A 57,671-nucleotide genomic window follows, 5' to 3' on the forward strand; every position below is an offset into this window, starting at 1 on the left:
GCTTACCTGGTTAATAGTGGCAATGATCGTGGCGGGCGTAACATAAGCGCCCGGACTGATGGCTTTCAGGCCCAGCCTGCCATTAAAGGGTGCACGTACTACGGTGCGCGAGATCTCGGTTTTTATAAGAGCGATATCTGCCTCTATATTTTTTACGGTCAGCAGGCTGTTATCATAATCCTGCTTGCTGATGCCCTGGATGTCTACCAGCTGTTTTGCGCGGTTTTCATTCACTTCAGCTATTTTCAGCTGGGCTTCCAGCTTCTTCAGTTGCGCCTGGAGGTCGCCGTCATAGATCCTGGCCAGTACTGTGCCTTTGGATACGTACTGCCCTTCCCGGATATTGAGGTATACTACACGGCCTGAAACTTCCGGGTGAATTTCGGTAACTTCGTTGGCTATCACGGAACCGGGCACTTCAATCACTTCCGTATAAGCTTCCGGCTTTATAATATAGGCATCTACTTTTGCCGCTCCTCTTTTAGGGCTGATTGGCGTCGTTTTCTTCTTTTCCTTACAGGCAGGCATACCTATTCCAAGCAACAGGAAGAATAAAGGCGTCAGTTCTCTTCTCAAGTCAAATTTTTTTGTTTTGTATAAAGATTGCAGATAGCTCCTTGAGACAAGGATCAAAGTAAATATCCGTTTTTTTGATGGCGTAGCAAAACTGTTGCCGATAAATTTTATATAAGGTTACAGGAGCCTACTGGCGGTCGGCAATTGTGTTTTCCCGGTAAAAGAGAAGATCAGCAATAAAGAGCTGATAAACGGATCAGTATGTATATCCGGCTGAAGGGATGGGGGGGATTTTTCGGCGTATTACGGTGCTTCTTTTGATGAATTATTGCATTCCTGCCCTGTGAAAGAAAAATTGTTTCTTATCCGGCCCCTCACCACCCGCAAATAAGAGGTTGCCACTTACAAAATCATATTCGCAAATAACCAGGTCTTTGTTTTTGGTCTGGTAGATCCTTAACCTGTTTATATTATGCGTGCTGAAAAGAAAATGCACAACAGGAGGTATCTCAATTTTCTTTTTATTAAAATAGATCTCATAATATCCCTGCCTTGAAAATCTTCCGTTTAGCAAGAGGGGTTGAAAAACCGAAGTGTCTTTATAAGATAAGTTTAACCAGCCTTTTGTGTTAAAATTAATCCGGATATGATCTAAGTCTGCCCTTCTTGTTTTTGATGTGTCAAAAAGCTTGACAGCAGTTATGGAAGAATCTGAGTTGGTAACGCCATATTTAGCCCTTATGAAATAAGGTTTATTATCATAGGTGCCAGCAAATTCGTTAGTAATAGGATTTATGTCCTGTTTTTTTATTCTTGAGATGGTTTCGCAGGAAGTGAATAAAATAACCAATATGAAAAATGAGTATTTCATTGTTGGAAGCTATTACCCGGAACGGCCGTCCGCTTTTGTAATGACTGAGAGGCCGTGTTTTATTTTGTTGGCTTTGTACAGCAGGTCTGCCCGCTCCTGGCTGATGACGGTTACATGCCCCATTTTGCGTCCGGGCTTAGTCTGTTTTTTACCATACAGGTGAAAAAACGCATTTTCTATTTTCAGCATTTCGTTCAGACCTTCATAACAGGCCGGTCCGGAATGGCCTTCGCTGCCCAGGATATTGAGCATAACGGAGGGCATGATGGCTTCCGTGGAGCCCAGGGGGTAATTCAGCAGAATGCGCCATACCATGTCGAACTGGGAACTGTAATGCGCTTCAATGGTATGGTGCCCGCTGTTGTGCACCCGGGGAGCGGTTTCATTAACCAGCACATCCCCGTCAGGCGTTACAAACAGTTCCACGGCAAAGATCCCCGGGGAGTTGAAGTTTTTTACGGTGGCAAGCGCAATGGCCTCTGCCTTCCAGTAGGTCCTTTCCGGCAGCTCTGCAGGGCACAATTGAAAGTCGAGCAGGTTCAGGGCTTTGTCAAAAACCATCTGAACGGGAGGATAGATGGCAATTTCACCTGTCTGGCTGATGGCGATCATCAGTGCGATCTCTTTTTCCACGTTTACCATTTTTTCCAGGACAGATAATGTGTCAAAACCTTTTGACAGGTCTTTTTCGGTTTCGATGATCTGTACACCCCGGCCGTCATAACCTCCTTCTGCAATTTTGTGCACGGCAGGAAAGAAATGGGTTTGCTCAGAAAGCTCCTGTATATTATGGGTAAGGATGTATTCGGAAGTAGGGATCTGGTGCGTTGTATAATAATTTTTCTGCAGGGCTTTATTGCGGATGGTTCTCAGTACAGCCGGCCTGGGAATTACAGTGATACCTTCTTTTTCCAGGGCTTCCAATGCATCTACATTTACGTTTTCAATCTCAATGGTAAGGGCATCAAGGCGCCTGCCAAAGTTATACACCGCATCGTAATCTTTAATGTCGCCTTTTGTAAAATGATGGCAAAGGTGCGCTGCAGGGGCCTGTTCGTCATTTTCTAAAACATATGTTTCTACCGGGTAATTCGCTGCTGCCTGCAGCAACATCCTGCCCAATTGCCCGCCGCCCAGAATTCCTATTTTTTGCATGGCGCAAAGATAGGTGGAGATTTCAGATTTCCGGATACCGGATCAGGAAAGAAGATAAATACCCGGCTCAGGAAATGGGCGGCCTGCTCTTCCGGAAGCGCATTTAATAAGAACAGTTAGTCGTGCTTTTTCTCAGGAAATGAATAAATTCGCATCCGGTGATCATTAAAAGGTAATTTATGCGTCTTGAGTATAGTAAAGTGGCTCCGGAGGGGTACAAAGCCTTACTGGGTATGTATGGTTATTTAAAGAACAGCAACCTGCCTGCAGGCTTACTGCATATGGTCTATTTAAAGGTTTCCCAGATTAACGGGTGCCCCTATTGCGTGGATCTGCATTGGAAAGATGCAGTGCAGGCGGGAATCGATGGCCGTAAGCTGAACGCTGTATCCAACTGGAAGCACATGCCTTTTTTTACGGAAGCGGAGCGGGCTGCGCTGGCCCTGGCAGAGGAAATGACGGTACTGCCCGGGCAGGAAGTAAGCGATGCCGTATATGAGGAGGCAAAGCGTTGCTTTGATGATAAAAACCTGGTGGACCTGAGCCTTGCAATTGCGCATATGAACATGCTGAACCGGGTGGCGATCACCTTTCATAAGGTGCCGGAAAAATAAAGGCCCTTATTTGAACCCGCCTGCTATGAAGCTGGAGGTTTCATATATGTATGCTATATTCTTTTAGCAAAAGTGTGGTCGAATACGGAAGTGACATTTTAATCAGGGCAAAAGTTACCCGTAAAAACACAATCTTCATGTTACGTCCCGCTGACAGCGCAGACAAATGCAGAGAACTACTATGACCAGCGCATCTGCGGGAATATTCAATGACGTGGGTCTTTTCTTTTGGTACTTTCCGCAAACACAGGGGGCTTAAAACAAACAACTCACAACTAACTTCTCACTTATTCCATACAATGGACTTAATGTCCTTATCCGTTTTAAACTGGTCAATCATATCCAGTACCAGGTTTTTCTTGTGGTTGTTAAAACGAAAGGAAATGATGATATCATTTTCTTTTTCGATAACAGAAAAATTGCTGATTTCCAGGTCCGGCTGACAAAAGATCCGGTTCAGAATGTCGATCGATTTTTCACGGTTCGCTATCGTGATCTTTAATCCCAGCTGGGCAAAGCGTTCTGTAAGTTTTATTTCAACGGGTTTCAGCATCCATAGTATAATCAACGCTAAAAAAGTGGCGGTGCCTGCGGCATAATACATGCCTCCTCCAATGGCCAGGCCAATGGCGGCAACTGTCCACAGACCGGCAGCAGTAGTCAGCCCTTTTATGACGCCCTCCTTTAAAAATAAAATAGTGCCCGCACCTATAAACCCAATGCCGCTGATGACCTGTGCTGCCACCCGCGACGGATCCAGCGTTACCCCATTGGTGCCAACGATATCTGCGAAGCCGAATGCCGAAACGATCATCGTAAGGGACGCGCCCAAACAAACCATCATATGCGTTCTGAGGCCGGCGGCCCAGTTCTTGCGCTCGCGTTCCAGGCCGATCACCCCGCCACATAAGGCTGCCAGTAATAAACGGATCATTATTTCATTTGTAGTGATCATCCTTTAAATATACGATGTTTTGCCCGATTTACGGGTGGGGTATAGCATGCAACAGGGTATATAATAGAGGATCCGTGATCCGGCTCAATTTACAGTAACAGGGATCCGCAAATTCCAAGGCTCAACGCCCGGTTCCCGATTCTCTTTTAAACCGTTTTAATAAGGATTGCAGTACCGGCTGCAGATCCGGTGTCAGGTTCAGGAAGTGAACACCCCCTATAAAAAGCACTAAGACAAAAATACTTCTTGCAAACAGCCCCGGAAAGCCATGGATGCTCTTAAATAAAAACCATCCCAAAAAATAAACCGTGCCGCTTAGCAGCACCGTGTAAAATGATTTTTTGGTGAAAGGGAACAGCCGGAATTTCCTCCACAGGAAAATAATGCGGATAACATTATAAACGGTAATGGATATGAGGTTGGCTATTGATGGCCCGAGGATGCCGTATTGCTTTGTTAACAGGTAGTTTAAAGGGAGTATAATAGCCAGGAGAATGGCTCCGCTGACCAGCTCAAATTTCCAGTAGGTAGAAGTGCCGATGATCTGTGAGTTAACACCTGTGCCCATATCTACAATCCTTGTAAGCCCCAGTAAAATAAAGGGATAGAATCCTGCCAGAAAATCTTCTTTTAAATGAAAGGTAAGCACGCCTTCTGTATAATTCAATGCAATTAAGATAAACAGCAGGCAGGCAAAGATCAGCTGGTTGATGGAAGACCGTTCATAAATACGCTGGATCTGTTGCAGCTTCTTGTCTTTCCATGCTTTTGAAATGAACGGAATAGAAGCGGCTATAATACTTCTTTGCGGGGCCTGGATGATGCTTGTAAGGAATTGCGCCAGCGTGAAGATGCCCACACTTTTCAGTCCATCCTTTGCTAAGGATGCAATGACCAGCGTATCGAAAACCTGTGCAATATTGAAGATCAGTAACCCGGAATAGACAAAAAGTACAAAGCGGGTGATCTGCTTAAAAAAGCGCCTGGTTACCTTGCTTATATGAAACGTAAGATGTATTTTCTTTGTGGCAATGAGGTATATCAGCAATATAAGGGCAATAGCCGGGTATGCCAGGGAATACAGCTTTATGAAAACATCAAAATCGGGGATCAGCTTTATAAAGAACAATACAATTAACAGGGTTACAAAAAGCCGGAGCTGCACCTCTTTTAAAAAATTGGTAAGCACAGATTTATTCAGGTTCCAGGCATATCCTTCCAGTATATTGTAGATTGTCATCCCAAAGGATAACGGATACATCCAGTAATAATAATAGACCGCCAGCGGCGACTCTGCATTGAACTTACGTGCAAACAGGTCCTTAAAAAGAATCCCCAGAACAAAAATGATCGCAAATGTTACAATGCCCGTAAGCAATGCCCAGGCGATCATGTCATTTTTTCTGGGTTCCAGGTGGTCATTGTAATAATGAAAGAATTTGTAAATATAGGAGGGCATGGCCAGGGTGGCAAACGACACGATCAATGTGGCCGTGTTCATGAAGAAAGTGGTGAGCCCGTATTCCTCTGCGGTAAATAGCCCTTCCTTTGTAAACAGGTAGGTATTGAGAGCCCCGATAGCAAACCCGATATAGATAACTGCTGATGAAATGATGCTATGCCGCCGGATCTGTGCGCTCATGCTGCTTAGTTAACGGTCTTTTCCACGGTTACAAAAAAATTAGGGTTTAGTACCAGCGCTCCTTCTTTAAGAATACCGGAAGGTGCCTGCTGAATTTTTTCTGCAGGGTTTAGCCACCGGCCATTCTCCAGCTGAACCGGCATGTTAAAGCCGGTAACACAATTGGTCCATTTATAATTTACGGTGCCTCCTTTTACAGAATAACTTAGAACCGGTATCTGGGTGGTTCTGAGGTATTGATCAAACACCTTCTGCAGGGGCCGGCCGGACTGGCGGATCATATAGTCTTCCACTTCCCGGCTGGTAACTGTTTTATGATAAAAGGTTTTGTTTAAGCCCTGTAAGATTTTTCTGAAACGCGCATCATCATTGATTATATACCGGATTGTATTCAGCATATTGCCTCCTTTATAATACATATCGCCACTTCCTTCTTTATTAACCCCGTAAGGACCAATAACAGGAATGTCATTCCGGATCAGTTTTCTTGTTCCGATCACGTATTCAGAACCGGCTTTTTTCCCGTACCGGCATTCAGTAAACAGGGCTTCGCTGTAGTTGGTAAAGCTTTCATGGATCCACATGTCAGCAATATCTTTTGAGGTGATGTTGTTTGCAAACCATTCATGCCCGCTTTCATGCACAATAATAAAATCCCATTTTAATCCCCAGCCTGTGCCACTAAGATCGCGACCGAGATACCCGTTCTGATAATGGTTGCCATAAGCTACAGCGCTCTGATGCTCCATGCCGAGGTACGGGGCATCCACTAACTTATAGCTGTCTTCATAAAACGGATAGGGGCCGAACCAGTATTCAAAACAATGCAGCATTGGCCGGACCGCTTCCGGAAAATGTTTTTTTGCTCTTTCGAGGTTATAATCCAGCACCCAGTAACCGATGTCCAGTCTGCCTTTTTCACCCCGGATGGTATCGTTGAAGTTTACATAATGGCCGATGTACGGGGTAATTAAATACGTATTGACAGGCTGCGTTACCGTCCATTTCCAGGCAGTGGTACCATCCCGGTTACTGGTTTTTGACGTGAGCCGGCCATTGCTTACCGCGGTCAGATCGTTAGGTACGGTAATGGTAAAGTTCATTCCTTTATCAGGCTCATCTCCCTGGTAATCTTTGCAGGGCAGCCAGTTGCTGGCACCTAATCCCTGTACAGCAGAGCTTACCCAGGGGCGGCCCAGGGAATCTTTTGTCCAGATCCAGCCTCCGTCCCATGGAGGCTTTACCGCCACGCGCGGTTTGCCGCTAAAATAGATGCGTATTTTTTTGGGCTGGTCATTTGTGGCAAAGCCTGTAGTGTGCAGCCAGTATACATTTCCCTCCCGTTCAAAAGAAATGGATTTATGCGTATCGGCATCTTCTGCCTTTTCAATCTGCATTGGCTCCTGCAGGTCGATCTGCATCGGTTCTTCAGACTTCTTTACAATGGCGTAAGTAATATCATTGAAGCCTGTGACCGATTGATTGTTAATGTCTACCTTTATATGAATGTCATAGTGGAGCACATTCCACCAGTTTCTTCCACTGCCATTACTGCCTGCTAAAGTATCCTGCCGGGTAAACGTGTCATTATGATGCAGCACCTGTGCAGGTGCCGTAATACTGGTTATACATAGGAAAAAAAATATTCTGATACTATTTTTAAAAAAAATCATTCCGGAAAGGGTTTGAATTGTAAATTTAAACGTTCATGGCGAAAGAGACATTTATATACAGGTACCGTATTGTTATTTTGTGGTTTTTTTGCATTTCTTTTACCGGCTGTAAAGATAACGCAGATAATGGAAGAAAAATTTTCAGGTATAATGAATTCGCGGGCATCGCGTCGCTGGATCCTGCATTTGCTAAAAACCTCTCTACCATGTGGCCGGCTCACCAACTGTTCAATACGCTGGTGGAAATAGGCGACAGTCTTACCCTAAAACCTTCGCTGGCCACTCACTGGGATATTTCCGATGACAAACGCACTTACACCTTTTATTTAAGGAACGATGTTTTTTTTCATGATGACCCTGTTTTTCCTGGCGGTAAAGGCAGGAGAATGGTGGCTGCAGATGTTGTGTACAGCTTTAACCGTATCATTGATCCGAAAGTTGCCAGCCCCGGTGCATGGATCTTTAACGGGAAGGCAGATTCTGTGCATCCTTTTACAGCGTTGAATGATTCTGTATTTCAGTTAAGGCTGGTACGGCCTTACCAGCCTATACTGGGGATTCTTTCCATGCAGTACTGTTCTGTGGTAGCGCCGGAAGCAGTGGAGCGGTTCGGGGTGGATTTCAGAAGCCATCCTGTAGGCACAGGGCCTTTTCAATTCGTGGCATGGGAAGAAGGGCAGGGACTGGTCTTTAAAAAGAACCCGCATTATTTTGAAAAGGACAGCGCAGGTAACCGGCTGCCTTACCTGGATGGAATAAAAGTGAGTTTTAAAGATAGCCGCGCCACGGAGTTCCTGTTGTTCCGGCAAAAAAGCCTGGACTATATCAATGAGCTGGATCCCAGCTTTAAAGATGAAGTGCTTACCAAAAAAGGAACGCTGCGAAAGGAATGGCAGGGAAAAATTGTACTGCAAACGCACCCATATCTGAATATTGAATACCTGGGCATACTGGTAGATACATCGCTGGATATTGTAAAGCACTCGCCATTGCGCTATAAAAAAGTACGGCAGGCGATCAATTACGGGTTTGACCGGAAGAAGATGATCCTGTACCTGCGCAATTCACTGGGTACACCGGCGGAATCGGGTTTTGTTCCAATGGGACTGCCTTCCTTTAATGACTCTATTGTAAAGGGCTATCATTATGACCCTGCAAGAGCCCTTCGCCTGCTGAAAGAAGCCGGTTTTCCCGGCGGCAGCGGTCTGCCCCCCATCCGGTTGCTCACGATCTCTATCTATGCGGATTTTGCCAATTTTATAGCAAAGCAGTTGGAGGAGATCGGGATCAAAGTGCAGGTGGAAGTGGTACAGAAAGCGCTGTTATTTGAAATGACGGCCAGCTCCCGGGCGGTTTTCTTCCGGGGCGGATGGATCGCAGATTACCCGGATGCAGAAAACTATTTGTCCGTGTTTTACTCAAAGAACCCTGCCCCACCCAACTATACCCGCTATAAGAATGCCGACTTTGATGCCGTGTTTGAGCAGGCAATGGAAGAGCCTAACGATTCCCTGCGTTATATTTTGTACCGCAAGGCGGATCAGATTGCCATCAATGACGCACCGGTTGTGCCTTTATGGTATGATAATGTCATTCAACTGGTGCAGCCGAATGTGAAAAACTTTCATCCCAATGGGCTGAACCTGCTGGAGCTGAGGCATACAAGAATAGAATAAATACACTGGTTCAGTTTCCTCCGGTTTGCGCAGGACCTCCTATTTTACCTCGCATTCCAGGTTTACCGTAATGCTGGCGGTTTTATTTTTTGAAGAGGTATTAAAGGCCCCGCCATAGCTGAAGTCTTCATTGCTGTTCTTGCCGGTGATCTGAAAGATGCCCATATTGGCTTTTATGACTTTTCCCAGTGAGCCGCCTGTGTTTTTGGCAATGGTCTCTGCCCTTTTCCGTGCATCTTCAGCCGCTTTTGCCAGAAGATCCAGCTTCAGATCAGCAAGCTTTGTATAAAAATAGAGCGGTTCGGGTGAATTGAGCTCTATTCCTGTTTCAATGAGCTCGGTGATCTCTCTCGACAGGGATTCCACCTTTACAATGTCGTTAGATTCCACTTTTACATTTTGGGTCAGGTTATAGCCCTGGAACTCTGAAGTGGTAGACTTTGTTTCTTCGTTGTAATTCGACTTAAAGATCTTGTCGATCTTAATGGAAGAAAATATAATCTGGCCGGGAGCAATGCCTTTTTTGGTTAAGTAATTACGAACATTGGTTTCATCCTGCTTTAACTGTGCATAGGCTGCCTTTAAGTCAAAATTTGTCCGGTTATAGCTGCCATTCCAGGCAATCAGATCACTTGTAAAATCTTTTTCTGCGCTGCCGGTAACACGAATGGTTTGCCTTGACTTGAATTTATATTTATAAGCTCCAGCTATCAGGAAACTGCTTGCAAGAATGCAGATGCCCAGGATAATCAGGCCCAGAAAGTTGCGCCTTTCAACAACGGAACTCTGGTTGGTGTTTTCTGTACTCATTGTACTTGTTGTTTGTTTGAAGCAAAAATAAGCAAACTAAATTAATCGGCTAATTCAATCATCGCCTCTAATTCCTGTTCCAGCGCCTGATCTCCGTCAAAACCCACGGCTTTGAATTTGATATTGCCATCTTTACCGATGACAAATTTTGTAGGAATGCCCGGTACGTTGAACAGGCCCACCACCTTACTGTCGTTGTCCAGCAATACATGGAAATCATATTTTGTCTGGGCAATAAAATCCGCAGCATTTTTCTGTTTGTCTTCCACATTCTCCCAGGTATCAACAAACAGGAATTTTATATCCGGGTTATCTTTGTATTTATGCACCATTTTGTTCATGGAAGGGAAAGACGCCTTGCAGGGGCCGCACCAGGTAGCCCAGAAATCCACAATAACAATTTTCCCTTTCAGATCTTCGATATTCACCAGGTTGCCGGATAAATCATTCAATGCAAATTTTGGAGTGGCGTCATTCCGTTTTTCCTTTTTCAGTTTTTCAATCATTTTCAGACGGGCTCCCTGTTCCAGTGCAGTCATATACCGGTCATAGCCGGCATCCGGTTTATTTTCTTTCAGATAGGTCCTTTTCAATACTTCTTTGATCACGGCATTGGCTTTACCGTCTTTTACAAACTGCTCCAGCTGGGGCCTGTATTGCTTTGGAGAAAGTGCTTTTTCAGCCAGTAACGCGTAAGTGCTGTTCTCATCTGTATTCTGTCCTTTGCCGATTGTTATAGCCGCTTCTTTTGAATAGGAAAGTCCTTCTCTGTATTTTCCTGATCTGTAAAGTACCATGCCATATGTATCTGCATAAGTGGCCAGGCTATTCCGTCTTTGTTCCAGCCAGTCTTTATTCAGCAGCATTTTGGGTTTGGGGCCGGAGGGGTGCGTTATTTCTGTTTTTGCATACTCCACGGTCTGTTTGGATAACGCTGCTGCAAAGGGCAGGTTGATGCTGTCTTCCTGCATTTTCCATGCAGCACTATTAAAGGCTGCCATTTTTGCGGCCGGGTCTTTTATTTGCGCGGCATATTCCTTAAAATGCTCCCAGTCCTTTTTTTCGGCATAAACGTTTAGCAACCGTGATTGCAGCATACCAATAAAATTGTTATAGGATGAAGGATCTTTGTCAGTGGCGGCGGCTTGGGTTACTGCTGCTATCACTGCTTCTTTCTGCGCCGGGTCTGTAGCCGTATTGAATTTTTCATAATATTCCCGCAGGGTCAGCTTCTCGTTCGGGAACCGTTCTTTTTTCAGATGCGTAAAAAAGCTTTGCTGCTGTGGCAGGCGCAGCAGGGCATAAAGCGTGGTTACCTTTGAGTAATCAGCCGCTGTTTTTAATCCGTTTTTCATTGTTTGCTCTATTTCAGACTGTACGGCTGTTGTGCCTTTTTCTTTATCTGTACGGAGCAATGTTTGAAGATAGCTGATCACTACCTGATCTTTTTGACCAGGATAGCCGGCCATTTCCTTTTTATAATATGCAAGTGCTGCCTGCCGGTCTGCCTTTACCCCGAACCGATCTTCTCCCAAACCATTATAAAAAGCAGCCATTGCGGCGTAGGTTCCGGGCAGCACACTGTTTCCCCTGTACACCGGCACCAGGTATCCGCTGTCAGAATTATTATCCATTTTATCATCAATTGCAAAACCAAACGCAACCAGCCTTACTGAAGTGTCTGTGGCCACAATGCCGGTAAAACGATCCTGTTCTTTTTTTAAAGACACATCCTGCAACTCATAGCCTTTTGAGCCCATCTTCATAATATAAGCAGCAGGGGCTTTATCGTTTCCTTCCAGGTCGCCTCCCGGCAGATAAGTAAACTTTATTTCATCTCCGGACTGAGGGTGTTCGGGCGTAATGATGAGGTTGGATTGTGCAAAACTGCAGGAAGAAAAAAGCAGTCCCACAAGCAATAAAAGGTTTTTCATTGTAAATGAACTATTTAATTTTTAAATGCAGCTGAATGTAAAATTAAACAAGTTTAACCCTTGAACTATGTTTTTTTCACAAATAATTTGCAACCTGGCAGTCATTAATTGACGGGTTCCGCCGTCTTATTAGTAGAAAAATCGAATAAAAATGAAAAACTATTTCATTAAATTTTTAGGATTATCTGTTATTGCATTGGTAGTGCTGGCAGGTTGTGGACCGGCTGCACATGTGGAAACGACCCAAAATGCAAATTTCAGCAGGTATCAGACTTTTGCCTGGGCACAGCCAAAAGATCGCCGGGGCAGGGGGTCTATGATGGAAGACCAGGTTAAGAAAGCTATATCCCTGCGTCTGGAGCAGACCCAGGGATGGAGGCAGGTGAATAATAACCCGGATGTGCTGCTGAGTTATGATGTGCTGGTACAGCGGGGACGCCGTGTAGTGTCGGACCCTGTTTATGGCTGGGGCGGTTTCAGAACCTTCTATAACCCTTACCGCGGGCGTTTTTACAATGTTTATTATCCCTCTATGTTTATGGGGTATGATAATTACAGTGTTCCCACCAAGGAAGGCACCATTACAATAACAATGGTGGATGCCAACACCGATGAAACGATCATGCAGGGATGGGCAACGGATGAAGTGAACAGCCGGAGGATCTCCAGCCAGGAAATTGACAGGATCGTGGATGCTATTTTCAGAAAATGGGAATCAACCTCCCGCTATAATAATCGTTATGGTAACAGAAGAGGTTATGATCGTTATGGAAACATGCATTGATGATTCCTCCCTAAGATAGTAGTTTGGTTTGGTAGTTACAACAGGGCCCCCGTTATTTTTAGCGGAGGCCCTTTTTTTACAGTGCCCGGAGTGCTGTAAAAAAAGAGAGCAGGCAGCAGGCAGGATGTACGGAAGGAAGGAACGCTGAAACCCGATCCCCGGCCTGTTCCACCCAATCACTCATGATTGATGGTTCATAGTTCATGGATAAGGGAGACTGGTGCCGGCGGATACCGGATGCCCGATGTTCCTGATCCTGGTTTATTGATTTCCGATGATGAAAGGCTGAACACTGATCATTAATTACTGAAACCGGAGGACTGGATTGCAGCCCATAGTTGGTGGCTCATCCTGATCCCGGATGCAAGAGGCGCTCTTTCCGGTGCTGAAAACTCAATGCTCAGCCCTTCTTAGGTTTCCCAGGCGAGAGCGCTTGCGCCCAGTATGGCTGCGTCGGCCTCTTTTAATTCACTAAATACCAGCTTTACCTTATTCTGAAAAATGGGCAGCAGGTTCTTCTCCATATGTTCTTTCGTGGGTTTCATAATATAATCGCCTGCTTTTATAACACCGCCAAAAAGAATGATCGCTTCAGGAGAAGAGAACATGATAAAGTTAGCCAGTGCCTCTCCCAGGATCTGCCCTGTATACCGGAACACCTCTTTAGCTGTTTCATCTCCTTTTTCGGCTACTTCAAATACTGCCAGGGAGTCGATCTTATCTTCAGAGATTTCATTCAGCGCAGAGTGAATGTTTTCCGCTCTCAGTTTTTTAGCGGTAATGGCAATGCCGGTTGCGGAGCAATAGGCTTCCAGAGAGCCGTGCGCGCCGGTGCTCCAGTGTTTCCGGCCGCCTGGCCGTACAATGATGTGCCCCAGTTCACCGGCAAACCCATCGTGCCCGTAGATCATTAACCCGTTTGAAACAATACCGCTTCCCACACCGGTACCTAAAGTGATCATAATAAAATCCTTCATGCCCCGGGCAGCTCCGTACATCATTTCACCCATGGCCGCAGCATTGGCATCATTGGTTAAAGTACAGGGTATCGAAAATTTTTCGGTAACCATTTTTGCTATGGGAATAATTCCCCGCCAGGGAAGATTAGGTGCATATTCTATAGTGCCGGTATAATAATTGCCGTTGGGAGCGCCCATTCCTATTCCTTTTATGCCTACTGAACTATGCTTTTCAATAATCGGCATCATGGCATTATGCAAGCCTTCAATAAACTCCTCAATGGAAGGGTACGCATCGGTTTTAATGTCCCCTTTATCCAGAATTTCGCCCCGGTGGTTCACAATACCATATTTGGTATTGGTGCCACCGATATCAATGCCGATAGCCAGTTCATTCGACAAGTCTAAAATGCCCATTTTATTATCCATTTATAATAACATTAATGTCCGCCACCTGTTGTTTTTATATCATAGTCGATACCTTGTTTTTTCAGCAGCGCTTTTGCTCTTATTGCATAGAAGGCAAGATACGCAAAACACAACACACCCACAATATAACTATGCTTTATGCCAAGGATACCGTCAGCTATTTTCCCCTGTAGTACAGGAAGCAGGGCTCCCCCCAAAATCATCATTACAAGCAAACTGCTGCCCTCATTGGTATGTTTGCCCAAACCTGCTATTCCCAGCGTAAAGATGCAGGGCCATAACGTACTGCAGAATAACCCAACGCTTACAAAAGCAAATACGCTTAAACTACCAGTTGCCAACATGCCGATGCACAGGGCTATAATGCCCATAGATGCGTAGATCAGGAGCATTCTTGCCGGGCTGTCCCTGCTCAAAATATTGCCCAGTATCAAGGCCAGTATAATAACCGGATAATAGTAGAACGGAGTTACATCATGCCCTGCAATTTTATTTACGATGATGAATACTGTAAAGGCCAGGTAGGGCATAAAAAAGCTGAGTATCTTTTTGGCGCCGGCTTTTAAATTGAATGCGCCGATGGAGGCGGTCCAGCGGCCCATCATAAGGCTGGCCCAGTAAAGTGAAATATAGGGCGCAACATTCTTTGTTTGAATGCCCAGATCTTTTTCCAGATAGTTGGGTAAATTACTGGCGGTTGCCACTTCAACGCCTACATATACGAAAATGGCAATCATTCCCATTATCAATTGGGGATAGTCAAAAACTGACTTTCTGTCTGCGCTTTTTACAGGTTGGGGGGAGTGGTTGTTTGTGTTACCTCTGATTCAAAAGCCTCTTCCGCAGTTTCAGTCTGCCCGGGAGCTATTTTATTGGGAACGGAAGAAAACCTGAAGAACAGCGCCACCAGCAGAAATGCGGCGCCCAGTATCAGGTAAGGTATTTTTACGCTGTCTATACTGGCCTTGTCGGACTCGCCGGTTACGCTGCCAAAAATAGCATAGCTAACTATGAGCGGTCCGATTGTGGTGCCGAAATTATTAATACCGCCTGCCATACTTAAACGTTGCGATCCTGATTTGGGGTCGCCCATTACAATTGCAAGCGGATTGGCTGCGATCTGCTGCAGGGAAAATCCAAGTCCTACAACAAACAAAGCGGTTAACATCAGCCCGTAGGATGCATTGTTTGCAGCCGGATAAAAGATCAGGGCACCTAAGGTGGAGATCAGCAAACCGTAGCAGATGCCATTCTTATAGCCTATTTTATTTAAGAGGTCTCCTCCGATGGTCTTAGACACAAGAAAATAAATAATGGCACCGATCGTATAAGGCAGATAAAATGCAAGTGTTACCCACTGACTTTTGGTTTGCGAAAGCTGAAAAGCATGTTTAAATACCGGAATTAAAATATCATTACTCGCAGCAACAAATCCCCAAAAGAAGAATACAGTGATCAATGTTCCGAACTGAGACCATTTTGTTGTTTGATTATTCATGTCAATCGTTTAAAAAAATATTAGCGGTAAATGTAAACAGATATCGGGTAAATAAAAATTTTTAATTGTTTATTCTTAATTCCTAATTCATTTACAAATTATGCTTACATTAGTAACGGAAGAAAAAAGTAGCTATGGAAATAATTCATGTATCTGCAGAATGCTACCCGATGGCGAAGGCAGGCGGATTGGGAGATGTGGTGGGGGCTTTGCCCAAATACCAGAACGAATTGGGACATATTGCCAAAGTGGTGATGCCGATGTACCGCACAAAGTTCTTATACCAGAATGACTGGGAACTGGTGCATGAAGGGGGGCAGGCGTTGGGCAATGATTGGTTCAAATACAGTGTGATCCGTGAAAAAACCAATAAGCTGGGCTTTGATCTTTACCTGATAGATATTAACGGGAAACTGGACCGTGAACGTATTTATGGTTATGACGATGATACAGAGCGCTTCATATCCTTTCAACTGGCGGTTTGTGACTGGCTCAGCCACTGGCAGCATAAGCCGGGCGTAGTGCATTGCCATGATCATCATACCGGACTGATCCCTTTTATGATGCGGCATGCTTATGCTTTCCGGTACCAGTTAGGGAATATTCCCACTGTTTTTACGGTTCATAACGGCCAGTACCAGGGGCAGTTTGGGTGGGATAAATATTATTATATACCTGCTTATGATTCCTGGAACTGGGGGCTGCTTGACTGGAACAATGCCATCAACCCGATGGCCGCTGCAATTAAATGCGCCTGGAAGGTTACAACCGTAAGCCCCAGTTATATGGATGAGCTAAAACATTCCGCCAACGGGCTGCAGGACCTCTTTGAATATGAAAAAGGAAAATGTATTGGTATTATAAATGGTATAGATACTGAGGTATGGAACCCGGAAACTGATTCCTTTATTGTTAAAAATTATAATAACGAACTGGTAGAAAAAGGGAAGGACAAGAACAAACGGGAACTTGCAGGGCAGTTTGGGTTAGACCCAGAAAAGCCGCTGATCACATTTATTGGCAGGCTGGTGGGAGAGAAGGCCGCCGATCTTCTGCCGGATGCTATCAGCCAGTCTGTTTACCAGCATCAGGGGAAAGCCAATTTTCTGATCCTGGGTTCCGGAGAACCATGGATTGAGGAACAACTGGATCAGATGAACCAGCGGTTTAAAGGTTATTTCAACAGCTATATCGGCTACAATGAAGGGCTGAGCCACCTGATGTATGCCGGTTCTGATTTCTTGTTAATGCCAAGCAGGGTAGAACCCTGCGGGCTGAACCAGCTATATGCCCTGAGATATGGCACTGTGCCCGTGGTACGCAATATCGGCGGACTGAAAGATACGGTTGTTGATTATGGTGATAAAGGCGGCTTTGGTATAAAAATGGAACAATCCAGTGTAGGCGATATTACTTATTCTGTTGGCCGTGCAATAGACCTTTATCAGAACAAGCACGATCTGTACAACAATATGCGCGGAAAAATGATGACCATTGACCATGGATGGGATATGTCTGCAAAACAGTATCTCCAGCTTTATGAATCGCTTACTCCTGCTCCCTGATAAGGGCGGAGAATTCCTTTTTAGATTTTAAACATCAGCATAATCAATTAAACTAGCATTTATGTCTTTCTCTAATGAAATTGTTGCAATGATCCTGGGCGGAGGCGCCGGTACAAGATTAGCGCCGCTTACAAGCAACCGGTCCAAACCCGCAGTGCCCATTGCCGGGAAATACCGGTTAGTAGATATTCCCATCTCTAACTGTATAAATTCGGACATCCATCGCATGTTTGTGCTCACCCAATTCAATTCGGCCTCTTTAAACCGGCATATAAAGAATACCTATAACTTCAGCATTTTCAGTAATGCCTTTGTGGATATCCTTGCCGCAGAGCAAACACCGGATAACCCCACCTGGTTCCAGGGCACAGCAGACGCGGTTCGCCAAAGCCTGCGGCACCTGGCGGGCTTTCCCAGCGAATATGTGCTCATATTGTCCGGCGATCAGCTTTACCAGATGGACTTTAACAAAATGCTGCTGAACCATAAAGAAGCAGGCGCGGAGATTTCTATTGCTACGATTCCTGTTGGCGACCGGGAGGCACCGGAGTTCGGGATCCTGAAAACGGATGAGCATAACATGATCACCTCATTTATTGAAAAACCTTCCAGGGATGTGCTGGGAGACTGGGTAAGCGATACAGGGCCTGCCATGCAGCAGAAGAACCGCAATTACCTGGCATCGATGGGCATTTATATTTTTAACCGGGAATTGCTGAAGAAACAGCTTCTGGAAACCTATCCGGATGCCACGGATTTCGGAAAGGAGATCATCCCGGCTTCTATCAGTAATCATAAGGTAGCCAGTTTTCAATACGAAGGATACTGGACAGATATCGGGAATATTTATTCTTTCTTTGAGGCCAACCTGGAGCTGACCTCAGATATCCCGGAGTTCAATTTGTTTGACAATACCAGAGCTGTTTATACCCGGCCGCGGATGCTGCCTCCTGCAAAGATCAGCGGCACTACACTGGAAAAAACGGTGATTTCTGACGGCTGTATTATTAATGCTTCCCGGATCGAGCACAGCGTTATTGGCATCCGTTCCCGTATTGGCTACGGCTCTACTGTGGTAAGCTGTTACATAATGGGCAGTGACTATTACGAGACCATTGAAGATATAAACCGCGATCAGAATAAAGGGGTTCCTCCCATAGGTATTGGAAAACGCTGCTACCTGCGCAATTGCATTATTGACAAGAACTGCCGGATAGGAGATGATGTACGGCTGAACGGGGGAAACCATCTTGAGAATGCGGATCATGAACTGTATACAATAAAGGATGGGATCATTGTGGTAAAGAAAGGTGCCGTGATCCCTAACGGGTTTGTAGTATAACGGGCTTCCCCGGAACTGTAAACTGGTTTTGTGACCAGTTTTTTTCAAAATAAATTTTAATGTGTATTAAATACATATTAAATTTGCCTTTTTAAACTTGCCAGACATGTCAGTAACAGTAAACGATGCCAAGCCAAAACTATCCCTTTCAGCAATCATTAATATGAGCGTCGGGTTCTTTGGGATCCAGTTTGGATGGGATCTGCAGCGTGCCAATATGGGGCGCATCTATGAAAACCTGGGCGCTCATCCGGACCAGGTGCCCCTGCTGTTCCTTGCCGCCCCGCTTACCGGTTTGCTGGTACAGCCGGTGATCGGTTACCTGAGCGATAAGACCTGGCATCCACGCTGGGGCAGGCGCCGGCCTTATTTTATGCTGGGCGCGTTGATCAGTTCCATTGCACTGATCGCAATGCCCCACAGCAGTGCCTTATGGATGGCTGCGGGCCTGCTGTGGGTGCTGGATGTATTTGGCAATGTATCTATGGAGCCGTTCCGGGCTTTTGTAACCGATAAGCTGCCAGACAGCCAGGTGAACCGTGGTTTTATTATGCAGAGCTTTATGATCGGCCTGGGAGGCAGCATTGCATCGGCATTGCCCTGGCTGATGAACAATGTGTTTCATATTGAGAACACAGCCGTAAAGGGCGCCATACCGGAGAATGTGCAATGGTCTTTTTACATCGGGGCTTTTTTTTTCCTGGGCTCTGTGCTGTACACCGTAGTCACTTCAAAAGAATATCCCCCGCAGGACCTGGGCTACAGGGAAAAAGTAAAGGAATCGCACAAAGGCTTTGGAGGGGGCTTTAAAGAAATTATGCATGCTCTGGGAAATATGCCTCCAAAAATGAAGATCGTTTCCCTGGTGCAGTTTTTTACCTGGCCGGGTTTATTTTTGATGTGGTTCTATTATACAACGGCTGTAGCGGTAAATGTTTTTGGCGGAAAAGATGCCAGCGATCCTGTATACGCAGCCGGCGCGGATTTCGGCAGTCTTACGCTTTCCTATTACAGTGTGGTTACGTTTTTGTTTGCCCTGGCGCTGCCATCCATAGCTGATAAGCTGGGAAGGAAGACGACACATGCGCTTTGTCTGCTGGCGGGAGCCCTGGGTTTAATAAGTGTAGCCTGGGTAAGGGATAAGCACCTGTTGTATGTGTGTATGACCGGCGTTGGCATTGCATGGGCAAGTATTTTAAGTATGCCCTATGCCATGCTGAGTGGTGTATTGCCAAAGGATAAAGTGGGCATTTATATGGGCATTTTTAATTTTTTCATCGTGCTGCCTGAGATCATTGCCTCGCTTGGGTTTGGCTGGCTGATGCGGAATATGCTGCACAACGACCGGTTGCTGGCTGTTCAGGCGGGCGGCGGTCTGATGATCCTGGCCGCAGTCATTTGCTGGGTCTTTGTGCGGGAGAAAGCAGCCGGGAACGCTGTTGCAGGAAGTGAATAATTCTTTTAGCTATCGCCGGCTGTTTTCACCGGTAATGGAAGCGTATAATAAAAGCTGTTGGTGAGCATACCGGCAGCGGCCAAAGATTTAAACAATGAAAAAAATTATTTTCAGCTGGCTTTTGCTGATTGTGATCGCCGGCAGCGCGCAGCATCTGGACGTATACCCCACGCATTGGTGGGTGCAGATGAAATGGAATAAAGTGCAATTACTGGTGCATGAAGCCGACCCGAAATATATTCTTGCTGTGGAAAAACTGACGGCACGCTGCTCCTCACCGGATATAAAGATAAAAGACATTCATAAAGTAGAGAACCGGCGCTACCTGCTTTTTGACATTGAGATAGCCCCGAATGCAAAGCCGCAGGTGGCTACCATCAGCTTTGGAGGTATTGTTCCCAAAGAGCAGCGATCCTTCCGGTTTGAATTGAAGGCCCGCAGACCGGGCAACGGAACTGCTTTTGCCAACGGAGCCACGGCTGCTGATCTGATCTACCTGATCATGCCGGATCGTTTCAGCAATGGAGACCCCACCAATGACCGGGTTGCAGGAATGCGCGACCAGTCCCTGAACCGGGATTCTGTTTTTGAACGGCATGGCGGCGATCTGAAAGGGATACAAAACCACCTGGACTATTTAAAAGACCTGGGCGTTACCGCCGTATGGCTGAACCCGGTTATTGAGAATGATATGCCTGACCGTACCGAACATGGCTATGCTTTTACCGATCATTATAAAATAGATCCGCGTATCGGAGGGGCAACCGCTTATAAGGATCTGATCAATGCATTGCATGCAAAGGGAATGAAAATGATCCAGGACGCGGTCTATAATCATACCGGGCTGGAGCATATTCTGTTCAGGGATCAGCCGGACAGTACCTGGTTTCATCGCTGGCCCGCATTTACACAAACCAATTACAAAGACCAGGCAGTATTTGATCCGTATGGTTCAAAGATTGATAAAAAGATCATGCAGGATGGCTGGTTTGTAACCACGATGCCGGATTGGAACCAGCAGAATCCTTTTGTTCAGAATTTTTTGATCCAGCATGCGCTCTGGTGCGTGGAAGAATTTGGCATTGACGGATGGCGGATTGATACCTACGCCTATAACGACCTCGGTTTTATGAACCGCTGCAACCATGCGTTGTATGATGAATATCCAAAGATCAGCATCTTTGGGGAAACCTGGGTGCATGGCGTGCCCAATCAGTCCTATTTCTGCCAGAACAACTATTCCATTCCTTTTAAAAGCAACCTGCAGGCCACAACGGATTTTCAAACCTTGTTTTATGGGATCATTCCGGCCGTTTCAGAGCCCTTTGGCTGGACAGAAGGCGTTAATAAACTCTATACCACGCTGGCACAGGATTTTGTTTATAAAGACCCCACCCGCGAAGTTATTTTTTTAGATAACCATGATCTGCCCAGGTTTTATTCAGTAGTGAATGAAGATACGGCCAAATATAAGCTGGCATTTGCCTGGTTGTTAACTGGCAGAGGCATTCCGCAAATGTATTATGGCAGTGAAGTGTTAATGGCGGGCACCACCTGGCCCAATGATGGTCATGTGCGCAAGGACTTCCCCGGTGGCTGGGAAGGCGATAAAGAAAATAAATTCCTGGCTGCAGGCCGCACAGAAAAGGAAAATGCTGTATTCAATTATATAAGAACCCTGGCTAATTTCAGGAAAAGATCGTCTGCCCTTACAAAAGGAAGGCTGATGCAGTTTGCGCCTTATGACGGGGTATATGTCTATTTCCGGTATGATGATCAGCAAACCATTATGTGCGCCATGAATACGAATAAAAAGCCGTTTACCATTGCGCTAGACCGGTTCCGGGAACGATTGCAAAAATTTTCTTCAGGTACAGACGTTGTCAGTGGGAGCGGCATTCCGTTAAAAGATTCATTAACCTTGAACCCCATGTCCAACCAGATATTGGAGTTAAAATGAATCATGGATCTGCGCTGCATACGGAATGAGTCCCGGTTGTCTTCAGGCAACTGAAATCTGAATTCTCATATCCTTAAAGAAATGTTCTCCATATTAACGGGCTTAAAAACTTTTCCCCGTTCTTACCCCAGGACTTACTGAGATCCCGCAAGGATTTATAAATTTCTTCTGTGGTCTTCTTTTTGCCTTTTACCGGTGGCTGTATGTCTTTTGGCGCATCCAGCTTTACATAGGTAGCTACCCAGCTGGTGAACAGCCTGGGCACGGTTACTCCAAGGATCATACCCGGTAACCCGTTCAACCCCATCGGCCCGCCGGGAACGGGTATTTCCTCCGTATAATAGGCAAATACATAAACGCTGTCGAACAGGATGGTGCTGGCCCTGCGGCAGTTAAAACCGGCAATAATGCGCTGGTCCGATGGATACAGCTTCCATTTTATTTTTTTCAGATCACCGGATACCAGATAGTTGTCGTCAATCGTAACCACATCGGTATACTTTTTTGCAGCATAATCATTAAACCACACCTTGTCGTCCTCTCTTCCTCCAAAAAACATAAAGCCGCGCCGGGTGTCCGTAGTGCGGGAATATTTGTAAACAGATTGTGTTTTATTAAAGTTGAGTAAGTAATAGCTTGTGGAAAACTGAGGTATCTGGTCTTTTACGCCCTGCAGCCATTCATACCCTTCAATGATCTTGTGCTGGTTGGTACGTGCTTCATATTCAATAACACCGGTTGTAATAAATTGCTGGGCATTCAGCTTGATAAAGAAAAGCACCGGTACAATAAAAATCAGTTTTTTCATTTTTGATCCTGTTAATTGAATTATTTAGTGGCAGCGGGTCCGCCTCCCGTTTTATTAATGTTCCAGATAAAGGACAGCATCCAGAACCTTCTTAAAGTGGTCCTGTATGTTTCGGAGAAAACAAAGCTATTGCTGGTAAAGCTGTATCCTTTGTTCTGATCCAGTATGTCATAAACGGAAAATTTTGCCTCATACTTGTTTTTGTTAAACTTCTTGCTCAGATATGCGTTCCATTTTGTATAGCTGGCGTTGCCGGCAAACTGCTGATATTTTTGCTGGTAATTGCCAAATGCATCGGTTGACAGCTCAAAGTTTTTCGGCAGCTGCAGGTTGGCAGAGGCATACAGGGTAGCGGACCAGTATTTGAAATTGGCGCTGCTGTTAATGGTGGCATCTGCCTTGTTATAAAAAACCGAAGGACGTACGTAGATATCAAATTTATCCGGTTTGCTTTTATTAAATCCCAGCCCCAGACCATAACGGCTGGTGGTGGTAATATTTTTAGCAACATCTGAAAAACTAACGCCTGCAAAATCCACATTCCTGCTCCAGCCATATTGCGGGCTGAAGTCCAGCCGTATATCGGGTTTTTTGATCTTGAACCCATAGCCCATATACGCATTAAAGGTGGCATTGCCATTGGTATTTACCGTTTGATAATAGCGGATAGAATCCTGCAGCCAGCTTCTTTGAACAAAGGCATTGGAGGTAGTGTTAAATAGGATGTTTGCATAAATATTGCGTTGCTTCAGCATCTGAAAGGAATTGTAGAACAACTGGAACCTGTTGTTGAAAGAAGGTTTGAGATCCGGATTGCCTATATACAGGTTCAAGGGATCACTGTAATCAAGAATGGGCTGTAGTTGCGACAGGGAGGGCGCACTGGTTGAACCATAATAGTAGAAGTTGATCGATTCACTTGGTTTGAACTTATACCGGAAATTTGCCTGCGGAAAATAATTGGTAAAATTATACCGTACAGCAGTGCTCATTGTTTCATTGATCTGCTCATAGTTGGTAAAGCCCACGCGTGTACCAAAAGAAAAGTCATACTTTTTGGAATTGCGCCTGAAATTGATACCGGGCGTGTTGCTGATGTTGTTGAATTGATAATCATTGCTCAGTGAATCAATGATGCTGTTATAAGCACCTGTGACCCCTTTACCGTAAACCGTGCGGTTATTGCGGTTGCGGTTGATGCCAAATGCATAATTCAGTTCCATATAGAAATCCTTGGCCAGGGGCTCTGTATAGGAGATCTTTGCAGAAAAATTGGTTGTTTGATTGTCTGATAAGGTGTTCTGATCAATGGTTTTATTGCTGGCTGCCTCATTGTTCCTGTAATAGTCTACACTTGAGAAATTAATGCTGTTATTATCTGTGCCAAAATAGTTAAAACCGGCATTAACGGATAGGGTACGGTATTGTTTTTTGAACTTGTGCATCCAGAGCAGATTGCTGTTAACGCTGTTGCTTACTATATTGCTGCTGCCATGCCGGTTTTGCTTATTAAGGGTTGTATCATTATTTGTGGTCAGTGTTTCATAATCATTTACAAAGCTGGAGTTGGTCTCATTCCGGTTGCCAGTGGCAGTAAGCTTCAGCGTGTTCATGGAGTCCAGCTTTACCTCGTAGGTTGCATTTAAACTTTGTTTAATGTTGGTATTGTAAGAGGTGGTGGTACTATTGGTATTGTAGGAGGTATCCGGGTAAAAATATCTTGAGTTCTGCCGCTGAAAAGCCGGTGCATTAATTTTTGTAATCTTATAGCCGCCGTTAACACTGTGCATATCCTTGTTGAACTTATTGCTGTAATGCAGGCCGGCATTCCAGTTGGTTGGGATACCGGTGGCAGAGTTCCAGTCCATGTTGGTGGAATAGAAATAATCACCATTATCACTGGCCTGTATGTTTGCACCTCCGTATTTCTGGGCATCATCCCAGTTAAGGTTCAGTGTTCCGGTATTGCTCATAATTCCATAGGCGGCTAATTTCCTTTTACCTTTAAAGGCGTTCAGCATAATGGCATTGTTAAATTTATCCTGGTCGCCTTCGGCATTTCCCTTTAGCCCGCCGCCGGCCTCAATTTTGCCAAAATACCCTTTCTTTTTATCTTCTTTCAGTTTCAGGTTAATGGTCTTGTCCCGTACCCCGTCATCGATCCCGGTAAAAGTAGCCTGGTCGCTTTTCTTATCATAGACCTCAACGTTTTTTACAATATCTGCCCGCAGGTTCTTTGTGGCAATGCCAGGATCACTTCCAAAAAATTCTTCTCCGTCTACCAGTACATTTTTTACGGTTTCTCCCATCGCTGTTATTTTGCCGTTCCTGTCAACGGTGATGCCCGGTAATTTTCTCAGCAGTTCTTCAACGTTTGCTCCCTCTTTTACTTTAAAGCTGTCTGCTGCAAAAATGGTTGTATCTCCTTTTACCCGTATGGCTGCATCCGTTTTAACGATCACCTCCTTCATCATCTGTATTTTGGAAAAAAGGTTAAGTGTTCCTATATCCGATGGCTGGGAACCGCTCACAGTGGCTGTTTCGAAAATGTCAGCAAAATAGGGGTGTGAGATCATTACCAGATAACTGCCGGTATCAAGGTCCGGTATGGTAAATGTTCCGTCTTTTCCTGTACGGGTAAAGCTGATCAGCGTAGAATCTTTTGGGCTTAACACAGCCACCAGGGCGTTAGTAAGGTCCTTGTGTTCTGCAGTATCAGTCAGCTGCCCTTTTACAGACCCGTTTACCTGCGCCCGGCTGATGCCGGCAAGGCTGATAAACAGGAGCAATGCGACGTATGTTTTTAATCTCATGGTATGTTTTGATAGTCTGTTCTTTATATTAATCGTATTAAATGCGGGAATGTTACATTACTTTAATATCGTAAATATACGTAATTGTAGTAATAAAACTATTTTATTAGTTATTTTTACATAAACATCCTCCAGATCAGCGGATTCACGTATTTGGACCCGTCTTTTCCCCAGGATTTACTCAGTTCCAGGAGGGAAGTGGTCAGGGCTTCTTTTGTTTTCTTTTTTCCTGAAGTGGGAGGGGCTATCTTCTCTTTCGGCGGAATATTCAGTTCTACACGGGTTGCAATCCAGCTTTGATACAGCCGTGGAATGGTAACGCCCAGGATCATTCCCGGTAAGCCATGTAAACCCATCGGCCCGCCGGGAGTCAGTATCTCATCGGTATAGTAAACAAATACATAAACGCTGTCAAACAGAATGGCTGAGGCTTTCCTGCAACTGAACCCTGCAATGGTCCGCATATCCGTAGGGTATATTTTCCACCGGATATCCTGTAATTGCCCGCTGATGAGGTAAATATTATCTACCGAAACGGAATTGGTGAACTGGTTGGCCTGGTAATTATTATACCATACGTAATCCTCCATCTTCCCAAACATGCTGAGGTTGGCCTTTGTATCTGCTGCCCTGGAGAACTTACAGATGGATTGATCATTGCTGAAGATATAATTATAATAGTTTACGGAAAACTCGGGGATCTTATCTTTAATAAGATCCTTCCATTCGCCATCCGGCATGCTTTTGATGTTGTTGGTTTTTACTTCATACTCAATAAGCCCGGAATGGAGGTATTGCTGCGCAAACCCGGAACTACCGGCGAGGAATAAGAGCACACAGCATATGATTTTATAATGGTTTGTCATAACGGTTTAATTTGATGAAGGAGCTTTGGTATTGTTATTGGTGAAATTCCAGAGGAAGGACAATAGCGCATACCGCCGCAGGAGCAGGCTGCTTTGTTCATAGAGCATGGAACCGCTGATATTACGGGTATACCGCTGATTCTGATTGAGGATATCGTTTACAGAAGCCTTTACCTCAAATTTGTTTTTTGCTATTTTTTTGCTGAGGGTTGCATTCCACACGGTATAATTGTAGCTTCCTTTAAAACGGGCATCTTTTTTCTGGAGGTTAACGTCCACATCAGACCGGATCTCAAAACGCAGCGGCAACTGGAACCATACATACCCGGTGATACCATAATTAAAATAGCTGACATTGGATGCCGTATTGATGCTGGCGTGCGAATTGGTATAAACGATCTTTGGCCCTATACCCAGGTCGTACACGGAATCTTTATTCTTTGACAGATAGGTGTTGAATGAAATATTGGTATACTCCGAGGTATTCTGGTTTACAATGCCATTCCTTTCGATCAGATCCACGCCTTTGTTATAATTCAGCTGGGGGTTGAAGTTCAGGCGCATATGTGCCTTTTTAAAACCGATACCGCCCCACATACCCCCGTAAACAGAGGTAACCCCGTTTGTATTTACGGTCTGGTATACCCTTATGGAATCTCTGTAGCTGCTTAAGGTAGAAAAAGCATTCTGGGTGAGGTTCCAGCTGATATATCCTCCAATATAACGGTCTTTAAGCATGTTATAAGAATTGAAGTTGAGGCTGAGGTTATGTGTGAACGATGGCTTCAGCAGGGGATTCCCAGTTTTGATATTCAGCGGATCTGTATTTACCAGGATGGGTTGCAGATCATCAATATTGGGTGCGCTGGTGCGCCCGTTATAATAAATGCTCAGGCTTTCAGAAGGTTTGAACTTATACTGGAAATTGGCTCTCGGAAAGTAATTGGTGAAATTATATTTCCTTACAACCCCCAGTGTTGTATTGTTCTGGCGGTAATTATAAAAGCCAACGGCGCCTCCTACCGTAAAGTTGTATTTCTTTTTAGTAATCTTAAAGTTGGCCCCCGGCGAGTGCCCCAGGTAATCAAAATTATAATGATTGCTGAGGGAATCAATCAGGGTATTGTACTGGTCATCAGCTCCCTTATCAAATACATCTCTTACTACCGCGCTTTTATACACCAGCGCGCTGTAGCTCAGCTCAAGATAGCTGTCCTTAAAAAGCGGTTCGGTATAGGTGGCTTTGGCTGTATAATTCTGGGAATTGTTCCTGGAGCTGTTCCGCTGGTCAATACGGCTGTTTCCGGTAGAGTCTCCGTTATTATAAAAGACCAGGTTGGAGTTGAGTTGCCCCTTGCTGTTGCCATCTACAAGGTTTACATCAATATTAAAAGAAAAAGTGCGATTGGCTTTTTTAAATTTATGCATCCACAGCGCTGTGGTATTCAGGGTGTACTTATCCGATTCATTTTGGGAAGCACGGTAGTTCTTATTGATGAACCCGTTTTCAGGTGTCAGCGATTCACTGTAAAAATTCGTATAATTCTTAGAGGAATTGGAGTAGGCTTTGGCCGTTATCTTAATGGTATTTGCAGAATCGATCTTTGATTCAAATGTGCCGTTGATATTATTCTTTACAGTAGTGCCATAGCTGTTGCTCCGGTTGTTGGTGCTCCATACGGAATCTGCAAGATAAGTTCTGGAATTGCTCTCATAGCTGTCCGGCGCATTAATTTTAACGCCCTTATAGCTGGTGTTGAGGCTGTTTTTATCCTGGTTGAACTTGTTGCTGTAGTTCAGGCCCCAGTTCCAGTTGGTAGGAATGCCGCCGCTGTAATTGTAATTATCGCCTCCGGAGAAAATGGCTATGCCGCCACCATCCATCAACTCCACGTTAGAGCCACCGCCGTATTTTGTTTCATCGTCCCAGTTCAGGTTCAGGTTGCCGGTGTTGCTCATAATGCCATAGGCAGAAAGCTTCCGTTTATTTTTAAAGGAGTTGGCCATTAGCGAATTATTGAACCGCCCGTCTGTGCCGCCTCCGGCCTCTGCTTTGCCGAAGTACCCTTTTTTGGCATTGTCTTTTAGTTTAAGATTGATGGTCTTTTCTTTGCTGCCGTCATCAATTCCTGTAAAAGTAGCCTGGTCGCTCTTTTTGTCGTATACCTGCACCTCCTGTATATTTTTTGCATCGAGATTTTTTGTGGCAATGCCAGGGTCGCTGCCAAAAAACTCTTCTCCGTCTACCAGCACATTTTTTACAGTTTCTCCCATGGCCGTGATCTTTCCGTCTTTATCTACCTGTATACCGGGCAGTTTTTTAAGCAGCTCTTCTACGTTTGCCCCGTCTCTCACCTTAAAGCTGTCTGCCGTATAAATGGTCGTATCTCCTTTCACCCTTATGGGGGCGCCGCTTTTAACCACCACTTCCTCCAGCATTTTTAACTTTGAAAGCATATTCAATATGCCCAGGTCAAGGGTTTGAGAAGGCGCAAGCGTAATGCTGTCAAAAATATCCGCAAAGTAGGGATGGGTGATCATGATCACATAATGCCCGGTATCTGCATTGGAAATAGTAAAGTTCCCTTTTTCATCTGCCCGGCCGTATCTGACCAGAACAGAATCTTTTGCATTCAGCAGAGAGATAACGGCATGCTGCAGGTTTCTATGTTCAGCAGAATCGACCAGTTGTCCTTTTACAATTGCATTCTGGGAATGCACAGTTAAGTGGAACACTGCAAGCAGTAGTATAATGGCTGATCTTTTTAATCTCATCGGTTTAACGGTTTGGTTATTTTTCCCTTTGGCAAATACTTTAGTTGACGCAAAAGTGGTTGTTTTCCATAAAACTTAGCGCAATTCATTGAATAAAATACGTTAAAGTATATAAAAAATGGGGTAAACAGCGGGTTTTAGGGGGTGAATTCAGGGTGGATGCTCAGTCCTGAATATTCGATACTGATGCCTGATGCTTAATACAGGTACCCGGCATCCAATATCCGGCATCTGGCAACATGGCATTAAAAAATATCGTACATTGCTGAATAAGTGACTATATGCCCATTGATATCAAAAAACTCCAGGAGCAGTTTGAAGCGGAAAATTTTATTGACACCTCCAAACCGGTTTGGAATTATTCTTTACTGAGGCAGGAGGATATCGTAAATTTTCAAAGAGGGACCCATTATTCCCTGTTTGAGAAGTTCGGATCACATTCCATCTGTGTCAACAACCAGTGGGGCATGTATTTTTGTGTATGGGCCCCTAACGCCCGTTTTGTATTCGTTACCGGCAATTTTAATGATTGGAACAAGGTAACACACCCGTTAACAGCCCGGTGGGATCAGAGCGGTATATGGGAGGGGTTTATACCGGGGTTTCAACTGGGCGAAGTCTACAAATATCATATAGTTGGTGCTAACAATACTGCGGTTGATAAAGGAGACCCGTTTGCGAACTACTGGGAGCTGCGGCCAATGACCGCTTCTATTACCTGGGATCTGTATTATGAATGGCAGGATGCGCAGTGGATGGATGACCTGAGAAAGCAACACAATGCCCTGGAAGCGCCCTGGAGCGTTTATGAAGTGCACCTGGCAAGCTGGCAGCGGCCCGATCCTTCTGATGAGCATTCCTATAATTCCTACGATCAGCTTGCAGAACGGCTGGTGCCTTATGTAAAGGAAATGGGTTTTACACATGTGGAGCTGATGCCGGTTACAGAGCACCCCTTTGACGGGAGCTGGGGGTACCAGACAACCGGTTATTTTGCACCTACATCACGTTTTGGAGACCCGCAGGGGTTTATGCGGCTTGTTGATGCGTTCCATAATGCAGGCATTGGTGTAATATTAGACTGGGTGCCTTCTCATTTTCCCTATGACGCGCATGGCTTATTCCTGTTTGACGGGGAGCATACTTATGAATATGCAGATATGCGGAAAGGTTACCATCCGGACTGGAACTCCTATGTGTTCAATTATAAAAGGGGAGAGGTAAAGTCCTTTCTCATCAGCAGCGCCCGCTTCTGGCTGGAGGTATTTCATATTGACGGATTAAGGGTGGATGCAGTAAGCTCAATGCTGAAACTGAATTACTCAAGAACAGAAGGCCAATGGGAACCCAACGAATTCGGGGGGGATGGGAATATTGAAGCCATAAAGTTTATAAAAGATCTGAATGAGACCGTTTACAGGGATTTTCCGGATGTGCAGACCATTGCAGAGGAGGCGACCGACTGGCCGGGGGTTTCACGCCCTACATTTGAGGGCGGGCTTGGATTTGGTATGAAATGGATGATGGGCTGGATGCATGATACACTGGATTATTTTAAACTGGATTCCCTGCACCGGAAACATCATCAGAATGATTTTACATTCAGCATGATGTATTACTATGATGAAAATTTTATGCTGCCTATCAGTCACGACGAAGTGGTGCACGGGAAGAGCCCGCTGATCTATAAAATGCCCGGTGACCTCTGGCAGAAATTTGCAAACCTGCGCCTGTTCTTTACGTATATGTGGACGCATCCCGGTGCCAAGCTATTATTTATGGGCTCGGAGTTTGGCCAGACCTCGGAGTGGAATTATAAATCGGAGCTGGACTGGTCCTTGTTGCAGCACAAAAGCCACAAAGGAGCACAGCAATGTTTACGCGCTCTGAATAAGATTCTGGTGGATGAACCGGCTATGTATAGCAACCAGTTTAACACAAACGGGTTTGAATGGGTTGATCTGAACCACCGTGAAGAAAGCGTGATCGTTTATAAAAGAAAAGGAATAAAGCCTGAAGAGGATCTGCTGATCCTTTTAAATATGACCCCGGAAGTGCGTTATGACTGGGTGGTGGAAACCTCCGGGAAAGAATACACGCAGGAACTGTTTAATTCTGATGACCGGGCATATGACGGAACCGGCGATGTGTTTAATAAAGAGTTGCGCACCGAGCTGACAGATGACACAGAAAAGCGATACAGGATCACCCTCAACCTGCCGCCGCTTGCAGGGCTTATTCTGAAATGAGCAGTGATTGCGCATCTGGGATCAGTTGCCGGAATAATTGGAAAGATGCTGTACCTGCCGGATCCATTTTATTTTCCGAGGTAGCGTATCCATATCGCAGATCAGCTGCTTTTTATCGATGGTATTAATAACTGCCGGATCCTTAACATCCTTCAGCACCTGCCCTAACTGATCCAAAGCGATCCATCCCATTGCATTTAAACAATGAATGGTAATAGCATATTTTTTCCTGTTTGGCTGAAGATAGGGAAGCGCATTTAATTTCCGGTTCACATCTGCTATCTCATTAAGAAAATGCTTTTTGATCTTCCGGTAGTCCATAAACCGGTCTGGAATAGTGTATACTCCTGCCTTACTGTCCTTATATACATCAAAGGCATCGTTGGTCAGCTGAAGCAGCCCGGCCACGGGGTAAAGCATTTCCAGCACCTGCGCATGAGGATACTGATCCAGCACCGTGTGATAAAGGAGAATGGAATGGTAGCTTTTCTGATAAGTTATTTCATAAAGCGTTTTCTCCGCAATAAACGGATCGCGCTGTTTTAATGATTCTTTTTGCCATTTGTATACCTGCAGCAACCGTTCCCGGAAACGCTCTCTGTCAGGCACGCTTGCCAGCAATTTTAGATAAATGGCACAAAGCAGTTCCTCTTCAAAATTAACCGGCTGTAATTTTTCAGGATTATTGCTGAATACTTCAATGCGGGCAGGTGTCATTGTATTGTCGTCAAAAAGGTCGTCATACAAAGGGCCGAAAATGCTTAATAAGAGAATGCGCTCCTGTTCACCAGCCGATAGCACGGAGCCGGTAAGGGTGTAAAAATTATTGCATACAATGTTCAGCCCCAGCTGCCAGTATTTTATAATACGGGGAAAATGCTTTGGAGCCAGCGTGGAAGATAAGCCTTTTTGCAATTGATCAATAACAGCAGGCAGTTGATGTTGGATATACCGGTTCTGTTTTTTTAGCCGTGTAAATAATGTATACAATTGCTCAAGGGTATTGAGCAGGCTGATATGATAGCTGTGGTTGGACATATTTAAGAGGCCTTAAAACTAAGCCCTTTTTGTTATTTATTGCAGAAACCGGTGGCATTATTGTTAGCAGGCATAATACCCTTTCGAAATTTGATCGGGGAAAGTATAATGATAAGATAAAACCAGGTACAGGAAGCGCCGGATATATATAACACCCGGCTTTTTAGTAACATGATCAGGATTTATTTTCCACAGTTTAATAAGGATATTTTCATATTAAGGATGTTACTTACATGAATTCCCGTATTTTGCAGCTCCAAAAAAAAGTTGTAGTATGGCATTTGAGCACTTTACCGTTCCTTATGAAATTGATCATAATTATTCAAAAAGAGTGGCTTATTTTTCAATGGAGTTTGCGATTCATCAGGCTTTGAAGATCTATAGCGGGGGGCTGGGCTTTTTATCCGGGTCCCATTTTCGCAGCGCCTATGAGCTGAAACAAAATATGATCGGCATTGGCATCCTTTGGAAATACGGCTACTATGATCAGGAGCGCAATCAGGATCAGACCCTGGATGTGGCCTGGAATGAAAAGTTGTACAGTTTTCTGGAAGATACCGGCATCAAATTCCAGATACTGGTGCATGATGCCCCGGTTTGGGTAAAGGCTTTTTACCTGAATCCGGAAACATTTAAAACAGCGCCTTTATTTTTACTGAGCACTGATCTCCCGGAAAATGATTACGTGTCTCAAACCATCTGCCATAAACTGTATGATGCCAATGTAGCTACAAAAGTGGCACAGTTTATTTTGCTGGGCGTTGGGGGCGCAAAGCTGATCGATCTTCTGGGCTTCACCCCGGAGATTTATCATCTGAATGAAGCGCATGGCCTGCCTGCCGCCTTTTACCTGTATCAAAAATACAATCGCGATCTTAGCGACGTAAAGAAGCGGCTGGTATTTACCACGCATACACCGGAAGAAGCCGGTAATGAAAAGCACGATATTTACCTCTGCCATAAAATGAGCTATTTCTGTGGGTTAAGCGTTGATGAGGTAAAGGCTTTAACACATGAGCCGGGCGACCAGTTCAACCATTCCCTGGTAGCTCTGCGTTTTGCGCATATTGCAAACGGGGTTTCCAGACTGCACGGAGAAGTATCGCGTGAAATGTGGAATAAATATGAGGGTATCTGCCCCATTATTCATATAACCAATGCCCAGAACTGGATGTACTGGGCAGACAAGCAGATGTACAAGTTTAAAGATGTAGGCGACCATTACGGGTTGGATGACCGGAAACGATTTCTGAAAAAAAGGGCCTTTGAGATAGTGGCAGATCAAACCGGGAAACTGTTTAGCCCGGATGTATTAACTATAGTGTGGGCAAGAAGATTTGCCGGTTATAAAAGACCGGGCCTGATTGCTGCAGACCGGGAACGGTTTCACGCATTGCTGACCAATGAACAATATCCTGTACAGATTATTTGGGCAGGCAAACCTTACCCGATGGACTTTCCGGCGATAGGTGAATTTAATGAGCTGGTGCACCTGAGCAAAGCGTATAAAAATGTATCGGTGCTGATTGGTTATGAGCTGGGATTGTCAAAACGCCTGAAGCAGGCAGCCGATGTATGGCTGAACAATCCCCGTGTTCCCCGTGAGGCTTCGGGCACCAGTGGCATGACGGCGGCAATGAACGGCGCTGTGAATTTTTCTACAGACGACGGATGGATCCCGGAGTTCATCAACCACGGGCACAATGGCTTTGTGATCCCGAAAGGAGATTATGCCCATATGAATGTGCATGAGCAGGATGAATATGATCTCGGTAAATTATACGAGATTCTTACCACCCAGATCCTGCCATTGTATTATAACGATTACAGTACCTGGCGCCAGATCATGAAGAATGGGATGCAGGACGTACGCTTCCAGTTTGAAAGCAACCGGATGGCGCATGAGTATTATGCACTGATGTACAATGCCCCGGCATAAGAAAGAAGCCTCCAAAAGGTTTTATAACACAAAGCTGTGCAGCCAAAAGCGCACAGCTTTTTTATGCATGTCAGCAGTGGCTGGCTGGTAAAAATTTGCCTGGCTGCCGCAGCAGCAACAGCGCTATGTTATCGCTTACAGACATTCACAGGATATGCTTTTGGGTGACCGTTCTTTAATCTGTGCGCATACAATACATTTATGCATCCATAAATGCTTCCATTATTTCCCCGACCGGTTTGCTTTTGCTGAAAAAGCCTGCCAGTTTTTCAATGACCTGCTCCACCAGGGCATCGGGGCAGGAGGCCCCGCTGGTCATCAGCACTTTTACAGGCGAATGGCGGGGTAAGAATGCAGTGGTAAGCAGTTCCTGCCGGGTATGCACATTATAATGCAGGATGTTCTGGCTATCCAGAATCTTTTCCGCATTGCAGATAAAATAAGTGGGTGACCTTTCTTCGCAAAGCTCCACCAGGTGCGAAGTGTTGGATGAGTTATAGCCTCCAACCACAATAGCAAAATCCGCGGGTGTCTGCAGCATCTCCATAACCGAGGTCTGGTTATCGTTGGTTGCATAGCAAAGCGTATCTCTTGTGTCTGCAAACCGTTCGGCAAGACGTTCCCTGGTAAGCGCGTATTTTTCAATCATCACCTGTTTCAGATAATCCGCTATTGCCTGTGTGTCGCTGGCAAGCATGGTGGTCTGGTTCACCACGCCGATCCGGTCCAGGTCTTTTTCAATATCAAACCCATCGCTGTATTGTCCTTTAAACTCGGTATAAAAACCGGCAGCAGGCTTTTCTCCTGTTATATATTTGGCCAGCTCTATTGTTTGCTCCATATCCTTTACAACAACAGCAGGTGCATTGGAGGCAGCATGGGAAAAAGTTGCTCTGGTCTCTTCATGGATCGGCTTTCCATGAATAATGATGGTATAGTCTTTTTTTGCAATGACCTCACTTCGGTTCCATACCTTTTCAACAAAGGGGCAGGTAGTATTGTACTTTTCTGTGTGAATACCGATGTTGTTAAGCTTTTTTTCAATTTCAAGGGTGGTGCCAAAGGCCGGTATTAATACAATATCCTCTTTTGTCAGATCCTCAAAAGCAATGATCTGCTTTCCATGCGTATCCTGGAGGAATTGTACCCCCCTGCTTAGCAGGTCCTCATTTACCTGGGGGTTGTGGATCATTTCGCTTAACAAATAGATCCTTTTGCCCGGGTTATCCTCTATGGTTTTAAAAGCGATCTCAATAGCGTTCTCTACCCCGTAGCAAAAGCCAAAATGCCTTGCCAGGTAAATCTGAACGGGGCCAAAATCAAGAAGGGTGGGCGAGAAGTCTTTTTTTAATTTATCCTTGCTCTTCCGGTACCTTTTAATATTGGATATTAACGGGCTTCTGTAAAAAACGGGCACATCAAACTGCTTCATGCTGCAAAATTAATCTTTATATTTTTAAGCAAGGGTTTAAAACCTTCGCGCATGGCCTGTCCGGAGAAATTGCAGAAAGGAGCAATTCATCATACATCTACACCAACCGGATCCTTTTACTGCAATTGAAAAATAACTATCTTCAGTAAAAGAATTGCCATGAGAATCCTATATTTATTGGCCGGTTTCATTTTTATTTCAGCTTCCTGTAAATTGATGCCCAGGCAGGAGGAACAAAAAAGAGCCAGCGAAAAAATGATCATTATGGATAAAGAATCTGCAGATTGGATACATACGACCAGTATTTATGAGGTAAACCTTCGGCAGTACACGCCGGAAGGCACTTTTAATGCCTTTGCAGCGGCATTGCCCCGGTTAAAAGATATGGGAGTGCAAACGCTCTGGTTCATGCCGGTTACCCCTATTGCAAAAGAAAAAAGAAAGGGCTCCCTGGGCAGCTATTATGCCTGCTCCGATTATACGGCTGTTAATCCTGAATTTGGTACGCTGCAGGATTTTAAGCAGCTGGTAAAACAGGCCCATGAAATGGGCTTTAAAGTGATCATTGACTGGGTAGCTAATCATACAGGCTGGGATCATGTCTGGACAAAACAGCACCCTGACTATTATTTGCACAACAGTGATGGCAGCTTTCATGCTGCAAGCGGCATGGATGATATTATTGAGCTGGATTATAAAAACCCGGCTCTGAGGAAAGCAATGATTGAAGCTATGAAGTTTTGGGTGCAGCAGGCGGATATTGACGGTTTTCGCTGCGACCTTGCGTCCTGGGTAGAGCTCAGCTTCTGGCAGGAAGCCCGGCCGCAGCTGGATGCCCTTAAACCCTTGTTCTGGCTGGGTGAATTTGACGAGCTGGAAAATCCTGGTTATGGCAAAGTGTTCCAGGCCAGCTATTCCTGGAAATGGATGCATAAAACAGAAGACTTTTTCAAACAAAAGCAACCGCTTTCAGAATTGTATGACCTGCTGCTGCAATACAATGCCATTGGCGATTCCAGCATGCGTGCATGGTTTACCAGCAATCATGATGAGAACAGCTGGAACGGTACAGAATATGAAAAATACGGGCCGCTTGCCCAGCCATTGGCTGTGTTCAGCTGCACCTGGAACGGGGTTCCGCTTATTTACAGCGGGCAGGAGCTTCCTTTAAAGGACAAACGCCTGCAATTTTTTGATAAGGACCCGATTCCCTGGCCTTCAAAAAATATAGGCGAGGAGAGCGGGCTGGAACTACACGGTTTTTATAAAGTGTTGCTGCACCTGCATTCCGGTAATCCTGCGTTGCGCGGCGGCGACCCGGCAGTAGTAACTTATAGATTAACAACTACAGCAGATGATAAAATCTTTGCTTACCTGCGGAAAAAGGACCATTATGAAGTGCTGGTGATCCTGAACTTTTCAAACACCGGCCCGTTGAAGTTTGAGATCACAGATGCGCACCTGTCCGGCAGGTTTGTCAATGCGTTTTCCGGCTTAGCCGGTGATTTTGCTGCGGGAAAAAGTATGGAGATCCCATCGCATGGCTACGGGGTTTATGTAAAGGAATAAAGGGGCTGCTTTACAATCAGTTCTAGTTCTTCAGCCTTAAAACAGGAACGGTGGTATTCCAGGCAATCTTCTTTCCCACGCTTTTATGGAACAGTCCTGAAAAAAAGCCCCTTTCATGATGGGTAAATACCAGTAATGAAATATTGTTTTGAGCCACAAACGTTTCCAGTCCCGCGGCTACATTTTCCGCTTTTATAAAATGGAATGTAGGGCTCAGGGGTTGCAGCAGCGCTTTTATAGCGCTGACCCTTTCCTCACTGGCAGGGTTGTTCACCTCTTTATTTACCGTAACAACCTGCAGACTGTCAGCTCCCGTGGTTTTCATAAAAGCCTGCAGCTGATGAAGAGTCTCCTCTTTTAATAATTCCAGGTCAGATGCAAGGGCAATTTTGCCGAGACCGGTAACCGTTGCTTTATCAGGAATGATGAGCAGGGGTTTATCAATACCTTCAATGGCCTTTATTGCATTGCTGCCAATGAGCATTTTATCAATACCGGATCTTCCTTTGATCCCCATTACAACCAGGTCAACCGATTCCTGCTCTGAAATTTCATTGGCTATATCACCTAAAAAACCTTCTTTAACAATCGTTGTAATTTCAACAGAAGGGTCCGGCGCGCCCAGCTGCTCTTTTGCTTTTACAATCTGCTCCTGGTTTCCTTTTTCAATCAGCGCGGTTTCTTCCATTACCAGTGAATAATCGGTTATGCTGGGTGTTCCATCCGGGGCAATGCCGCCTGCGTCCGGTGGCATCAGCACAGGTGGCTCAAAAGTATTTAAAAGGATCAATGCGGCACCCTGCTCTATTTTTGCAAGGTTCAGGGCGTAGGCCGCTGCATGCTGTGCATTGTCAGAGAAATCAGTCAGCACAAGGATTTTTTTCATTTGCTTATTTTTTGTATTTACTAATCAGGAGGCGGGGGAGGTATCATGCATAAACCTGTTTATTACTGCGGATCGTATTCGCCCCGGAAAATCTTATGATTCATTGCTCCATCCTGCTGTTGTTTGCCATATTGAAAATAAGTAAATATTCCCGAAAAAGAAAAACCCGCTATTGCGGGTTCTTCTTTAAACTTATTCACTGTTTAATAACTTGAATCTGTATCGTCGTTGCCCTCGTCTCCATCCAGGTTGATCTGGTAGGAGTACTGGCCGCTATAGCCGGGATAGATACCATCCAGCTGTATGGTGCTGCTCCTGCTGGCTGACAATACTTTTGCAAGATCGTCAACGCTTTTGACGGGCTGCCCGTTCACAGCAGTAATGATAAATCCTTTATCAATACGGTTCCGGCTTAATAATCCGTTTGGCCGGATACTTTTAATTTCAACCCCTCCGGGAATTCTTAACTGGGCGGCTCTTTTTGAATCAACGGTTGCCAGATCCACGCCTAACTGATCGCTCAGTACACTTCCTGAATTGATTTTTACATCATTGGGTTTCTCCGTTAATGTAACGTCTGTTGTATATTCTTTACCCCCTCTTAAGTAGCTTAATTTTATTTTGTCGCCGGGCTGGGCGCTGAATATAGTGCCCCCCATCTGGTTTACGGAAATAATATCAATGCCGTTTACTTTTGTAATAACATCCCCGGCTTTAATACCTGCCTTTGCAGCGCCCCCGTTGCTTGAAACGCCCAATACGTAAACACCTGCGCCGCTTTGCAACCCTTTGCCTCTTAAGTTTTGGTCGTTCTGAGGATCGGAAGGGGCATAGCTGATACCAATATAGCCGCGTTTTACATCCCCATATTTGATAATATCGTTTACTACTTTTTTTACAATATTCACAGGAATGGCAAAGGAATAGCCGGCGTATGTTCCGGTGGGCGCCAGAATAGCGGAATTAATTCCCAGGAGCTGCCCGTTGGTATTGATCAGCGGGCCACCACTGTTCCCCGGGTTTACCGCGGCATCTGTTTGAATAAAAGACTCTACAGGGGTAAGGCTTTGCTGGCTGTTAATACCAATATTCCTTCCTTTTGCGCTAATGATCCCTGCAGTAACAGTGGCTTCCAGGTTAAAGGGATAACCAACGGCCAGCACCCATTGTCCTATTTTTGCATCGTCTGAATTGCCGTAGATCATATAGGGCAGGTTATTGGCCTCCACCTTTAATACGGCAAGATCAGTGCTCGCATCGCGGCCTACCACTTTTGCATTGTACACTTTACGGCCTTCGTTTAACGTTACTTTTATTTCCGGTGCCACACCGTTGCTGCCATCGGAAATAACGTGATTGTTGGTTACAATATAACCGTCCTGGCTAATAATGACACCACTGCCGGAAGCTTTTTGCTCCGGTTGTATCTGCGGGCCAAAGCCGAACATGTCTCCAAAAAAATCATCGAAAGGGTCACCGCTTCTGCCCCTGTTGGGCAGGTTATTGGTTATTTTTTTGGCAGGGATTTTTGTTTTTATATGCACCACAGCCGGAATGGCCGATTCAGAAGCCTTTGTAAAATCCGTTGGCTCAGCGGCATTACCATTATTATCAAAAAAGCTGGCATAGTTTGCAGGCAGCTTTCCATCGGTTGGCGCACCTATCGCAGTGCTGCCGTTACGCACAAATTTTCCATAGAGAAAGATTCCTGCAAAAGCAGATAGTATGCTCACTACAATCACTAAGAGAAGTTGTTTCCATTTCATTGTTCAGTATATTTTATGTTCATTTTTTCAAAAATTATGCCTTGCGCTCACAAAGTAACAAAGTATCTATTGTATTCGGAAGTTCTGTCAGTCAGTTTAACAAAGTTTTACTAAAGTTTTCGTACTTTGGCAAGCCGGTCATTATTAAGCGTTTATTATTGTTGCAGGGAGAGTAAAAATTTCAGGGTATCCTCACCATCTGCATACTGATCTATAGCCGGACTCTGGGCTGTGCCAAAAGGCATATAACCTGATCCTACAATGCACTGTACCGAAGGATTGTTTACCAGTTCCCCTACAAGATTCGACCTGTTTTCATAATACCCGTAATTAAGCTGGCTGACCGGTGAGAACAGGGAAGGGTCTTCTACCAGCAGGATCGCCGCAGTGCTCATATAGTACCGTTTGTTAAGTATGTACAGGGCCAGGTTATAGTCATAATTGTTTTTGTATTTATGCACGTCCGACAAATAGTCATATTTTTTAAAAACAGCAAGCAGGTGTTCAAAATCATATTGTTCCGGTACAAAAATTTTGGTAACGTTCCTGCATCCCATTCCAAAATACAGATGTACATCATCTGCCAGCGCATTTAATTCCTCATCGGTTTCCTTGCCGGTTAAAACTGCTGCCGATGTACGGTTACGCCGGATCAGGCTGGGATATTTTGAAAAGTAATATTCAAAGTACCCCGCTGTATTGTCGCTGCCTGTTGCTATATAGGCATCGCATCCTTTTAACAGGGGTGCAAAGGAAATGAGCTGTTCTGTTTCGGGCGCCCATTCAATCATTTTTTTTACAAGATGGGCGATCAGTATTTCATCTTTTGAAGATGCCTTTATAAGGCTTTTATTGCCACTGATAAAAATGCACAACAGGTCATGGAACCCCACCAAAGGAATATTACCTGCCATCACAAGCCCTACAAGCCTGGGGTTGTTCTGCTGCTCACCAAGCGCAGGATAGGAACGTACCCATTTTTTTAAAACAGGCTCCTGCAAAAAGCGGGTGGCTATATTTGTAACCGCCCGGTCAATGAATTCCGGAAGAAACCAGCCGTTCTTTTTAAAGGCCTGTTCTTTTGCCGCCGTCCATGCTGCATCATTCGTTTGCATATAACTGCCCAATTTCACCAATAATGCAATACGTTGTGATAATGTCATTAGCAATGATTAATTTTGCACAAAATAAAAGATTAGAGAGAACTTTCAAGTAAATAATAATTTTTTCAGATATGGCTATAAAAATAACAGAAGAGTGTATCAACTGCGGCGCCTGTGAACCTGAATGTCCCAACAATGCAATTTATGAAGGCGGTGTGGAATGGACAATCTCTGATGGTAACTCGGTAACCGGCGAATATAAGCTTTTTAATGGTAGCATAGTAGATGCTCATTATAAAAACCCCCCTATCAGCGATGATACTTATTATATAGTTCCTGATAAATGCACAGAATGCCAGGGGTTTCATGAAGAGCCCCAATGCGCATCTGTTTGCCCGGTTGACTGCTGTGTGCCGGATGAAATGTACCAGGAAACAGTGGAGGAATTACTGGCAAAGAAAGAACGGTTACACCTTTAATGATCAGCAGATGTTAAATACAGGCTTTCTGCCATTGGCAGTGAAGCCTTTTTTTTACCACAAATAAACAGATATGAAGAAGAATATTGCATTGGTAACCGGCGGTTTTTCCGGAGAATCCGTTATTTCCTACAAAAGCGCAGCAACGATTGATAAAAACCTCAGCAGGGAGCAGTATAATGTTTATATTATTGACGTAAATAAGGACGGCTGGTTTTATACCAACAATGCAGGGAAGAAGATACCCGTGGATAAAAATGATTTCAGTATTATTAAAGATGGAAAAAAAATAACCTTTGATGCGGCGTTGATCGGCATGCATGGTACACCGGGCGAGGATGGAAAATTACAGGGATATTTTGATATGCTGGGGATCCCTTATACCGGCTGTGATGCCACTACTTCTGCAATCACGTTCAACAAACGGTATGCCGTTGCCGTGGCAAAGATGGCAGGCATCGGGGTGGCGGCGTCCATGCATTTACAGGCACATACACCGGTAGCACCGGCTGAGATCCTGGAACAACTAAGGCTTCCCCTGTTTGTAAAGCCCAATAACGGCGGCTCCAGCATTGGTATGAGCAAGGTATTGAAGGCAGAGGAGCTGCAGCCCGCTATTGAAAAAGCATTTAAAGAAGACAGCCAGGTACTAGTGGAAGAGATGATCACCGGCCGTGAATTTACGGTTGGGGTATACAAATCTAAAGGCCAGATCATTGTGCTGCCGTTTACCGAAGTAAAGGCGCATGATGACAAGGTGTTTTTTGATTTTGAAGCAAAATATGAAGGGAAATCCTCAGAAATAACGCCGGCAGTAGTAGACGAAGCTATTGCAGAAAAGGTGCGTGCTGCTGCAAAAAAAGTATATGAGGTGTTCAATTGCAGGGGCGTCATAAGGATTGATTTTATTTATAACGAGGCAGAAGGCCGCCCTTTTATGCTTGAAGTCAATACCATACCCGGTCAGAGCGCCGCAAGCATTGTACCTCAGCAGGTAGCCGCCGCCGGGGGCCATCTTACAGATTTTTATTCCCTGCTGATAGAAGAATGTTTTTCTTAAATACTATATTTACCAAATATAATTTAAGGAATGTTTAAATTTATTACGAGCAGGCCACTGTGGGTAAATATACTGGCTGGTGTTATTCTGGCATTAGCCGTGTTTTGCCTGGTGATCCTTTCGCTGGGATGGCTGACCAATCATAATGACTCCAAAACAGTGCCACCGGTTCTTGGAAAAACATTGCCGCAGGCTGAAAAGATCCTGAGCGACGCCGGGTTTACCGTTGAAGTGCAGGACAGCGTTTTTATCGACAGTCTGAAGCCGTTGCAGATAGTGCGCCAGGTGCCGGATGAATACGAAGTGGTAAAATCAAACAGAACTGTTTACTTAACCGTGAACCGTGCTATTCCCCCCCTGGTTGAAATGCCCAATATTGTGGGGTACAGTTTAAGAAGCGCAGAACTGACCTTGCAGAACCTGGGGCTAAAGTTGGGCGATACCACGTTCAGGCCGGACTTTGCCAAGAACTCCGTGCTGCAGCAATTATATAACGGTGTAGATATTCAGCCGGGCGCCAAGATCCGCGTTGGTTCAAAGATCGACCTTGTTATCGGCAATGGTTTAGGCAGCTCGGTGGCTGTGCCCAACCTCATCGGCCTTACCTATGCAGAGGCCAAGACAGTGCTGAGCGATAAAGGGATCGGGTTAGGTTCCGTGATCATTTCCGGCGGGGTTACAGATACAAGCGGCGCCTTTGTTTATAAACAAAGCCCGGACCGGTTTGATATAGATGGCAGCCGGAAGTCGATCAGGCCCGGTCAGATCATTGATGTATGGTTAAGCGTGGAACGGCCGGTAGTAGACTCAACGGGTGCTTCAAACAACGGGCAGCTTAAAGATTCCCTTCAGGAAAAAGAACAGCAGTAATAAATAAAAACTTTAACTTTAAAATTATGAATACAATAACGGTTGAAGAATTAAAGAAAAAGATCGACAGCGGTGAGCCGGTTCATCTGATTGATGTACGGGAACCTGCTGAATATGAAGAATATAATATCGGCGCCCGGCTCATTCCGCTGGGGAAGATCCAGAATATGGAAATAGATGAGCTGGAGCCGCTGAAAGAAGAGGAATTATTTATTCATTGCCGTAGCGGAAAGAGAAGCGCAATGGCCTGCCAGTTGCTGGAATCAATGGGCTTTAAAAATACGGTAAATGTGGAAGGCGGGGTTCTGGCATGGCAGGAAGCTTTTGATCATTAAAAAACCGCAGATCGGTAATAAAAAAGTGCCTGTTCAACAGAGGCACTTTTTTTATGCAGCTATTCTTCTTTTTTGTTTTCGCCTGTGTAGGGGACAACGCGGTAGCCGGACTCGGGCAAATCGAATTTGGACATGGGAACCGCTCCGAAATCAATAGAGGAAACGGTATAGATCACCTTGGTGCTTCCCTGTGCCGCTTCATATTCCATTGCAAGCCCGGGAAGGTTCTTATTGATATACTGGAACTCATTGTTGACAGGTACAAGGTCCTTTGTAAAATAAACTGTAAAGGTAGTACCGTCACTCAGCTTGCCAATAGCCTTCTGGCAATTATAAGTGGCTATTGTTTTAAATTCATTCTCAATTGTATATGTAACGTTGTCGTACTTCTTATTCCTGTTCTTCCAGTCATTGGCCGTAAGGTTGATCATATATTTCTGGTCACCATAATCTTTCAGAATGGTAACAGCGCCTGTTTTCCCGTCAATAATGGTAGACTGTGTGCCCAGGGAGCTGATCAGATCCGAACGGCTGGAATTTCCCTTCAGATAAACCACATTGGTGGCCCCGTCCATCATTGCAGCAGCCGAAGGCTTATCATTATTGGTATTGATCACCACATCATAATAAATCGTGCCCTCAGTTAGTTTTTTTTGCCCCCAAACAGCTATGCTCAGTATCCCGCCCAGTAATAATGTGAATCCTATTTTTTTCATCTCAGTCAATTATGAGGTTTAGACGCATACCCTGCCTAAACAGTTGCGTACAGAAAATTGAAAACCGGTTTAAGCCCAAATATTTACAGGTGTTGTTTTAAAAGACAAAAATACAATTATTCGCAGGGCTTCCGCTCTGTCTGTTCATTAAATCCTGGTGATGTTTTACTTCATATTTCATCAATTTACCTTAATTTCGGCGAAAATAAAATAGGTAATGGCTGAGAAGATATTAATGCCCCGTTTGAGTGATACCATGACTGAAGGGGTGATTGCAGACTGGCATAAAAAAGTGGGTGATCCTGTTAAAAAAGGCGACCTGTTGGCAGAGATCGAAACGGATAAAGCAACCATGGAGCTGGAAAGCTATAAAGACGGTGTTATTTTATACCTGGGCGCTCCCAAGGGCTCTAAATTGCAGGTGGATGACCTTTTAGCCATTGTGGGTGAAGCCGGGGAAGATATTTCAGGTCTTGTTGGCGGAAACGGAGCTTCTTCAAAAGAAGCTGCCTCAAAACCAGAAACCCAAAAGGAGGCGGCAGCTCCTCAACAGGAGGCCCCCAAAGCTGAAAAAAAGCCTTCTGCTGATGTTTCCGGGATGGAAGAAGTAGTGCTGATGCCCCGCCTGAGCGATACCATGACTGAAGGTGTGATTGCCAGTTGGGCTAAAAATGTGGGAGATGCTGTTAAAAAAGGGGATCTGCTGGCGGAAATTGAAACAGATAAGGCCACCATGGAGCTGGAAAGCTATAAAAACGGAACCTTATTATACCAGGGCGCAAAGAAAGGCGAAAAAATACAGGTGAACGACCTGCTTTGCATCATAGGGGACCCTTCAAAAGTGGATGTTGATGCAATCGTAGCGGCCGTAAAAGGCGGCGGGGCTGCACCGGCAACCGCCGATGCCGGAAGCGAAGCAGCACCTGCAGCACAGGAAACAACTGCTCCCGCAGCAGAACAGCCGGCGGCGGCACAGTCCGCTTCTTCTGCGGACGGGCGCATCAAAGCCTCTCCTCTGGCAAAAAAACTGGCGGCTGAAAAAGGAATTGATCTCAGCCAGGTGCAGGGAAGCGGTGATAACGGGCGTATTATAAAATCGGATATTGACAATTACAAACCTGGTGCCGCGGCACCGGCCCAGCCCGAAATAGCTGCCGCCCCTGCCGGACAGGTGAGCTTTGAGGATGTACCGGTTTCCCAGATGCGTAAAGTAATTGCAAAGCGTTTGGCGGAAAGCAAATTCACTGCCCCGCATTTCTACCTGACTATGCAAATTGACATGGATAACGCTGTAGCCAGCCGCGCCCGGATCAATGAGACCAGCCCTGTAAAAATATCTTTTAATGATTTTGTTTTAAAAGCCTGCGCCATTGCGTTAAAAAAACATCCTGCCATTAACAGCAGTTGGCTGGGCGATAAAATTCGTACCAACCATCACATCAATATTGGTGTGGCCGTAGCTGTGGAAGAAGGTTTGTTAGTGCCGGTGGTGCGCTTTGCTGATACAAAGTCACTGTCGCAAATTGCTGTAGAGGTAAAAGAGTTTGCCAAAAAAGCAAAAGACAAAAAATTACAGCCATCGGATTGGGAAGGTAACACCTTCACCATTTCCAACCTGGGTATGTTTGGGATAGATGAGTTTACGGCAATTATTAATCCTCCGGATGCCTGTATCCTGGCCATTGGCGGTATTGCACAGGTACCTGTTGTAAAGAACGGGGCAGTTGTTCCCGGAAATATAATGAAAGTTACTTTAAGCTGCGATCACCGGGTGGTAGATGGCGCCAAAGGGGCAGCCTTCCTGCAAACGCTCAAAGAGCTGCTGGAAGAGCCTTTAAGAATGCTGGTTTAAGCTATAAAAATAAAAAGGAATCTACAGGCTGCAACCTTTTAAGGAGCAGCCTGTTCTATTATAAGGGGCTATTAAAATGGGTAAAAAAACAATAGTATTGGGAGCATCTGAAAACCCTGCGCGTTACAGCAATATGGCGGTAAAGCGGTTGCGTGCGCATCAGCATGAGGTTATAGCCATCGGTAAAAAAGAAGGGCGGATAGAAGACGTGCCGGTTCATAATAAAAAGATGGAAGAACAGGCTGTAGATACGGTTACTCTTTACCTGAACCGTGAGCATCAGAAACAATATGAGGATTATATTTTAGACCTGCATCCCAAAAGGATCATTTTTAACCCCGGGGCAGAAAATCCGGAACTGGCGCAGAAGGCGAAAGAACAGGGCATTGAACCTGTTGAGGCCTGTACCCTGGTATTGCTTTCCACCAACCAGTTTTAATAAAACCAGTTGAAACTTTTAAATAATTGATTTATGAAGAAGATAATTCTTGCCTTCTGTGCCTTATTGTTTACACAAATAAACCTGTCGGCGCAGGTGCTGAAACCGGTGGATGCCGAAAGTAAGGTCGCTTTTGTGATAAAGAATATGGGAATGGACGTAAACGGAACATTGAAGGGGCTAAAGGGAACGATCCAGATAGATCCATCCAATGCGGGTAAAAGTAATTTTGATGTAACTGTAGATGTAAACACCATCAATACAGGTATTGAAAAAAGAGATCATCACCTGAAAGGCTCCGATTTTTTTGATGCCGCAAAATATCCGGAGATCCGCCTTCAGTCAAAAAGAATATTACACAAATCCGGTGATACGTATTATGCAGAAGCTGTTTTAACCATGCATGGTATTTCAAAGGAGATAAAGTTTGATTTTATTGCAAAGCCGGTGGCGGGTGGTTATCAGTTCACTGGTGGATTTTCCCTGATCCGGCAGGACTATAAGATCGGTGGCAATAGCATGACAATGAGTGATAAGGTAAATGTAGTGCTTTCTGTAACAGCTAAAAAATAGGGTAGTAATGGTGGCTGCATAGTATGCAGGCCCTGCTGTATTTGTTTTGTTTTTTTCTTCCGCCTGTTTGTGTAAAACACGGTTGACCGGCTGAGAGGGAGTGTTCGTGGGATAGCATTGAAAGTGCAGAACAGATTTTAAACAGCCTTCCTCATTTATCTTATCGTGTGGGCCTTACCCTAAAAATAATTCAGATAATACAAGCATTAGGTTTTCAATTCCATAAGAACATTGCCTCCGGTCATTGGTTGCAGCCTTCCAACCCAATTTTTAATATTGCGGCGCTATGCGTCTTTTGAGAATATTGTTGTTTGCTGCTATGCATATTTGGCTGCTCCGCAGCTATGCTTTCTGAATGACACATCATTGAAGGTGCAGCGCACCGGTACTATTTTATAGATCCAGACAAAACAATCACAGAGCCGCAGCGTGGCGTGACATCAATTACCGCCGTTTCAGGTTATCCGCCGGTACGGTGCTGCCTGCAAATATCGTTTTGAAGCAATATTTGTGTCCACAGGACAGTCATTTACCGGAATACCTGTTATATTATACCATTTGGACATTAAAAGAACACGATCACCCCGAGTTTTTTATAGGGCGCCTGATCAATGAGGCGATGACAAACACGCTTGTAGTCACCCTGCCCCGAATGCTCGGGGTATTTCAGGGTCCAGGTGAGCGATCAATAGATGCCGAAACAATTCCGAACTATCGGAACGGCATGACAAAAAGAAAGATTGATTTTCAAAACAATAACACATCTGTCATTGGCAGCGCATCCCACGATAGCAGGAGAAGCCGGGGGATCTGTGTTATAAGGGAGATTCCTTCGCTCATTCCGCTCCGTTCCATCCGGAATGACGTTCCTTATGTAGATGCATTTCCAACAACTTCCAACACTTTTTAGTAACAGCCTGACGAACCCTGATGCAATTGTAATCTTACCCTTCTTCAGGCTCCTGACATACCTTCACCTGATGCAATCTAAATGATATTATTACCCAGCAAAAACGGATACAATATCAAAAGTACCTGTGTTCCGGAGAGCCCGTTTATTCAATAAATGATTTATTTTGGATCGTATGCCCATTCTACCAGGGTAGCTCCCCAGGTAAAGCCCCCGCCAAAGGCTGCCAGCACCAGTTTGTCACCCTTCTTTAACTGGTTTTCCCACTCCCACAGGCACAGCGGGATGGTTGCGGCCGTGGTGTTACCATAGCGTTGGATATTGATCATTACTTTTTCTCTTGGCAGGCCGATGCGCTCAGCCGTTGCATCAATGATCCTTAGGTTGGCCTGATGCGGCACCAGCCACTTAATATCGTCACCGGTCAGGTTGTTTCTTTCCAGCAGCTCCGCGCTCACATCTGCCATACCCTTCACCGCAAATTTGAAAACGGTTTTACCCTCCTGGTAGGCATAATGTTCTCTTGAGGCAACAGTTTCTGCAGTAGCAGGGTACATGGACCCGCCGGCCTTCATCCTCAGGTATTGGGCACCGCTTCCGTCACTTCTTAAAAGACTGTCCTTAATGCCTGCCCCGTTTTCGGCGGGCTCCAGTAATACGGCACCTGCTCCATCTCCAAAAATAATGCACGTGGCACGGTCTGTATAATCAATGATTGCGCTCATTTTATCTGCTCCCACCACTACTACTTTTTTATAGCGGCCGCTTTCAATGAGACCGGCACCCAGGGTTAAGGTATAAAGAAAGCCGGAGCAGGCGGCTGATACGTCAAACCCCCATGCGTTGGCAGCGCCTATTTTATCGCATACAATATTTGCGGTGGCAGGGAAAACCATATCGGGGGTTACTGTTGCTACGATCAGGCAGTCGATCTCCTCCGGCGTTATGCCGCGTTTTTCCAGCAATTGCTTTACTGCAGGTACAATCATTTCAGATATTCCCTTTCCTTCTCCCTTCAATATCCTGCGCTCTTCAATACCGGTCCTGGTGCGTATCCACTCATCAGTAGTGTCCACCATTTTTTCCAGGTCCTTATTGGTCAGTTTGTCTTCAGGGACGTATCCGCCAACGGCAGTAATAGCTGCAGTAATCTTATTGCTCATCTGCTAAAAAAAATTTGGGGCCAAAGTTAGGGGATAAATTTTAACTTGTAACAATTGTCTGTAACAGTGCGGGGCGTTGAGGCATTGTTTGTGGCAGGGTATGTGCCTGCAGGGAAAACATTCACTCAATACGATAAACTCAGTTACTTTTAAAACAACTGCAGGGCAGTACTATAGTGCTCTGGATACCGGGGTTGACCTGCCGGCGGGCCCGTTAAATGTATAATCAGGTACTGTTAACAGCATGCCGTACCCATTGCAGAAAATAGTAAATTCGCGGAATGTACGCTTATTTAAAAGGGAGCTTTGCTCATAAAACTCCATCTTCAGTAATTGTTGATGTTCATGGGGTAGGGTATGAGGTCAACATCAGTCTGAATACTTATTCCAGCATAGAGCATAAAAGTGAGGGATTATTATTTGTGCACCTGCTGGTGCGTGAAGATGCCCAGCTGCTTTACGGATTTGCTGAAGCAAAAGAAAAGGAGATCTTTCTGGGGCTGATCAGCGTTTCCGGGATCGGCGCCGGCACAGCACGGCTGATACTTTCCTATATGAAACCGGATGAGATTGTGGCGGCAATAACAAGAGGCGATGCAAAGTCGTTGGAACGGATCAGAGGCATTGGTAAAAAAACCGCAGAAAGGGCTGTACTGGAGCTAAAAGATAAGCTGGGTAAAGTAATGCCGGATACGGGCCTTGAACCACTGAAAGATGCCGGATCCACATTAAAACAGGATGCATTAAGCGCCCTGCAATCGCTGGGTATTAACAGGAGCCAGGCAGAACAGGCTATACAGAAGATCGCTACCCAGGAACCGGATATTGCTTTAGAGCAATTGATCAAAAAAGCGCTGAAGGCGCTTTGAGATGGCGGGCTGACGCTGCATACCCTATTCAATGATGCGTGGTGCATCTGATTATTCATTCTAATAGCCATTGGAATCCGGGACTGAAAACTGATCATTAAAATAAGCAATAAGGAATTTTAAATAAGGAATAAGGAAGGAGGCAATGTAGAATAAGGAATGAAAAATTTTTAACGGGGAATGTGAATGGCCGATGATCAATAGCCCATGATCTATATTGCACAGGAGATCAGGGCAGCAGTAACTGACCCCGAAGGTTCGGACTGATAACTGAAAACTGATTACTGTTATTGAAACGCAGAGGGATCATTATTGATCTCGATCCAGTAATGATCAGGATCCTGCAACCATATCTGCTTTACGCCATCCACACGTATGGTAATTGCCGATGCTTTTCCGTTTACATCTTCATAGTGGATTTTGTTGCGATCAAGCCTGGCAATAAAATCTTCCAGGGAAGGTACACTAAAGCACATGTGATTGTTCTTGAAATACTCCCGGGGCTGATCAGCGCCCAGAATAATGTGAAGCGTGGTTTTGGGGCCTGTTTGAAACCAGGCATGTCTTCCCACTTTAAACGGCTCATCAACCTGTTGTAAGCCGATGATACGGGAATAGAAATCTGCAGATCGCTTCAGATCAACCACGCAAATAGCCTGGTGATTGGCTACAATGGCGGCGTTCTTTTTTTCCTGCGCATTTGTGCTCATGACCGATAATAAAATCAAAATAAATAAGAAGGAAACCCTTTTCATGGCATTGAACATCATTTAGTGGCCTTAAAAGTATTGATTTTTCCAGGAGGAAGACCAATAATTTTTTTGCGGGCCTGCTCCTAATGGGCCAGGTGCGGATGCGGGCTGCTCAATTGTCTTAGATATGAAACATGAGAGGTAAAGGCGGAAAGCACTTTGGGAAACTCAATATAGCTTACATTGAACTCTTTACAGGTGCTTTTGATGATCTTATTGATCTTAGGATAATGGATATGCGAAATTTTTGGAAAGAGGTGATGTTCTACCTGAAAGTTCAGTCCTCCCATAAACCAGCAGGCCAGTCTGTTTTTAGTGGCAAAATTAGCCGTGGTCTTCAACTGGTGAATGGCCCATTCGTCGTCTATTTTGTTGTTCTGTGTGTTTACAACAGGGAAATGGGTATCTTCTACCGTATGGGCCAGTTGAAATACAACACTGAGAACAAAACCTGCAAAAAGGGTATAGATAAGAAAACCGATCCCCCAGGATTCAAACCCCACTTTGTAAATGGGCAATACAATAAATAAGAATACATGCAGCACTTTAAAGCCCCAGAAAATCAGATGATCTTTGGTTTTCATTTTCTTTAAAGGAATATCGCCCACTTTCCCGGAAAAGTATTTCTTATAGTCAGAAAAAAAGATCCAGAACAGATACAAAAACGAATAAGCTAACCAAAAATACAAATGCTGATAACGATGAATCTTATAGAATTTCTGAGATTCGCAGAGCCTTAAAAAGGGCTTTGCGTCCAGGTCATCATCAATGCCGTCAATATTAGTATATGCGTGATGGATCACATTGTGCTTCATCTTCCACATAAAAGTATTGGCGCCTAAAAAATTTAAAGAAGATGCTGCCAGTGAGTTTACCCAGGGTTTGCTGCTGAAACTACCATGCGCGCCGTCATGCATAATGTTAAAACCAATAGCGGAAGTAAACAGCCCCAGCAACAGGCACTCTGCAATGCCCCAGAATGCCGCCGGTGTAAAAAACACCAGGTGTATATAAAGGGTCAGGAACCCAAGCACTAAAAATATGGCCTTGGAATACAGACGGATGTTCCCGGTACTTTGCACACCCTTTGTTTCAAAGTAATCATGAATACGATTTTTAAGAACCGTATGAAAGGAAGGAGGCGGGGGTGCAGCAAACTTAGGAAATGCCATTACTATTAAAATACTTTTTTTTGAATATTTGGTTTGCAAAGGTAGCTAAAAGGCGCCAGTCTGAAGTATTAATTCTCTTAAAATTCAGAGGCCGGCTTTAACGTTTGCCTGATCAGGTCTCTTTGAGAATAATTCCTGATAAATTTGACATTCCAATGACTTTGGTGGTCATTAGCCCCTCTCCATACTTCACACCAATTCTTTTTCCCATCATCCTGCTTCTTGCAAGGATGCTTTCTCTGAAATCCGGCGTGGATATATAGGTTTGCGGCTCCTGGTTATTTTCAGGGGAAGCGTCTGTATAAAATTGCGTGCGGTAGGCCTCCACGGCTTTCATTTTCAGATCAACCACATCTGTAATGTCAATAATTAAATCGGGCTCATGATACCAGTCCTGCATATACTGAAAAAAATAAGCAGGGCGCCATTTCTCCTGTGGGGTACCGTCATCATTTTTCGTTTCAATTTTTGAAAGGCCCGATAAAAAACAGGCGTCGTTAATCAGATGCCCTGCACGGCCATGATCCGGGTGCCGGTCATTCAGTACATTCCCCAGTATAATATCCGGTTGATATTTGCGGATGGTTTTGATGAGTTTTAACTGGTGCTTCTCATCATTTTTAAAAAAGCCGTCGCGCATTTTAAGATTCTCCCTTACTGCAACGCCCATGATCTCTGCAGCATCTGCGGCTTCCTTATAACGGGTTTCTTTAGTGCCTCTTGTGCCCAGTTCTCCCTGGGTAAGATCAATGATGCCGGCCTTTTTGCCGGCCCGGATCTCTTTTAAGAGCGTTCCCGCACAGCAAAGCTCCACATCGTCCGGGTGAACACCAATGGCCAGTATGTCTAATTTCATGTATTCAATTTTGTTTTATTCTGAAAAACCGGATCAATCCATTTCATAAATGGTGCAAAGAAACAAAAGAAATAGGAAATGGGAAGCGTGCTTATTTTTCCTGCCGGCCGGCAGTGAATAGTGCCGCGGATACGCGAACGGGGCTTTTTAGCCGGCTCGTGTTTATATTAAGGATGAACTGCCTGTTATAATTGATCCGGAATCTTTCTGAGGTGCCGCTTTGTGATAAAAAATATTTTTTCCGGTTTATGTATCTGTCTGTTGTACAGGACTATTTATTTTATTACTTTTATTAAGATATTAAGAGCTTCATCTTATATATTTTCTACGAATTTAAGGATCATTAAAAAACTGTTTACCAAAACACTGGTCAAATGCTACAGGAAGTTAAAAAGCGGATAAAGCTGTATGTTGGAAAAGCGATTGCTGTTTTGAACCAGTCGTCAAAAGGAGCCCTGGCCGGAAGTATGGCTGCCGCACTGATCTGTATCTTTTATTTAGGGAGTGTTGTTCATACCGGTCTGCCCTTTTTGGTGGATCTGCTCATTATATTGCTGGTTTCACTATTAATCGTCGGGTTCATTTATGCCTGCTCGTTTTACTTATACAGGGGGATATTGAAAATTAATAAGTTTACGGTTACTGCAGTAATCGGAACCTGTATCATAACGGCTATATTACCTGACGAACGATTCAATCGCCCTTTTATATTTTTAGAACTGATCTCAGGTATTTTAATAGGAATAGGGTTTAATAAAAAAAGCAACTGGAGAACGAAGCTGATTTTTATTTTTCTGGCAGTTCTGATCAATATTTTAGTGTTTGCTTCCCTGTTCAGTAAAGGAACAGACCGTTCCGTGCCGGTATCTGAGGCGTACTGGAAGCAGAAAATGTGGAACCCGGTAATGATCAGTGATCCTTCACAAAAAGGTATTTACCCTGTAAAACGGTTATTTTACGGGAGTGGAACAGATAAGTGGCGTAAGGAATATGGCAAAGGGATCTCCCTCAAAACAGATGCGGTAGATGCTTCTCCTTATATGGAGCCCTGGTCGCACGTGAAAACGTACCTGCGAAGATCCTACTGGGGATTTGATATAAAGGCATTGCCGCTGAACGCCAGAGTATGGTATCCTGAAGGTACCGGCAGTTTCCCCCTGGTGCTTTTTGTGCATGGGAACCATTTAATGACCGATTATTCAGACCCCGGCTATGAATACCTGGGTGAGCTGTTGGCCAGCAAGGGTTTCATTGTTGCATCGATCGATGAAAATTTTTTAAACCAGAGCTGGTTTGATGATTACTGGTTTAATGAAATGAATGTTCGCGCATGGCTGATCTTAAAGCATCTTGAATACTGGCGGAAATGGAATGGTACTGCCGGAACTCCTTTTTCGGGAAAGGTAGACCTTAACAATATTTGTTTGATTGGCCATTCGCGCGGCGCCGATGCAGTTGCGATGGCTGCTGTGATGAATACATTTGATCACTATCCTTATGATGGAAACATTCCTTTTCATTTTAATTTTTCAATAAAAAGCATTGTTCAGATCGCGCCACCCGACAAGCAGTTAAGTAATATAGAGATACCGTTGCGTATGACCAATATGAACTACCTGTTGCTGCAAGGCAGCCATGATCAGGATATCTATTACAATGCCGGTGTCCGGATGTATAACCGGATAAAGTTTGAACCGGGAAAAAATGCCCTTAAGACTTCCTTATACATATACAGGGCCAATCACGGACAGTTTAATACGGTTTGGGGAGCTACGGACAACGCATTTCCCGACCAGTTTTTTATGAATTCAGGGGCTTTACTGAAGGGAGAAGATCAGCGAAAAATTGCAAAGATCTATATATCGGCGTTCCTGGAGGCTACGCTTAAAGGCAGGAAGGAGTACATTCCTTTATTAAAGGATTATCGCAATGGATTTAACCTGTTGCCTAAAGATTATTACATCAGCCAGTATGAAGATGGTTCATTTAACTATATTGCCGATTTTGAAGAGGACCGGGATGTAAGCACGGCTACTTTAAAAGGGTGCTCAATAGAAGCTGCAGGACTGGATCAATGGAAAGAAATACGGTTACGGCTCAGGAATAATGAAGAAGCAGGGCAGGGAAATTCCGGAGTGTTAGTAGGCTGGGATAATGATACGTCGTCTGTTAAACCCGCTCCTTATTACGCTATAAACATACCAGATACAGCCTTACAGAAAGTGCATCCGGATACTGCAGGCCACCTGTTCTTTTTTATTGCGAATAACAGCGATCATGCGAACCGGGTAAATTTTTCTATCCAGCTAAAGACGAGGTCAGGAAGCGTAATAAAGCCTCTCAGCGATTTTTTTATTATGGCTCCTTTGCTGAAAACAGAGCTGGCCAAATGGAATTACCTGCCGGACCTGCGCAAAAATATGCCCGTGGAACGGGTACTTCAGTATATTCAGATCCCTTTTTCTGCCTTTAAAGCAGCAGATCCTGCATTTCAGTCATCCCAGATAGAGCAGATTAAATTTATTTTTGATAAGGAGCCGACCGGAGCAATTCTTATAGACAGAATCGGAATTAATTAAACCCGGCAGCTTTCTGTTAAAGCTATGCGCAGCAGGATCAGATAATGCAGATCTTTGCAATCCGGAGGAATCGCTTTTTTTTATACCTCACTATAATTGGCGATGCCCTGATTTTGGAACGGGCTTGCAGAAGTACTATTTTTATCATCCAGTGTTTTCCCTATAAATCATTGCTGTAAACAAAGAACTTGTTTTTGCATTAGCGGTAGCTGTGTGCTGAAGCACCGGCTGGCTGACCTGTAACCTTTAAACTGTTTGGCATGAGCGCTTTTAAAACCGGATGGTACGTAATTTATACAAAGAACAGGCACGAAAGAAAAGTAGCTCAGCAACTGGAACGGGCAGGCGTTGAATATTTTCTGCCCTGTATTAATGCCGTTCGCCAATGGTATGATCGTAAGAAAATTGTTTCGGTACCATTATTCCCCTCCTACATATTTGTTAAGATAAAAGAAGTGAGGAGCTACCTGGCAAGTGTTGATCTGGACGGGGTTTTATATTTCCTGAAAACAGGAAAAGAAATGGCCAGCGTAAAAGAAGAGCTGATTACCAGCATCCGGCTGATCGTAAATAACTGCAGGGAAGTGGAAGTGTCCGCTGAATTATTTAACGTAGGTAAAAGAATGGTGATCAGCGATGGCCCTTTTACCGGTTTACAGTGTGAAGTGGTGGAACATATGGGTAATGAAAAGATACTGGTTAAAGTAGCCATTTTAAACCGCAATATCCTTGTAAAGCATGCCATTGATCAATTGCTTCCTGTGGAAGCCTGCCGGTGCTGAATCTTCTGTGTTGCGGGGCCTGATCCTGCCAGGTTTCATAATGGGCTGCGTCATTTTAATTACCTGTTGCCTTAAGTGGTTGGTGTGAACATAAACCATGACTGTACCTGACTGGCTAAAAGGCCTTCTGATGGTCATCAAACTAAAATGAAAAATTAAGTGCATTGAAATGGCAGGTACGTTGCTAAGCGAATGTCATGGTGAGGCAACCATAAAAGCGTTTCATTTAAGTTCATTCGGATGACAAGTTTTTTAATCGTCACCCCGACCAAACCTGCTTTCAGCAGGTGCGCAGAGGGATCTCATCTGTTACAGAGAGCTCTCCGCTCGTTCTCCGAACTCGGTCGAGACGACGATCTTGTATATTGTTGGATTTCAATACAATAAAATACTTGTCAATAACAGCCTCACGAACCATGATTCGGTTATAAAAATCACCCTTCGCCCGTTCAGGCTGACGTTAGTTTTTAGCGGCCCCAAGTGAGTTGATTTTAATACCGGTTTATTATCAATTCCTGAAAAAGTATATAGAATTTTCCTCGTTATATAAATTTCATATTTAAAATAAAAGTATATGCCTGTTCAGACAACTTATCCCGGAGTATATATTGAAGAAATACCCAGCGGCGTGCGCACGATTACCGGTGTGGCTACTTCAATAACTGCGTTTATTGGCAGGGCCTTAAAGGGCCCGGTAAATGTGCCTGTGACCATTAATAATTTCAGTGATTTTACCCGGCAGTTTGGCGGCCTTTGGGTAGATAGTACCATGAGTTATGCTGTTCAGGACTTTTATCAGAATGGAGGTAGCCAGGCCATTATTGTACGTATTGTAAATGATGCAGACACTGCTCAGTTTGTGTTGCCCGCAGGCGCGGAAGCGCTTACCCTGGTGGCCACCAGCCCGGGCAGCTGGGCCAATCAGTTGCTGGTATCAGTAAATTATAATACCCAGGACCCTACAGCGCCTGTTCTTTCACCACCGGCCCCGCCTGCTGCCAATCTCTTCAACCTGGTGATCTATGAACGCGATGAAACAACGCAACAGGTACAGAAAATTGAAGAATACCTACGGGTGTCGTTGTTGCCGGAATCACCCCGGTTCCTGCCACGGGTATTGCAGCAAAATTCAACGGTCTTAAATGTACGCACCGCAAGCGATGGTACCTGGGAACTGCCGG

The 57,671-nt window shown here is 44.7% G+C and carries 48 protein-coding genes (2 of these 48 running past the window's edge); 22 read left to right on the forward strand and 26 right to left on the reverse strand.

The features are described 5' to 3' along the window. The 3 genes from A8C56_RS04520 to A8C56_RS04530 all read right to left on the reverse strand — a co-directional run. A protein-coding gene (locus tag A8C56_RS04520) for an efflux RND transporter periplasmic adaptor subunit (RefSeq protein ID WP_245645755.1) crosses the window boundary here: on the reverse strand, window positions 1-576 show its 5' portion. It extends 468 nt beyond the left edge of the window; 576 of the gene's 1,044 nt are visible here — the first part of the coding sequence; it begins with the start codon at window positions 574-576; its stop codon lies off the left edge, out of view. 265 nt (window positions 577-841) lie between these two features. Then, complete coding sequence (locus A8C56_RS04525; protein ID WP_067752601.1) at window positions 842-1,387, reverse strand: hypothetical protein; 546 nt, start codon at window positions 1,385-1,387, stop codon at window positions 842-844. Window positions 1,388-1,399: 12 nt separating this feature from the next. Then, window positions 1,400-2,542, reverse strand: a complete 1,143-nt coding sequence (locus A8C56_RS04530) for a 5-(carboxyamino)imidazole ribonucleotide synthase (protein WP_067752603.1) — start codon at window positions 2,540-2,542, stop codon at window positions 1,400-1,402. A gap of 179 nt (window positions 2,543-2,721) precedes the next feature. Between A8C56_RS04530 and A8C56_RS04535 the strand changes: the two genes are divergently transcribed. Then, on the forward strand, window positions 2,722-3,156 hold the full coding sequence (locus tag A8C56_RS04535; RefSeq protein WP_067752606.1) for a carboxymuconolactone decarboxylase family protein: 435 nt from the start codon (window positions 2,722-2,724) through the stop codon (window positions 3,154-3,156). A gap of 283 nt (window positions 3,157-3,439) precedes the next feature. Here the strand turns inward: A8C56_RS04535 and A8C56_RS04540 are convergent, their stop codons facing one another. The 3 genes from A8C56_RS04540 to A8C56_RS04550 form a co-directional block, all read right to left on the reverse strand. After that, window positions 3,440-4,111 (reverse strand): MgtC/SapB family protein, encoded by a 672-nt coding sequence (locus A8C56_RS04540; RefSeq protein WP_067752609.1) that lies wholly within the window; start codon window positions 4,109-4,111, stop codon window positions 3,440-3,442. 121 nt (window positions 4,112-4,232) lie between these two features. Then, window positions 4,233-5,753: a polysaccharide biosynthesis C-terminal domain-containing protein gene (locus tag A8C56_RS04545; RefSeq protein WP_067752612.1), complete on the reverse strand. Its 1,521-nt coding sequence runs from the start codon at window positions 5,751-5,753 to the stop codon at window positions 4,233-4,235. A gap of 5 nt (window positions 5,754-5,758) precedes the next feature. After that, entirely contained in the window at window positions 5,759-7,426 is a 1,668-nt protein-coding gene (locus A8C56_RS04550) for a M1 family metallopeptidase (protein ID WP_067752615.1), read from the reverse strand. A 35-nt stretch (window positions 7,427-7,461) separates the two neighbouring features. Between A8C56_RS04550 and A8C56_RS04555 the strand changes: the two genes are divergently transcribed. Continuing rightward, entirely contained in the window at window positions 7,462-9,102 is a 1,641-nt protein-coding gene (locus tag A8C56_RS04555; RefSeq protein WP_067752618.1) for an ABC transporter substrate-binding protein, read from the forward strand. Between the two features lie 39 nt (window positions 9,103-9,141). Here A8C56_RS04555 and A8C56_RS04560 read toward each other — a convergent pair whose 3' ends face one another. Then, window positions 9,142-9,912: an SIMPL domain-containing protein gene (locus A8C56_RS04560; protein ID WP_067752630.1), complete on the reverse strand. Its 771-nt coding sequence runs from the start codon at window positions 9,910-9,912 to the stop codon at window positions 9,142-9,144. Window positions 9,913-9,953: 41 nt separating this feature from the next. Further along, window positions 9,954-11,846 carry a TlpA family protein disulfide reductase gene (locus tag A8C56_RS04565; RefSeq protein WP_067752636.1) on the reverse strand — a complete coding sequence of 631 codons (1,893 nt, stop codon included), beginning with the start codon at window positions 11,844-11,846 and terminating at the stop codon, window positions 9,954-9,956. Window positions 11,847-11,997: 151 nt separating this feature from the next. Between A8C56_RS04565 and A8C56_RS04570 the strand changes: the two genes are divergently transcribed. Beyond that, window positions 11,998-12,630 carry a DUF4136 domain-containing protein gene (locus A8C56_RS04570; protein ID WP_067752645.1) on the forward strand — a complete coding sequence of 211 codons (633 nt, stop codon included), beginning with the start codon at window positions 11,998-12,000 and terminating at the stop codon, window positions 12,628-12,630. A 410-nt stretch (window positions 12,631-13,040) separates the two neighbouring features. On the opposite strand, the gene A8C56_RS04575 is transcribed toward A8C56_RS04570, so the two are convergent. Genes A8C56_RS04575 through A8C56_RS24965 form a run of 3 tightly spaced genes read right to left on the reverse strand, consistent with a single transcriptional unit; the run spans window position 13,041 to window position 15,516 of the window. Continuing rightward, window positions 13,041-14,006 carry an ROK family protein gene (locus A8C56_RS04575; RefSeq protein ID WP_067761598.1) on the reverse strand — a complete coding sequence of 322 codons (966 nt, stop codon included), beginning with the start codon at window positions 14,004-14,006 and terminating at the stop codon, window positions 13,041-13,043. A 23-nt stretch (window positions 14,007-14,029) separates the two neighbouring features. Next, complete coding sequence (locus A8C56_RS24960; protein ID WP_245645757.1) at window positions 14,030-14,755, reverse strand: MFS transporter; 726 nt, start codon at window positions 14,753-14,755, stop codon at window positions 14,030-14,032. 50 nt (window positions 14,756-14,805) lie between these two features. Then, on the reverse strand, window positions 14,806-15,516 hold the full coding sequence (locus tag A8C56_RS24965) for an MFS transporter (RefSeq protein ID WP_245645759.1): 711 nt from the start codon (window positions 15,514-15,516) through the stop codon (window positions 14,806-14,808). A 134-nt stretch (window positions 15,517-15,650) separates the two neighbouring features. Between A8C56_RS24965 and A8C56_RS04585 the strand changes: the two genes are divergently transcribed. From A8C56_RS04585 to A8C56_RS04600, 4 genes are all read left to right on the forward strand, one after another. Then, a complete protein-coding gene (locus A8C56_RS04585) occupies window positions 15,651-17,081 on the forward strand; it encodes a glycogen synthase (RefSeq protein ID WP_067752648.1) in 1,431 nt (476 codons plus the stop codon). Window positions 17,082-17,142: 61 nt separating this feature from the next. Next, window positions 17,143-18,423: a glucose-1-phosphate adenylyltransferase gene (locus tag A8C56_RS04590; RefSeq protein WP_067752651.1), complete on the forward strand. Its 1,281-nt coding sequence runs from the start codon at window positions 17,143-17,145 to the stop codon at window positions 18,421-18,423. Between the two features lie 106 nt (window positions 18,424-18,529). Continuing rightward, window positions 18,530-19,879 (forward strand): MFS transporter, encoded by a 1,350-nt coding sequence (locus A8C56_RS04595; protein ID WP_067752654.1) that lies wholly within the window; start codon window positions 18,530-18,532, stop codon window positions 19,877-19,879. A gap of 94 nt (window positions 19,880-19,973) precedes the next feature. Beyond that, window positions 19,974-21,839, forward strand: coding sequence for a glycoside hydrolase family 13 protein (locus A8C56_RS04600; RefSeq protein WP_067752657.1), 1,866 nt, complete (start codon window positions 19,974-19,976; stop codon window positions 21,837-21,839). Between the two features lie 73 nt (window positions 21,840-21,912). On the opposite strand, the gene A8C56_RS04605 is transcribed toward A8C56_RS04600, so the two are convergent. The 4 genes from A8C56_RS04605 to A8C56_RS04620 form a co-directional block, all read right to left on the reverse strand. Beyond that, window positions 21,913-22,647: a GLPGLI family protein gene (locus A8C56_RS04605; RefSeq protein WP_067752660.1), complete on the reverse strand. Its 735-nt coding sequence runs from the start codon at window positions 22,645-22,647 to the stop codon at window positions 21,913-21,915. Window positions 22,648-22,667: 20 nt separating this feature from the next. Then, window positions 22,668-25,460 (reverse strand): outer membrane beta-barrel family protein, encoded by a 2,793-nt coding sequence (locus A8C56_RS04610; protein WP_067752662.1) that lies wholly within the window; start codon window positions 25,458-25,460, stop codon window positions 22,668-22,670. Window positions 25,461-25,576: 116 nt separating this feature from the next. Further along, window positions 25,577-26,296, reverse strand: a complete 720-nt coding sequence (locus A8C56_RS04615; RefSeq protein ID WP_245645761.1) for a GLPGLI family protein — start codon at window positions 26,294-26,296, stop codon at window positions 25,577-25,579. Window positions 26,297-26,332: 36 nt separating this feature from the next. After that, window positions 26,333-29,101, reverse strand: a complete 2,769-nt coding sequence (locus tag A8C56_RS04620) for an outer membrane beta-barrel family protein (protein ID WP_067752668.1) — start codon at window positions 29,099-29,101, stop codon at window positions 26,333-26,335. A 281-nt stretch (window positions 29,102-29,382) separates the two neighbouring features. Between A8C56_RS04620 and glgB the strand changes: the two genes are divergently transcribed. Next, window positions 29,383-31,350 carry a 1,4-alpha-glucan branching protein GlgB gene (glgB, locus tag A8C56_RS04625; protein ID WP_067752671.1) on the forward strand — a complete coding sequence of 656 codons (1,968 nt, stop codon included), beginning with the start codon at window positions 29,383-29,385 and terminating at the stop codon, window positions 31,348-31,350. 21 nt (window positions 31,351-31,371) lie between these two features. On the opposite strand, the gene A8C56_RS04630 is transcribed toward glgB, so the two are convergent. Then, window positions 31,372-32,388 (reverse strand): class 1 isoprenoid biosynthesis enzyme, encoded by a 1,017-nt coding sequence (locus A8C56_RS04630; protein ID WP_067752674.1) that lies wholly within the window; start codon window positions 32,386-32,388, stop codon window positions 31,372-31,374. Window positions 32,389-32,662: 274 nt separating this feature from the next. On the opposite strand from A8C56_RS04630, the gene glgP reads away from it, so the two are divergent. Further along, complete coding sequence (gene glgP / locus A8C56_RS04635) at window positions 32,663-34,327, forward strand: alpha-glucan family phosphorylase (protein WP_067752677.1); 1,665 nt, start codon at window positions 32,663-32,665, stop codon at window positions 34,325-34,327. Between the two features lie 199 nt (window positions 34,328-34,526). Here the strand turns inward: glgP and A8C56_RS04640 are convergent, their stop codons facing one another. After that, entirely contained in the window at window positions 34,527-35,759 is a 1,233-nt protein-coding gene (locus A8C56_RS04640) for a 4-hydroxy-3-methylbut-2-enyl diphosphate reductase (protein ID WP_067752686.1), read from the reverse strand. 159 nt (window positions 35,760-35,918) lie between these two features. On the opposite strand from A8C56_RS04640, the gene A8C56_RS04645 reads away from it, so the two are divergent. Further along, window positions 35,919-37,328 carry an alpha-amylase family glycosyl hydrolase gene (locus A8C56_RS04645; protein ID WP_084490014.1) on the forward strand — a complete coding sequence of 470 codons (1,410 nt, stop codon included), beginning with the start codon at window positions 35,919-35,921 and terminating at the stop codon, window positions 37,326-37,328. Window positions 37,329-37,350: 22 nt separating this feature from the next. On the opposite strand, the gene A8C56_RS04650 is transcribed toward A8C56_RS04645, so the two are convergent. From A8C56_RS04650 to A8C56_RS04660, 4 genes are all read right to left on the reverse strand, one after another. Next, window positions 37,351-38,214, reverse strand: coding sequence for a universal stress protein (locus A8C56_RS04650; RefSeq protein ID WP_067752688.1), 864 nt, complete (start codon window positions 38,212-38,214; stop codon window positions 37,351-37,353). Between the two features lie 62 nt (window positions 38,215-38,276). Continuing rightward, entirely contained in the window at window positions 38,277-38,414 is a 138-nt protein-coding gene (locus A8C56_RS24335) for a hypothetical protein (RefSeq protein WP_157097872.1), read from the reverse strand. Between the two features lie 3 nt (window positions 38,415-38,417). Beyond that, window positions 38,418-39,980: a trypsin-like peptidase domain-containing protein gene (locus A8C56_RS04655; RefSeq protein WP_067752691.1), complete on the reverse strand. Its 1,563-nt coding sequence runs from the start codon at window positions 39,978-39,980 to the stop codon at window positions 38,418-38,420. A gap of 155 nt (window positions 39,981-40,135) precedes the next feature. Next, on the reverse strand, window positions 40,136-41,143 hold the full coding sequence (locus tag A8C56_RS04660) for an acyl-CoA reductase (protein ID WP_067752694.1): 1,008 nt from the start codon (window positions 41,141-41,143) through the stop codon (window positions 40,136-40,138). Window positions 41,144-41,214: 71 nt separating this feature from the next. Here A8C56_RS04660 and A8C56_RS04665 point away from each other — a divergent pair, with 71 nt between their 5' ends. From A8C56_RS04665 to A8C56_RS04680, 4 genes are all read left to right on the forward strand, one after another. Then, window positions 41,215-41,562, forward strand: a complete 348-nt coding sequence (locus tag A8C56_RS04665; protein ID WP_067752696.1) for a 4Fe-4S dicluster domain-containing protein — start codon at window positions 41,215-41,217, stop codon at window positions 41,560-41,562. Between the two features lie 73 nt (window positions 41,563-41,635). Then, window positions 41,636-42,622 (forward strand): D-alanine--D-alanine ligase, encoded by a 987-nt coding sequence (locus A8C56_RS04670; RefSeq protein ID WP_067752699.1) that lies wholly within the window; start codon window positions 41,636-41,638, stop codon window positions 42,620-42,622. Window positions 42,623-42,652: 30 nt separating this feature from the next. Then, entirely contained in the window at window positions 42,653-43,492 is an 840-nt protein-coding gene (locus A8C56_RS04675) for a PASTA domain-containing protein (RefSeq protein WP_067752702.1), read from the forward strand. Window positions 43,493-43,518: 26 nt separating this feature from the next. Continuing rightward, window positions 43,519-43,827 carry a rhodanese-like domain-containing protein gene (locus A8C56_RS04680; RefSeq protein ID WP_067752705.1) on the forward strand — a complete coding sequence of 103 codons (309 nt, stop codon included), beginning with the start codon at window positions 43,519-43,521 and terminating at the stop codon, window positions 43,825-43,827. Window positions 43,828-43,886: 59 nt separating this feature from the next. On the opposite strand, the gene A8C56_RS04685 is transcribed toward A8C56_RS04680, so the two are convergent. Beyond that, on the reverse strand, window positions 43,887-44,543 hold the full coding sequence (locus tag A8C56_RS04685) for a hypothetical protein (protein ID WP_067752708.1): 657 nt from the start codon (window positions 44,541-44,543) through the stop codon (window positions 43,887-43,889). Between the two features lie 217 nt (window positions 44,544-44,760). Here A8C56_RS04685 and A8C56_RS04690 point away from each other — a divergent pair, with 217 nt between their 5' ends. From A8C56_RS04690 to A8C56_RS04705, 4 genes are all read left to right on the forward strand, one after another. Continuing rightward, entirely contained in the window at window positions 44,761-46,395 is a 1,635-nt protein-coding gene (locus A8C56_RS04690; protein WP_067752709.1) for a pyruvate dehydrogenase complex dihydrolipoamide acetyltransferase, read from the forward strand. Between the two features lie 76 nt (window positions 46,396-46,471). Then, on the forward strand, window positions 46,472-46,834 hold the full coding sequence (locus A8C56_RS04695; protein WP_067752718.1) for a CoA-binding protein: 363 nt from the start codon (window positions 46,472-46,474) through the stop codon (window positions 46,832-46,834). A gap of 33 nt (window positions 46,835-46,867) precedes the next feature. Further along, the gene (locus A8C56_RS04700) at window positions 46,868-47,407 is read left to right on the forward strand and encodes a YceI family protein (RefSeq protein WP_067752720.1); all 540 of its coding nucleotides are present in this window, start codon (window positions 46,868-46,870) and stop codon (window positions 47,405-47,407) included. A gap of 496 nt (window positions 47,408-47,903) precedes the next feature. Continuing rightward, window positions 47,904-48,317: a hypothetical protein gene (locus A8C56_RS04705; RefSeq protein WP_157097873.1), complete on the forward strand. Its 414-nt coding sequence runs from the start codon at window positions 47,904-47,906 to the stop codon at window positions 48,315-48,317. 161 nt (window positions 48,318-48,478) lie between these two features. Here A8C56_RS04705 and A8C56_RS04710 read toward each other — a convergent pair whose 3' ends face one another. After that, window positions 48,479-49,480 carry a beta-ketoacyl-ACP synthase III gene (locus tag A8C56_RS04710; protein ID WP_067752725.1) on the reverse strand — a complete coding sequence of 334 codons (1,002 nt, stop codon included), beginning with the start codon at window positions 49,478-49,480 and terminating at the stop codon, window positions 48,479-48,481. A gap of 281 nt (window positions 49,481-49,761) precedes the next feature. Here A8C56_RS04710 and ruvA point away from each other — a divergent pair, with 281 nt between their 5' ends. After that, entirely contained in the window at window positions 49,762-50,349 is a 588-nt protein-coding gene (ruvA, locus tag A8C56_RS04715; protein ID WP_067752727.1) for a Holliday junction branch migration protein RuvA, read from the forward strand. Between the two features lie 287 nt (window positions 50,350-50,636). Here ruvA and A8C56_RS04720 read toward each other — a convergent pair whose 3' ends face one another. The 3 genes from A8C56_RS04720 to bshB1 form a co-directional block, all read right to left on the reverse strand. Continuing rightward, window positions 50,637-51,059 carry a VOC family protein gene (locus A8C56_RS04720; protein ID WP_245645763.1) on the reverse strand — a complete coding sequence of 141 codons (423 nt, stop codon included), beginning with the start codon at window positions 51,057-51,059 and terminating at the stop codon, window positions 50,637-50,639. A gap of 125 nt (window positions 51,060-51,184) precedes the next feature. Next, complete coding sequence (locus tag A8C56_RS04725) at window positions 51,185-52,273, reverse strand: fatty acid desaturase family protein (protein WP_067761604.1); 1,089 nt, start codon at window positions 52,271-52,273, stop codon at window positions 51,185-51,187. Between the two features lie 112 nt (window positions 52,274-52,385). Continuing rightward, entirely contained in the window at window positions 52,386-53,129 is a 744-nt protein-coding gene (gene bshB1 / locus A8C56_RS04730; protein WP_067752730.1) for a bacillithiol biosynthesis deacetylase BshB1, read from the reverse strand. Window positions 53,130-53,503: 374 nt separating this feature from the next. On the opposite strand from bshB1, the gene A8C56_RS04735 reads away from it, so the two are divergent. The 3 genes from A8C56_RS04735 to A8C56_RS04745 form a co-directional block, all read left to right on the forward strand. Continuing rightward, a complete protein-coding gene (locus A8C56_RS04735; protein WP_067752732.1) occupies window positions 53,504-55,708 on the forward strand; it encodes an alpha/beta hydrolase family protein in 2,205 nt (734 codons plus the stop codon). Window positions 55,709-55,968: 260 nt separating this feature from the next. After that, entirely contained in the window at window positions 55,969-56,490 is a 522-nt protein-coding gene (locus A8C56_RS04740) for a UpxY family transcription antiterminator (protein ID WP_067752736.1), read from the forward strand. A gap of 574 nt (window positions 56,491-57,064) precedes the next feature. Further along, a protein-coding gene (locus A8C56_RS04745; protein WP_067752738.1) for a phage tail sheath family protein crosses the window boundary here: on the forward strand, window positions 57,065-57,671 show its beginning. The gene runs 986 nt beyond the window's last position; the window shows 607 of its 1,593 coding nt (coding positions 1-607); the start codon lies at window positions 57,065-57,067; its stop codon lies beyond the right edge, outside the window.

The sequence above is a fragment of the Niabella ginsenosidivorans genome (assembly GCF_001654455.1).
Classification (GTDB): domain Bacteria; phylum Bacteroidota; class Bacteroidia; order Chitinophagales; family Chitinophagaceae; genus Niabella; species Niabella ginsenosidivorans.

Bases quoted from the DNA above. Each gene is read 5' to 3' on its own strand.
- glgB (WP_067752671.1), top strand. From the start codon at position 29,383: ATGCCCATTGATATCAAAAAACTCCAGGAGCAGTTTGAAGCGGAAAAT.
- A8C56_RS04650 (WP_067752688.1), bottom strand. From the start codon at position 38,214: ATGAAAAAAATCCTTGTGCTGACTGATTTCTCTGACAATGCACAGCAT.
- A8C56_RS04690 (WP_067752709.1), top strand. From the start codon at position 44,761: ATGGCTGAGAAGATATTAATGCCCCGTTTGAGTGATACCATGACTGAA.
- A8C56_RS04560 (WP_067752630.1), bottom strand. From the start codon at position 9,912: ATGAGTACAGAAAACACCAACCAGAGTTCCGTTGTTGAAAGGCGCAAC.
- A8C56_RS04670 (WP_067752699.1), top strand. From the start codon at position 41,636: ATGAAGAAGAATATTGCATTGGTAACCGGCGGTTTTTCCGGAGAATCC.
- glgP (WP_067752677.1), top strand. From the start codon at position 32,663: ATGGCATTTGAGCACTTTACCGTTCCTTATGAAATTGATCATAATTAT.
- A8C56_RS04735 (WP_067752732.1), top strand. From the start codon at position 53,504: ATGCTACAGGAAGTTAAAAAGCGGATAAAGCTGTATGTTGGAAAAGCG.
- A8C56_RS04660 (WP_067752694.1), bottom strand. From the start codon at position 41,143: ATGACATTATCACAACGTATTGCATTATTGGTGAAATTGGGCAGTTAT.
- A8C56_RS04575 (WP_067761598.1), bottom strand. From the start codon at position 14,006: ATGGGCATTTTAGACTTGTCGAATGAACTGGCTATCGGCATTGATATC.
- A8C56_RS04570 (WP_067752645.1), top strand. From the start codon at position 11,998: ATGAAAAACTATTTCATTAAATTTTTAGGATTATCTGTTATTGCATTG.
- A8C56_RS04555 (WP_067752618.1), top strand. From the start codon at position 7,462: ATGGCGAAAGAGACATTTATATACAGGTACCGTATTGTTATTTTGTGG.
- A8C56_RS04680 (WP_067752705.1), top strand. From the start codon at position 43,519: ATGAATACAATAACGGTTGAAGAATTAAAGAAAAAGATCGACAGCGGT.
- A8C56_RS04565 (WP_067752636.1), bottom strand. From the start codon at position 11,846: ATGAAAAACCTTTTATTGCTTGTGGGACTGCTTTTTTCTTCCTGCAGT.
- A8C56_RS04540 (WP_067752609.1), bottom strand. From the start codon at position 4,111: ATGATCACTACAAATGAAATAATGATCCGTTTATTACTGGCAGCCTTA.
- bshB1 (WP_067752730.1), bottom strand. From the start codon at position 53,129: ATGAAATTAGACATACTGGCCATTGGTGTTCACCCGGACGATGTGGAG.
- A8C56_RS04695 (WP_067752718.1), top strand. From the start codon at position 46,472: ATGGGTAAAAAAACAATAGTATTGGGAGCATCTGAAAACCCTGCGCGT.
- A8C56_RS04640 (WP_067752686.1), bottom strand. From the start codon at position 35,759: ATGAAGCAGTTTGATGTGCCCGTTTTTTACAGAAGCCCGTTAATATCC.
- A8C56_RS04620 (WP_067752668.1), bottom strand. From the start codon at position 29,101: ATGAGATTAAAAAGATCAGCCATTATACTACTGCTTGCAGTGTTCCAC.
- A8C56_RS04530 (WP_067752603.1), bottom strand. From the start codon at position 2,542: ATGCAAAAAATAGGAATTCTGGGCGGCGGGCAATTGGGCAGGATGTTG.
- A8C56_RS04685 (WP_067752708.1), bottom strand. From the start codon at position 44,543: ATGAAAAAAATAGGATTCACATTATTACTGGGCGGGATACTGAGCATA.
- A8C56_RS04525 (WP_067752601.1), bottom strand. From the start codon at position 1,387: ATGAAATACTCATTTTTCATATTGGTTATTTTATTCACTTCCTGCGAA.
- A8C56_RS04675 (WP_067752702.1), top strand. From the start codon at position 42,653: ATGTTTAAATTTATTACGAGCAGGCCACTGTGGGTAAATATACTGGCT.
- A8C56_RS04720 (WP_245645763.1), bottom strand. From the start codon at position 51,059: ATGAGCACAAATGCGCAGGAAAAAAAGAACGCCGCCATTGTAGCCAAT.
- A8C56_RS04605 (WP_067752660.1), bottom strand. From the start codon at position 22,647: ATGAAAAAACTGATTTTTATTGTACCGGTGCTTTTCTTTATCAAGCTG.
- A8C56_RS04700 (WP_067752720.1), top strand. From the start codon at position 46,868: ATGAAGAAGATAATTCTTGCCTTCTGTGCCTTATTGTTTACACAAATA.
- A8C56_RS04630 (WP_067752674.1), bottom strand. From the start codon at position 32,388: ATGTCCAACCACAGCTATCATATCAGCCTGCTCAATACCCTTGAGCAA.
- A8C56_RS04545 (WP_067752612.1), bottom strand. From the start codon at position 5,753: ATGAGCGCACAGATCCGGCGGCATAGCATCATTTCATCAGCAGTTATC.
- A8C56_RS04665 (WP_067752696.1), top strand. From the start codon at position 41,215: ATGGCTATAAAAATAACAGAAGAGTGTATCAACTGCGGCGCCTGTGAA.
- A8C56_RS04600 (WP_067752657.1), top strand. From the start codon at position 19,974: ATGAAAAAAATTATTTTCAGCTGGCTTTTGCTGATTGTGATCGCCGGC.
- A8C56_RS24965 (WP_245645759.1), bottom strand. From the start codon at position 15,516: ATGAATAATCAAACAACAAAATGGTCTCAGTTCGGAACATTGATCACT.
- A8C56_RS04595 (WP_067752654.1), top strand. From the start codon at position 18,530: ATGTCAGTAACAGTAAACGATGCCAAGCCAAAACTATCCCTTTCAGCA.
- A8C56_RS04710 (WP_067752725.1), bottom strand. From the start codon at position 49,480: ATGAGCAATAAGATTACTGCAGCTATTACTGCCGTTGGCGGATACGTC.
- A8C56_RS04590 (WP_067752651.1), top strand. From the start codon at position 17,143: ATGTCTTTCTCTAATGAAATTGTTGCAATGATCCTGGGCGGAGGCGCC.
- A8C56_RS24960 (WP_245645757.1), bottom strand. From the start codon at position 14,755: ATGATTGCCATTTTCGTATATGTAGGCGTTGAAGTGGCAACCGCCAGT.
- A8C56_RS04585 (WP_067752648.1), top strand. From the start codon at position 15,651: ATGGAAATAATTCATGTATCTGCAGAATGCTACCCGATGGCGAAGGCA.
- A8C56_RS04645 (WP_084490014.1), top strand. From the start codon at position 35,919: ATGAGAATCCTATATTTATTGGCCGGTTTCATTTTTATTTCAGCTTCC.
- A8C56_RS04550 (WP_067752615.1), bottom strand. From the start codon at position 7,426: ATGATTTTTTTTAAAAATAGTATCAGAATATTTTTTTTCCTATGTATA.
- A8C56_RS04655 (WP_067752691.1), bottom strand. From the start codon at position 39,980: ATGAAATGGAAACAACTTCTCTTAGTGATTGTAGTGAGCATACTATCT.
- ruvA (WP_067752727.1), top strand. From the start codon at position 49,762: ATGTACGCTTATTTAAAAGGGAGCTTTGCTCATAAAACTCCATCTTCA.
- A8C56_RS04740 (WP_067752736.1), top strand. From the start codon at position 55,969: ATGAGCGCTTTTAAAACCGGATGGTACGTAATTTATACAAAGAACAGG.
- A8C56_RS04535 (WP_067752606.1), top strand. From the start codon at position 2,722: ATGCGTCTTGAGTATAGTAAAGTGGCTCCGGAGGGGTACAAAGCCTTA.
- A8C56_RS04725 (WP_067761604.1), bottom strand. From the start codon at position 52,273: ATGGCATTTCCTAAGTTTGCTGCACCCCCGCCTCCTTCCTTTCATACG.
- A8C56_RS04610 (WP_067752662.1), bottom strand. From the start codon at position 25,460: ATGAGATTAAAAACATACGTCGCATTGCTCCTGTTTATCAGCCTTGCC.